We start from the raw sequence: 50,773 nt of genomic DNA, 5'->3' as shown, positions 1-50,773 counted from the left end.
GCCTATCGGCAGGTAGGGCTCGATCAACTTCCACTGCTCATCGGTCAGTTGCCTGCGCGTCACGATCGTCTTCCTACTGGATTCGCCCTCAAGACGGATCCGAATCAGCAAGATTGATCACGACATCACACAAGCCCTAGGGGCGGAGACCAACGCCGACCGGGACGTCGACCACGGCGGGGTGGGAGGGTGGCCCGTGGCGCCGTGCCGCGCCGCCCGTACGGCGCCGCCCGCGCCACGCCCCTCGGTTCCGGGTGACCTGTGACGGGTCGCAGTTCATGGTTCGAAGGTCTTCGTTGTCGGTTCTCAGTACGTCTTGAGGTCGATGGCGTTGGCCGCCTGCTGGATGGGCTCCAGGACAGGGCCGCTGATTGTGATCTCCGGCCACATTCCCCTGGACGCCCCAGGCCGGTTCGCCAGGGCCGCCGGGGACGTGACCGCTCAGCTCCGCCAGGTCTTCCGGAACATCGCCACCGCCCTCAACGCCACCCGGGCGACTGGCGGCACGTCATCAAGCAGACCGTCTACCTGGCGTTTTGATCTTGAGGGTTGTTGGTCGAACAGGATTCTCCACGGGGTGACTTCGGCGGATGCCGCGCATGAGAACAGGTCCTCTTGGCAGCTCGAAGGGCGTTTACGCCAACCAGCTGTCCAGGAGGCCCCGTTAGAGGGTCATGCCGACCGAGGCGATCGCTGCCGGGACGGCCGCGGGCAGCCGGCCCGGCAGGCGGTGTCCCCAAGGGCGGACCAGCGCGAGGGAGAGCACCGCGCTGAGCACCGCCGCGCCGCCCCTCACCCAGTAGCCGATGGCGGGTTCGCGCGTGCAGTGCGGGACGCCCGCGAAGTCGCCGGGGAACGCGGCGCCGATCCCGGCGCCCCACCGGAAGTGCGGCGCCGCGTACCCCAGGACTGCGACTGCGGCCACGTATCCGGGCCCAGCGGCCGAGCTGCCCTGCCGTGCGCCGGGCCGCCGCCACCGAGGCCGAGGCCCCGAGGCAGCAGGCCCTCGCCGTAGCCCCTGTACGGAGCCGGCCTGCCCCCGCGAGCTCCCCGTCTGCCTCGCGCACCACCTATCCGTGCAGCTCAGGTCCTCTCGGCTCTCCCGCATCACTCCGAGGCACACCTGCCATGGTCACTCGGCGGGTCGTCGTCCCAGACGTTGTGGCGTCACCCCGATGACAAGGCGGATCACCTCGCGGCGGCAAGCCCCCACCGACCGCTGCTCCGTCCTCGCCCAGCCGAGCACCAAAGGGTGACAACCGCCGACCGCCGCCACGGCGACCGGCGCGTACCCGACCTCGGAGGCGGGCCAGACACCCAGCGGCAGGCCCAGCAGCGACGGTACGCCGGACATGATTCCCATCAGGGCCAGCCCCTCGCCGCGCCGCTCGGCGGGAATGAGGGAGGCCGTCAGGGCGCCGCCCGCCACGACCGTGAGCGCGAACCCGAGCCCGCGCAGGAAGCACACCGCCAGGACCCAGGCGGCGGGGCGCGCGGCGAGCCAGGCGGTCACCGTGTCCGCGGTGCGGTCGGGCAGGAGATCGACGGGCCGTCGCGTTTCGACGCCGGTGAGGACGGTGCCGTAGGTGCCTCCCTTGCGGAACGCGAACGTGTCAATCCCCAGTACCGTGACCTGCCCGGTCGGCGTTACGGGTCATGGCGCATGTGTAGAAGTGGCCGTCATGGACTTTCCGCCAGAGCCAGTTGGCGACGGATGTCGAGCAGGTGATGGCGCAGCTCGTGCAGGGTGTGCACGGCGAGCCAGCTCAGGGAGCGTTCCGCACGTTCGGGGTAGGTGTATACCAGTGTGCGCTCCCAGTCGGAGGGGGACAGCAGGTCGAGAGCATCGGTGAACAGGAGTGTCGCGTCCTGGAGTTGGCGCGCGACATCGGCGGGCTTCTGCTGGGCGTATCCGTCGTGCTCGACCCGTTCGTCGCGCCCCATGGACTCGGCAACCGGCGTATCACGCCGTCGTGCGGCCAGCATCCGCTCCCGCTGGACGAGCAGCACATCGCGCATGTGACAGGCGTACTCGAGAGGTGACCACACCTGCGGCACAGAGCGCTGCCGCAGCACCGAGGGTTCGGCGCACAGCAGGTCCGCGTATTCGCGCGCGTGGCCCTTGGCGAGCACCGAGACCCTGGGAGCCAGGGCGAGGTCGTACTCGAAACCGCATTCCGCACAAGCCGTCATGCATTCACGTTAACAACCGTCCGTGCGAGCAAGGCCTCTCTGCGTCCGGACCCGGCTTGAGTTCCGCAACCGACCGAGCAGGGGCGGGGAACTTTCAACTGGCGCACCGAGGCGTGGACGAGGCACATCTCGGTGACATTCGCGGCCGGCGATCCGTCCGTCATCGCGCCCTTCTTGTCCAGGCCAGCGCACACCCCACGCGTGAAGGGGGCGCACTTGCGGTGGGCACCGCCGGCGAGCAATGGCCCTGGGGAACGGGCCCGCCGTGCCGGTTCTTCGGAGGCCCGGGAGTCGGGGGGACGGCTCCCGGGCCGAAGGGTGTCGCCGGCCGCTGGGGGAGCGGTGTGTATGCCGGTGCGACGTCTGGTGGAACGATTCACCGGCCCGTACGTCACGGTCCGTCGGCGCCGACTGCTGGCCACTCCCCGCATGGCCGGGACATGGTGGACGTGGACATGGGCGCGGCTGGAGAGGCGGGCGGCACGGCGAGGAGCAGGAGAAGCGTTGGGTGGCGCAGGGATACCACGAGCCGCACGCGTCTCCGGCGCGCCCGAGGCATATGGCCGGTGGGAGAGGCGACCCGTCCGTGCTGCCGCGTCCATGGTGGGAGCCGCTATTCATGCGGGGCTTGATCACCGACTTCAAGCGCGTTGCGCTGGCTGCTGCCCTGTCCCTGGCCGCTCTCATCCCGGATGTGACCCTGCCCATGCCGCGGAAGTCCGTCTCCTGGACCGAATCGCCGCCCTGCCGGTCGCGGAGGAGATCCGTGCTGGCCAAGACCGTGGCCGCCTGTGCCACGGACCGGGGACCGCCTAGCCTGAAGTCATGCGGCTGCTGCTCACCTCCGATACGCACCTGCCCACCCGCGCGAAGCGGCTTCCGGACGAGCTCGTGCGACATATGGAACGCGCCGACCTGGTGATCCACGCCGGGGACTGGATCGACGAGGACGCCTACCGGCTCGTGGAAGCGCACGCGCCCGCCCTCCTCGGCGTGCGGGGCAACAACGACAGCCCCTGGTTGTGCGAGCTGCTGCCCGAGGTGGCCCGCGTTGAGCTGGAAGGCGTACGCGTGGGCGTCGTGCACGAGACCGGACCGGCCCACGGTCGTGAACGCCGCTGCGAGCTGCGCTTCCCCGACCTGGACGTACTCGTCTTCGGCCACAGCCACATCCCCTGGGACAGCACCGCGCCCGGCGGCCTGCGGCTGTTGAACCCCGGCTCGCCGACCGACCGGCGAAGGCAGCCGTTCTGCACGTTCATGACGGCCCTCGCGACCGACGGCCGCCTGGACGACGTCCGGATCCACCGCATTCCGCGTCCGGACCGGCAGGAGCGAGCCGCAGGGGAATGCCTCCGTCGGTGAACTGACTGCTCCTTCCAGCGGGCGGACCAGGGGAAGATGCCTGCGACGAGGAGGCCGGCCCAAGACGCGGCCACCTGTCCGGCACGGCGAAGCCGCGCCCCCCCAACGTTTGCGGGAGACGCGGCTTCGGCGGTTGCGGTGCGGGGGCGTCAGTTGACGTTGACAGCCTTCCAGGCTGCCGCCACCTGCTGGTACTCCGTACCGGACGTGCCGTACAGGTCGGCCGTCGCCTGGAGGGTCGCGGTGCGAGCGCCCGCGTAGTCGGTGGTCGAGGTCATGTAGGTGGAGAGCGCCTTGTACCAGATCTTGTATGCCTTGACCCGCCCGATGCCCGTGATGGTGGAGCCGTCGTAGGTCGGGGAGTTGTAGGACACGCCGTTGATCGTCTTCGCGCCGCTGCCCTCGGACAGCAGGTAGAAGAAGTGGTTCGCGACGCCCGAGGAGTTGTGGACATCGAGCCGGCCCACGGTCTTCGACCAGTAGTCGGCGGAGGCTCCGTCCTTGCTCGGCTTGTCCATGTAGCGCAGCGGGGTGCCGTTGCCGCGGATGTCGATCTTCTCGCCGATGAGGTAGTCGCCGGTGTCGGTGGAGTTGTTCGCGAAGAACTCCACCGAGGTGCCGAAGATGTCGCTGGTGGCCTCGTTGAGGCCGCCGGACTCGCGGCTGTAGTTCAGCTTGGCGGTGGCGGCGGTCAGGCCGTGGCTCATCTCGTGGCCGGCGACGTCCAGCGAGGTCAGCGGCTTGAGGTTGTTGGCGCCGTCGCCGTAGGTCATGCAGAAGCAGCTGTCGGACCAGAAGGCGTTGACGTAAGCGTTGCCGTAGTGCACCCGGGAGTACGCGGCCTTGCCGTCGCCGGCGATGCCGTTGCGGCCGAGCTCGGCCTGGTAGAAGTCCCAGGTCACGGCGGCGCCGTAGTGGGCGTCGACGGCGGCGGTCTGCCGGTTCGACGGCGACCCGTCGCCCCACTTGTCGTCGGCGTCGGTGAAGAGGCCGCCGGTGCCGTTGGTGCCGCCGTTCAGGTCGTAGGTCTTGTGGCTGCCGCGGCCCGTGTCGGTCAGGCTGTACGTCGACCCGCTCAGGGCGGTACCGAGCGTAACGGTGCCGGAGTACTCACTGGTGCCGGTGCCGGTGTCGATGGCCTCGTACGAGTACAGCTCGGCGCCGGTGGCGGCGTCGGTGATGACGTGCCGCTCGCTGGGGGTGCCGTCGTGCTGGGTGCCGGTGATGACGGCCTCGTAGGCGAAGACCGGCGTGCCGGTCGCGGCCCAGACCACCTGGCGGGCGCCGGCGGGCGCCGCCTTCAGGGAGCGGGCGGAGGCCGGGGCTATGCGGGCCTCCGTGCCCTTGGTGGTCTTGCGGCTGCCGTCCTTCTTCTGGTGGACGACCAGGTCGCCGCCGAGAACCGGCAGGCCCTGGTAGGTGCGCTCGTAGCGCGTGTGGACCGTCCCGTCCGCGTCCTTGATCACGTCGCGGGCGACGAGGCGCTCCTCGCCGCCGAGGCCGATGGCGCGTGCGGTACCGGTCGCTTCGGTCTGCGCGGCGGCGATCGCCTGGGCGCGCGCGGCGGTCGACAGCTGGACGGCGGTGGCTCCGTCCTCGCGCTCGGCCGCCGCGTTGGCGGAACCGCTCTGGACGGCCAGCGCGACCATCGCCGCGGACGCGACGAGTGCGGCGGTGCGCAGCACGCGGGTCCGGCTGCGGGAGGTGGGGGATGAGGACATGTGGTGGGTCACTCGCTCTCCTTCGATGCCGTGGGGGCGGGAGCGAGATTGCCAGGAAGGAGAGGGTGATTGACAGGTATGCAACAAGAATTTGACCATCTGTTGTCCGGAGAGAGGACTTCAATGTCCGCTCAACGGTCAAAAACAGGCCATTCCGCTTCAGGGCTGGGGCAGTTGGGCTACGGGCCGCCGACGGCCGCAGACGACACCGAAGCCTCCGAGTCACCGGACGGGGACCAAGCGCCGCGCATCATCCGGGCCTTGAACGCGGCGCGCACCGCCTCCGCTGCGCGCCCTTGCCGTTCATGGCCCCGCCGGTCGTGGGATGGCGTCGAGAACGTCGCGGCTGCTCCTCCCCGAGGGGAACATCGCTGTTCGGCCAAGTGCCGGGCCGCGTCGGGGCGCAGACCACCGTGCCGCACTGTCGTCGGGCACGCATTTGCTCGGCCGGGCACGCCGACGGCCCGAGCTCCGGGCGGAGCTCAGGCCGTCGGGTGCGCGCGGGGGCCATGTGCGGGGCCGCGCCGGATGAGCCGGCGGAGCCCGCGTGCCGGACCCTCCGGCTGTGCGGGACCGGCAGGGGTGGCGGTGTGGGTTCCGCCGGGGCCGTCGCCGGCGCTGGGGAGATCGGCGCGAAGGCGGCGGCGGTCTCGGCAACGAACGCTCGCGCCGCGCCCGCGGCCGCCGACTCTGTTGCTGCTGCGGCGCCGGGACGACGAAGCCTCCTGTACCCGACGGGGTTGCCCAGGCGTCAGATCATGAGCAGGAGCCGCGTGTGCGGTACGAGCTTCCGGTTCACGCTGGTGCTCTGCACGAAGATCGTGAAGTCGTCATTGTGGTCCGGCTTGACGCGGGCTTCCGTGTTCGGCAGGCCGAGCAGGGTTCGGGCCTCCGGCCCCGTGTACACCCGGTCGGTCTTCTTCTCCAGCACCGCAATCTGCTTTTGCGCCTGGACCTTCTCCGGCTTACTCAGCTGATAAAACGCACAACCGGTACGGTAAGTGTGTCCGCATTCGACGACCCAGTCCCGGATCGCCGCATCGCGAGCCACCGGAATCAGCTGGTAATCCGACGGATTCACCGGGGTGAGACCAGCTGCCTTGATGGTGTCCTTGTTGACCGCTTCCGCACCCGTGGAGAATACCGCCCGCGATCCCCGGATGCCCTGGGCGCGGCCGGCCATGAAGTTCTCGGTGGCCTGCCGGATGACCTGCCCGGCTTCCTCCAGACCCTGTGTGCTCGTGGCGTCCCAGACGGCGATGTTGTCCTTGGGGAAACCGCACTGCATGGCCTCGCGCTTGCCCATCTGGTCCGGCACGAGGACGGCCAGCGTCCAGTTGTCCTGTTGCGTCTCGATCATCTTGGCCACGGCCTGCACCAGTTCACGCGGATCCCTGGAAGGGGCATCCGGGCAGCGATGACTTGCGTTCTCCTGCCCGTCGGTCAGTACGAACGTCAGGAAGCTGTGGTCGCCGTACAGCTGAGCGGTCTGCGCCAGCTCCCCCTGCGACTTCAGCGTGGCTGCCAGCAGAGCCGTCATTCCACCGGCCCGGTACAGCTGCTTCAGGGACGGCATCCGCAGCACGTCCTTGTCGTAGATGGCGCACTCCACCTTGTCTGCGAAGACGTACACGGTGACGCGGGTTTCCTGGTCCAGTTCCTGCGATCGGCGGGCCAGATATGCAATCTGCTGGTCGGCGACTTCGACGACCTTGCGGCTCAGGTGCGACATGGACGAACTGGCATCCAATACAAGAGCAACGTGATTGATGTAGTTCTGGTTTCCGGTCATGACCGCTCCCCCTCTTTCCGACTTGATGCTCTTACCTTCTCACCCACCACTGACAATCGATCTTGGCTCCCGGACTGGATGACGAGCCCACTCCACCAGGCGCGCGGCCGAACCGCCGCGCGAGGCCGCGACGCCCCACGGGAAGGCGGTGGACGCCTTCCCGCTGCCCTCGGCCGCCGGTTTGTGACTGGCCCGGTAAGGGCTGCGCCACGAGTGACACCGGTCACGTTGAGTGACGCTGGGGACATGACCTCGGGCGCTTCGGGCAAGCGCGCCCCATTGAGCCATACCGCGGGTCCGCCGCGGTACGGGAACCGGAGGTACAGCGCGTCGTGTCGGAGCAGCAGAGCATTCACACAGCCGGAAGGTGGCGGTCCGCCGCTACCGGGGCCACCAGGGAGATCCTGGACCCGGCCGACGGCACCGTGCTCGCGGTGGTCGCGGAGGGTAGCGCCGCCGATGCGGACGCGGCGGTGGGCGCAGCCCGTGCCGCCTTCGACGGCGGGGAGTGGCCGCAGACCCCGGTGGCCGAGCGCGCCGCCCTGCTGCGCCGTACGGCCGTCCTGCTCCAGCGCGACCGCGAGCGGATCGCCCTCCTGGAGAGCCTGGACGCGGGCAAGACCCTGGAAGAGGGCCGGGTCGACGTGGACTGCGTCATCGACGCCTTCCGCTACTACGCCGACGTCGTCAGCACCGAGAGCGGCGGCCGGGTCGTCGACGCGGGTTCCCCCGACATCCACAGCGTGGTCGTCCACGAGCCGGTCGGGGTCTGCGCCCTGATCACCCCGTGGAACTATCCGCTGCTCCAGGCGAGCTGGAAGGTCGCCCCGGCGCTGGCCGCGGGCAACACCTTCGTGATCAAGCCGAGTGAGATCACCCCGCTGTCCACGATCGTCCTCGTAGAGCTGCTGGCGGAGGCCGGGCTGCCGTCCGGCGTCGCCAATCTGGTGACGGGCGCAGGCGACCCCGTCGGCGCCCGCCTCGCCGCCCACCCCGACGTGGACCTCGTCTCCTTCACCGGCGGCCTGGCCAGCGGAACGAAGGTGGCGCACGCGGCCGCCGACACGGTCAAGAAGGTGGCCCTCGAACTCGGCGGCAAGAACCCCAACGTCGTCTTTGCCGACGCCTGCGCCACCGCGGCGGGCTTCGACACCGCCGTCGACCAGGCTCTCAACGCGGCCTTCATGCACAGCGGCCAAGTCTGCTCGGCCGGCTCCCGGCTGATCATCGAGGAGTCGGTGCGCGCCCGGTTCGTCACCGAGCTCGCCCGCCGCGCCGAGCGGATCCGCCTCGGCCGCGGCACCGACCCAGGCGTCGAGTGCGGCCCGATGGTCTCCGCGGCCCAGCGCGAGCGCACCGAGTCGTACGTCGCCTCCGCTCTCTCCGAGGGCGCCGTACTGCGCGCGGGCGGCGAACGCCCCGAGGGCCCCGGCTTCTTCTACCAGCCGACCGTCCTCGACCGCTGCGACCGCCGGATGCGCGTCGTCCGGGAGGAGGTCTTCGGTCCGGTCCTGACCGTCGAGACGTTCCGTACCGAGGACGAGGCCGTGGCGCTCGCCAACGACACCGAGTACGGGCTCGCCGGCGCCGTGTGGACGGCCGACCAGGGCCGCGCCCGCCGGGTGGCCGGCCGGCTGCGCCACGGCACGGTCTGGATCAACGACTTCCACACCTACCTGCCGCAGGCGGAGTGGGGCGGTTTCGGGAAGTCCGGTGTCGGGCGCGAGCTCGGGCCGTCCGGTCTCGCCGAGTACCGCGAGGCCAAGCACGTCTACCAGAACCTGGCTCCGCGCCCCGTGCGCTGGTTCGCGGGCTGAAAGGAAACATCGTCATGACGACGGACACGCACCGCGGCACACGCGCCACCGAAGAGTCCGCACCGGAATACGACTACGTCATCGTGGGCGGCGGCACCGCCGGATCGGTGATCGCCTCCCGGCTGACCGAGGACCCCGAGGTCACGGTCGCCGTCATCGAGGGCGGCCCGAGCGATGTCGACCGGCCCGACGTGCTGACCCTGCGGCGCTGGATGGGCCTGCTCGGCGGCGAGCTCGACTACGACTACCCCACCACCGAGCAGCCGCGCGGCAACTCGCACATCCGGCACAGCCGCGCCCGCGTCCTGGGCGGCTGCTCCTCGCACAACACGCTCATCGCCTTCAAGCCGCTGCCCTCAGACTGGGACGAGTGGGAGGCCGCGGGCGCCGAGGGCTGGCACGCCGCCGCCATGGACCCGTACTTCGACAAGCTGCTGAACAACATCGTCCCCGTCGGCGAGGCCGACCGGAACGCCATCGCCCGTGACTTCGTGGACGCGGCCGGGCAGGCGCTGGACGTGCCCACCGTCGAGGGCTTCAACCGGAAGCCGTTCCACGAGGGCGCCGGCTTCTTCGACCTCGCCTACCACCCGGAGACCAACAAGCGCTCCTCCGCCTCGGTGGCGTACCTCCACCCGGTCATGGACGAACGGCCGAACCTCAGCCTGCTGCTGGAGACCTGGGCGTACCGCCTGGAGCTGGAGGGCACGCGGGCGCGCGGGCTGCGCGTAACGGCCAAGGACGGCACCCGGTCGCTGATCCGCGCCCGTCGCGAGGTGATCGTGTGCGCGGGGGCAGTCGACACCCCGCGTCTGCTGCTGCACTCCGGCATAGGCCCGCGCGCGGATCTGGAAGCCCTCGGCATACCTCCGGTCCACGACCTGCCGGGCGTCGGCGAGAACCTCCTCGACCACCCCGAGTCGGTGATCGTGTGGGAGACCGACGGCCCCATCCCGGAGAACTCCGCGATGGACAGCGACGCCGGGCTGTTCGTCCGCCGCGACCCCGATTCCCAGGGGCCGGACCTGATGTTCCACTTCTACCAGGTCCCCTTCACCGACAACCCGGAGCGCATCGGCTACGAACGCCCGGCGCACGGAGTGTCGTTGACCCCGAACATCCCCAAGCCCCGCAGCCGGGGCCGGTTGTACCTCACCAGTGCGGACCCCGAGGTGAAGCCCGCCCTCGACTTCCGGTACTTCACGGACGAGGAGGACTACGACGCCCGCACGCTGGTCGACGGCATCCGGATCGCCCGCGAGATCGCCGCGACGCAGCCGCTGGCCGGCTGGCTCAAGCGCGAGGTGTGTCCCGGCCCGGCCGTCACGGGTGACGAGGAACTCAGCGCGTACGCCCGGTCCGTCGCCCACACCGTCTACCACCCGGCGGGCACCTGCCGGATGGGCGCCGCCGACGACAGCGGGGCCGTGGTCGGACCGGACCTGAAGGTCCGGGGCCTGGAGGGGATCCGGATCGCGGACGCGTCGGTCTTCCCCACGATGCCCGCGGTCAATCCGATGATCGGAGTGCTCATGGTCGGCGAGAAAGCCGCCGAGCTGCTGGGAGGCGCTGCCCGATGAACGAGAACGAGAACGTGAACACGAGCGCGAGTACGAGCGCGAGTACGAGTACGAGTACGAGTACGAGCGCGAGTACGGTCGACAGGGCAGCCGCCGGCCGGGAACCCGACACCCGGCCCCCGGTCTTCTCGGTGAACGGCCTGTGGAAGGTCTTCGGCCCGCGCGCCGCCGCCGCCAAGGTGCCCGGCTCCGCGCACGCCGGGCTGTCCGCCGCCGAGCTGCGCGAGCGCACCGGCTGCACCGCCGCCGTCCGCGACGTCAGCTTCGACGTCCGCAAGGGCGAGGTCTTCGTGGTGATGGGCCTGTCCGGCTCCGGCAAGTCCACCCTCGTACGCTGCCTGACCCGGCTGATCGAGCCCACCGCGGGCTCACTCGCCATCGACAGCGAGGACGTCCTGGCCATGGACCAGGGCCGGCTGCGGGAACTGCGGCGCCACCGTGCCGCCATGGTCTTCCAGCACTTCGGCCTGCTGCCGCACCGCACCGTCCTGGACAACGTCGCCTACGGCCTGGAGATCCAGGGCATGGGCCGCGCCGAACGGCGAGCCAAGGCCACCGAGATGATCGCCAAGGTCGGCCTCGACGGTCTGGAGGAGCGCCGCCCCGGCGAGCTGTCGGGCGGTCAGCAGCAGCGCGTCGGCCTCGCCCGCGCCCTCGCCGCCGACCCCGAGGTTCTGCTGTTCGACGAACCGTTCAGCGCCCTCGACCCGCTGATCCGCCGGGAGATGCAGGAGGAGGTGGCCCGCCTGCACCACGAGGAGGGCCGCACCATGGTCTTCATCACGCACGACCTGGCCGAGGCCCTGCGCCTCGGCGACCGGATCGCCCTCATGCGCGACGGCCGGATCGTGCAGCTCGGCACTCCCGAGGAGATCGTCGGCTCCCCGGCCGACGAGTACGTACGGGACTTCGTGCGTGACGTACCGCGCGAACAGGTCCTCACCGTACGCAGCGCCATGCGCCCCGCGTCGGCCGCGGAAGCCGAGCAGGGGCCGGCCCTCGCCCCCGCCACCACCGTCGTCGAGGCCATCGAGGCGGTCGCCCGCAGCGGCGGCCCCGCCCGGGTCGTCGACCAGGGGCGCTGCCTGGGCGTGGTCGACGACGCGGCGCTGCTCGCCGTCGTCGCCGGGATACCCGCCCCCACGGCCGGGGAGGTGGCCGCATGAGCACCCGAACCGGCCGCCCGGCCGCCGGCCCCCGGCGGTGGTCGCGATGACCTCCACCGCCGCACCCGTACGTGAGCCCGCGCGGCCCGAATCCGGCCGGCAGCCGCGCCGCCCCGCCGGCGCCTCCAGCGCCGGGCCGCAGGAGCGCCCCCGCAGAGCCCTGTTCCCCCATCGCGCCGGCCGCCGGGCGCTGCCCCTCGCCGTCGCCGCGGTCGTGCTCGGCACGCTCGGCTTCCTCTTCCCCGGCGCGGGCAGCTGGCCCGGCGCCCTGGCCGTGGACCTGTCGGACCCGCTCGGCCGGGCCGGCGACTGGGTCGTCGACCACCGCGACAGCCACCCCCTCTTCCTGTACTTCTTCGGGCACGTCAGCAACGCCGTCGTGGTGTCGGTGCGCGCCGTGTACGTGCTCCTCCTCGCCGCCGGCTGGACCGGGGTCACCGCCCTGGCCGGGCTCGTCGCCTGGCGGCTCGCCGGTGTCCGGCTCGCGCTGACCTCGATGGCCGCCTTCGCCGTCTGCGGGCTGCTCGGCATGTGGGTGCCGACCATGCAGACCCTCGCCCTGATGGCCGTCGCCGTCGCCGCCTCCGTCGTCGTCGGCGGGCTGCTCGGCCTCGCCGCCGGGCTGTCGCCGCGGACCGAGCGCGCGCTGCGCCCCGTACTGGACACGATGCAGGTCCTGCCCGCCTTCGCGTACCTGCTGCCGATGGTGCTGGTCTTCGGGATCGGCGTGCCCGCCGCCGTCCTCGCCACGGTGGTCTACGCCGCCCCGCCCATGGCCCGTCTGACCGCGCTGGGCCTGCGCGAGGCCGACGCGGGGGTGCTGGAAGCCGCTGCCTCGCTCGGCGCCACCGGGCGCCAGCGGCTGCTGACCGCACGGCTCCCGCTGGCCCGCCGGCAGGTCCTGCTGGGCGTCAACCAGGCCATCATGATGGGCCTCTCCATGGCCGTCATCGCCTCCGTGATCGGCGCGGGCGGCCTCGGCGACCGCGTCTACCAGGCGCTGGCCTCCGTCGACGTCGGCGCGGCGCTCGCCGCCGGAATCCCGATCGTGCTGCTCGCCGTCGTCCTCGACCGGACAGCGGACGCCGCGGGCAGCCGGCTGGGGGCCACCCCGCCCCCCATGGCCGAACAGCACTTCCTGCGCAGCGTGTTCGCGGGCTGGTACGGGCGCCTGCTCTGCCTCCTCGCGGCCGTCGCCGTGGCGGTCGCCGGCCGGATGGCAGGCACCTCCCAGTGGCCCGGATCCTGGACGGTATCCCTCGCGGACCCCGTCAACCGGGCCGTCGACTGGATGACCGACCACCTCTACTCCGGCGTCCCCTTCATCGGCGGCACAGCCGACTGGGCCGCCCGTTTCACCGGCTGGGTCCTGGACCCGATGCGCACGGGCCTCCAGGCGGCGCCCTGGTGGCTCCTCCTGCTGCTGGTCGGCGCCATCGGCGTGCTGGTCGGCACCTGGCGCACCGCCCTGACCGCCGTGCTCGCCCTGGCCGCGATCGGCGTCCTCGGTGTGTGGGAGCCCGCTCTGGACACGCTCTCGCAGGTGCTCGCCGCCGTCGCCGTGACCCTCGTGCTCGGCTTCGCGATCTCCGTCGGCGCCGCCCGCAGCACCCGCGCCGAGCGGTTGCTGCGCCCGGTGCTCGACATCTGCCAGACGATGCCGCAGTTCGTCTACCTCATCCCGGTCGTCGCCCTGTTCGGCGTCGGCCGCGCCCCGGCGGCGGCCGCTGCCGTCGTCTACGCGCTGCCCGCCGTCGTACGGATCACCACACAGGGGCTGCGCGAGGTGAACCCGGCCGCGCTGGAGTCCGCCCGCTCGCTCGGCGCGACCGGGGCCCAGCAGCTGCGCCAGGTCCAACTGCCGCTCGCACGGCCCGCCTTGCTGCTGGCCGTCAACCAGGCCGTGGTCCTGGTCCTCGCCGTCGTCATCATCGGCGGCCTGGTCGGCGGAGGCGCCCTCGGCTACGACGTGGTCCTCGGCCTCGCCCAGGGCGACCTGGCCACCGGCCTCGTGGCCGGCACCGCGATCGTCTGCCTCGGCCTGCTGCTCGACCGCATCACCCAGCCCGCGAAGGAGGCCTGAGATGCCGATGGAACCGATGAAGCGCACAGGGCCCGCGAGAGCGGTGCGCCGCGCCGTCGTCACCGGGTTCGCCGTGGCGACCGCCCTGGCCGTCGTCACCGGCTGCGGAGCCGCCGACATGACCCGCCAGGCCTCCCCGTACGCGGCGGCCCAGGGCGCCCAGACCGTCACGCTCTCCGTGCAGTCGTGGGTCGGCGCGCAGGCCAACACCGCCGTCGCGGGCTACCTGCTCGAACACGAACTCGGCTACCGGGTGGACACCGTCCAGGTCGACGAGGTGCCGGCGTGGGACGCGCTCAGCCAGGGCCGGGTCGACGCGATCCTGGAGGACTGGGGCCACCCGGAGCAGCAGAAGCGCTACGTGGAGGACAAGAAGACCATCGTCAACGGCGGCGAGCTGGGGGTGACCGGCCACATCGGCTGGTTCGTACCGACCTACTTCGCCGAGGCGCATCCGGACGTCACCGACTGGAAGAACCTCGGCAAGTACACCGACCAGCTGCGGACGGCCGAGAGCCGCGGCAGGGGCCAGCTGCTGGACGGCTCCCCGTCGTACGTCACGAACGACAAGGCGCTCGTGAAGAATCTCGGTCTGGACCTCGAAGTGGTCTTCGCCGGCTCGGAGGCCGCGCAGATCACCCAGATCAAGCAGTTCGCCAAGGAGAAGAAGCCCTTCCTGACGTACTGGTACAAGCCCCAGTGGCTCTTCGAGCGGGTTCCGATGACCGAGGTGAAGCTGCCCGAGTACACCGAGGGCTGCGACGCGGACACCGAGAAGGTGGCCTGTGCCTACCCGCACACCCCGCTCCAGAAGTACCTCAACGCGCGCTTCGCCGACGGGGGAGGGAAGGCGGCGGCGTTCCTGAAGAGGTTCCGCTGGAACGCCGAGGAGCAGAACGAGGTCGCCCTGATGATCGCCGAGGAGAAGCTGTCACCGCAGCAGGCGGCGAAGAAGTGGGTCGAGCGGAACGAGGACGTGTGGCGCCCCTGGGTGCGCTGACGCGCCTCGGCCGCCGCCCGGCCACCGGCTGAAGCGGCGGGTCATGTAGAGGATCCCGTCCGGGGAGGGCGGGAGGTTGCAGCCGCGCGGTGCTTGGCGATGTGCGCCCGGTCCCGCTCGGACGGGTGGCTGGTGGCGGGTGGGTGCCATTCGGCGAGGAGGATCGTGGCGTCGTCGGTGAGGCGGCCGTCGTGGTGGTCGAGGATGGTGCGGACCAAGCGGCGCAGGGCCTCGGGAGCGGCGTCCCCCGCGGCGGTGGCGCGGACGATGGTGTCGACGAGGCGGTCCTCGCCGAACAGCTCACCGCCGGCGGAGCGGGCCTCGGTGACGCCGTCGGTGTGGAGGAGAATGCGGTCGCCGGGCTCCAGCTGGGCATGGTGCATCACGCTGGGTGTCCGCGTGCCGTGGGGATTGAGGCCGAGGGGAAGCTGTGCGGAGCGCTGCAGCGACTCGGGGACCACGTGCTGGTGCCGGATGAGCAGGGGTGACGGGTGACCGCAGTTGACCCAGGTCAGAGTGCCGGTCCTGAGGTCGAGGTCGGCGAAGACGGCGGTGAGCAGCCGGTCGGGAAGCCATCGGTTGAGGGCCCCGTCGACGGCTTCGGTGATGTCGGCGAGGCTGCCGCCGGACCGGCGGGTGGAGCGGCAGCCGGCCAGGGCCACGGCCGCACACAGCCCGGAGGCGAGGTCGTGGCCCATCGCGTCGATCACCGACAGGTGCAGGGTGGTGGCGGTCACCGTGTGGTCGAAGGCGTCCCCGCCGATCTCGTAGGCCGGTTCGAGAACGGCACTGGAGGTGACGCAGTGGCTGCCGATCGTGCGCGGCGGCATGAACGCCCACGCGAGCTCGGCCTGCAGGGCCATCGGCCGGGTGCGCACGCTGCGGAGCGCGGTGTCGCTGGTGTCGATCTTCGAGAAGACGAACTGGCCGATGAGTGAGGCCAGGGTCTTGCACTGCTCGAGGGCGGCGGCATCCAGTGCGGGAGCCGTGAGGCGCAGGACGCCCATCCGTTCGATGCCGTCGACCAGGGGCAGCCAGATCACGAGGTCGCCCGAGGACGCCAGGCGCAGGGACTCGGTGCGGTAGGCCCAGCCGGCGAGCGTCCCGTCCATCGCGAGGGCCGGCCTGTCGTCCATGGCCTCTTGCAGGGGAGATGCTCCGTCGGGCAGGGGCGGGGGCAGGGGCATGAGGCGGGTCTGCTGGATGTCGGCCAGGTAGATCACCGCTTCGAGCAGGCCCATGGAGCGCGCGGCTGCGGTGACCAGGGCGGGAAGGTCGTCCAGACCGCACCGGTGCGCGTCGGACAGCAGCCCGGCCAGCAGGCGGCCGAAATCCGCATCGTCCATATGTCCATCCCTCGCCGCCCGCACGGACCAGCACTCTTCTGATGGCCAGACGCGGCCGTACCGCCATTCTTGTGGCGAATTGCAGCCACCGCCTCTGGTGGGCTCCGGCCGAGGGGACAGAGGCGCCCGACTGCCGCCGCCGGCTCGCGGTGGGTACCGTACGCCGCCGCAGTGACATTCAGCGGGGGAGGCCTCTTGGCGGTGCCGCCGACGGCCCTGCCGCGGTGTGCTGGGCCGGTTCCTTCGCCGGCCGCGGTTCGGGTCAGCCGCCGACGTGGATGCCGGGGCGGCGATCGGGGTCGGGTTCGTGTTTGCGGATGATCTCTCGGGTGACCGGGGCGGTGTCACCACGGCCGAGCAGGAAGTAGCGGAACATGTGCAGCAGCGGGCTGCCCTCGGCCCAGGCGAAGTAGCAGTGGGGCTGGATGCCCGTGGCGTCGCGCAGGGCCAGCAGGATGGCCGCGATGGCGTTGGGAGCGGCGGGAGCTTCCGCGCGCAGGATCCGGTAGCCGTCGACGGCCACTCCGCGGATGGTGAGGGTGTCGCTGAAGTCGGAGGGGTCGACGACGTCGATCTCGAGGAACAGTACGTCGGCCGGGCCGGGCACCGGATTGGTGCCGCGCTGCTCGTATTCCTTGGCGGAGTATTCGGCGCTGTCACCGGCTTGCCGCCGGTTGGCGATGATGTTGATGGCGTTGTCGTGGGCCAGGGTGTCGTGGATGAACCGGCGGGCGTCGGCATCGAAGACGATGCGGTCGGCGCGCAGTTCGGTGGTGCGCGAGACGCGCGAGACCAGCGAGACGACGATGATGCCGAGGATGAACAGGCCGGAGATGGCGATGCCGTCGGGCTTGTCGATGATGTTGGCGAGCAGGGCGTAGAACAGGATCGCGGTGAGCACCGCGAAACCGACGGCGGTGGCGCGTCGGCGGTGGCGCGCGACGGAGACGGTGACGGCGAACGCGCCGGAGACCATCATGGCCAGGATGCCCGTGGCGTAGGCGCCGGCCTGCTTGTCGACGTCCGCGTCGAAGGCGATGGTGATGATGACGCACAAAGCGGTGTAGACGATCACGACGGGGCGCACTGCCCGTCCCCATTCGGGGGCCATGCCGTAGCCGGGAAGATACCGGGGCACGATGTTGACCAGCCCCGCCATGGCCGATGCTCCCGCGAACCAGAGGATCAGGATGGTGCTGATGTCGTAGACGGTGCCGAACGCCTCCCCGACGTGCTCGTGGGCCAGCCAGGCCAGGGCTCGGCCGTTGGCCGCGCCGCCGGGCTCGAACTGCTCGTGGGGGATGAGGAGGGTGGTCACGACACTTGCGGCCAGCAGGTAGACGCTCATGATGAGGGCGGCGGTGGTCAGCAGCCTGCGGGTGTTGCGGATCCGCGAGCGCAGCCGCTGCTCGTCATCGGCGCCGTCGGCGGCCACGAGCGGCATCATGCTCACGCCTGTCTCGAATCCCGACAGGCCCAGGACGAGCAGCGGGAACGCCAGCAGTGCCGGCCCGGCCAGGCCGCCCCAGCCGCCTCCCCCTTCGAACAGGGCGTCCGTCCAGGCCGAGAACGCACTCGGGGAGCTGAGTACCTCGGCTACACCGACGGCGATGACGACCGCGTTCAGCGCCAGGAAGACGGCCACGAGCGGGATGGCCACCTTCACCGCTTCGCTGAAGCCGAGCAGGAACACTCCGCCGAGCACCAGCAGCAGGGCGACCGTCAGGGCGACCTCGTGGCCGTGCAGGGCCTGTGGGAAGAACGGGTTCTCCACCACGTGCACGGAGGCGTCCGCGGTGGACAGGGTGATGGTGATGATCCAGGAAGTGGCGACGAAACCCAGCAGGACCAGGACGAACAGCTTGCCCCGCCAAAACGGCAGCAGGTCCTCCAGCATCGCGACCGACCCGGCGCCGTGCGGGCTCTCCTTGGCCACGCGCCGGTACATGGGCAGCATGCCGAACAGGGTCAACGCCACGATCAACAGCGTGGCCAACGGCGAGACCGCCCCGGCCGACAGTGCGGCGATGGCCGGGACGTAGGCCAGGCTGGAGAAGTAGTCCACGCCGGTCAGGCACATCACCTTCCACCATGCGTGGGGCTCGGCGTGCCCCTCACCGGCCGCCGGCCCGACCGGCTGCACCTGATGGCGCAGCATCCACCGCGCCAGGCCACCAGTCGGCTGGGTGCGCAGAGCGGGACTGTCCACCACCTCCGGTACGACCGGTCCGTTCACATCGTCCTTCATATCCCCCATCACTTTCACTCACGGTCCGGGCACGGCAACGCCATACGCATCCACGACGGGGCGCGATCATCGAGTATGTAACTTCCCGCAGGCGCTACCTACCTCCCCCCCGGGAAACACCGCGCCGCGAGTCACCGTCTGGACCCTGCAAACGGCGGCGTCCCGGCGCACTCCCTTCCCTTTGTGTTCCTAGTATCACTAGGTTATACCTAGGACTCCTAGGAAAGCCTGGGGTGAAGGGGAGACTGCATGGCGCGGGCGGGTTTGACGCCGGAGCGGGTGACGATCGCGGGTGCCGAGCTGGCGGATGAGGTCGGGCTCGAGCAGGTGACCATGTCGCAGGTGGCGAGGCGGCTCGGCGTGAAGGACGCGAGTCTCTACACGCATGTGCGGGGTCTGGAGGATCTGCGCGGACGGATCGCGCTGCTGGCGGCGGACGAGAAGACCATCCGCATCGCGGAGGCGACCGCCGGACGGGCGGGCAAGGACGCGCTGGTCGCGTTCGCCAACGCCTGGCGGGAGTACGCCCACCGGCATCCGGGCCGCTACACGGCGACGCAGACCCCGATCCGGATCGACCCTGAACTGGCCGCACGAGCGCCCGGACCACGCCGCGCGGTCGAGCTGACCTACGGCATGCTGCGCGGCTACGGACTGGCCGAGCCCGACTTGACCGATGCGGTCCGGTTGCTGCGCAGCACGTTCCACGGGTTCGTCGCCTTGGAGGCCGCGGGAGGGTTCGCGCACGAGCGTTCGCCGCAGCAGTCCTGGGTCCGCGCCCTCGACGCCTTGCACACCCTGCTGGAGCACTGGCCTCCGACCCGAGAAGGAGAATCCGCATGACCGGCCCGACCACCGGAAGCCTGCGCGTCAACGGCGCGACCCTCCACTACGAAGTACGCGGCCACGGCCCGCTCCTGCTGCTGATCCCCGGAGGGACGGGCGGCGCGGCCTCCTTCGACGGCATCGCCGATGATCTGGCCGCCGAGTACACCGTCGCGACCTACGACCCGCGCGGCATGTCCCGAAGCACACTGGACGACCCCGAGGCCGAGCAGCGCGTAGCCGAGCACGCCGACGACGCGCTGCGGATACTGGACCTGCTGTCGCCCGATGAGCCCGCCCGGGTGTTCGCCACCAGCTCCGGCGCGATCGCCGCCGTACACCTGCTCACCACCCGTTCCGAACGCGTCGAACGCCTCGTGGCGCACGAACCGCCGCTCGTGGAGGTCCTGCCGGACGCCTCCGAACACCGTGCGCTCCTCGCATGCGTACAGGAGACGTTCCGCACCCAGGGGCTCATGCCGGCGATGGCCGTGTTCGCCACCGGCCTGAAGAAAGACGGCGAAACCGAAGACGGCGACACCACCGAGCCGAAGGCCGAGCTCACGCTTCCACCGCAGGCAGCGGCACGGGCGGAGCAGACGATGGCCAACCTGCCGTACTTCCTCGGGCGCATCGTGCCCCGCTTCATGGCCTACACCCCGGACATCCACCGACTGGAGGCACTGTCGGACCGGCTCGTGCTCGCCGGCGGCCACGACTCACGCGGCGAACTGCCCTACCGTCCAGCCGCCTTTCTGGCCGAGCGTCTCGGCATGGAACTCCTGCACTTCCCCGGCGGGCACACCGGCTTGACCACGCACCCCGACCAGTTCGGCGAACTCGTTCGGAAGGCGTTCCGCGCCGAGTGACTCGGCGGCATCCATCGCGGCCTGTGACCGCGCGTGGCGACTTTTTGCACGCGCTCGTCGAGGGCCTGGAGCAGGTAGAGGAAGTCCTCGGACTCCGAAAGAACCGCCCGCCACCGGCCCGACTGAGCGAGCGCGCCCACCAACAGGTGAGCTCGCTCTCGCCCACTCCCCAACCCTCGGGGTCGGTTCGGGAGTTCCAGCCAGTCGCACTGGATCCCCTCGCCGGGCGTGTGCACCATCACCGCGACGTTCCGCCGGTTGAGGCGTGGCAGGGTTCGCAGTGCGGGCGGTCTCAGACGGCCGAGGCGGGGAAGCGGTCCCAGACGCGGTGGGCGCCCAGCAGCCCGGTGAGCTGCTCCAGAGCGCCCGGCCCGTCGTCCGCAACGACGGTGCCTGCCTCGCCGGCGCGGATGCCAGCCGCTTCGAAAAGGCGCTCCGCGCCGTTCCAGCCGCCGACGGCCTTGCCGTGCCGGTAGGCCTCGGCGAGCAGCGCCACAGCCCGTGGGTCTCCGGCGGCGCGCCTCGGGTCACCTGCCTTCGCGTCGCGGGCACCGTACGCGTCGGCGCCCGCTTCGGGCACACCCGCGAACAACAGGGCGTCGAACTCGACCGAACGCGCGACGGCGAAAGTGCGTTGCACGGTCACCGGTCCACCCTTGTCGCCAAGCGTCCCGCCTGCGGGGGCGATCACGAGCGGCACCATGCCCGCCTCCAGGACGGCCTCGCGAACCTCGCGCACGCCGGCCAGGTCGGCGGCCGCGTCGGCGACGATGCCGATGGTTCGTCCATCCGCCGGCCAGGTGCGGCCGACCTGGGACAGGGCCGGGCTGGGGCGGACGTCCGCGAGCGGCTCCGTGGCTGCCGGTACGGACAGTCCCAGCCCGGCGGCGACCTGGGCGCACAGTTCCCCGTCGATGTTGGCCAGCGTCTTCAGCACCCGCTCCTTGACGGCCTGCTCGTAGCACTTGGAGAGCTCGAAAGTGTAGGCGGCGATGATGTGCTCGCGTTCCACGTCGCTCATGCTCAGCCAGAACAGCCGCGGCTGGGAGAAGTGGTCGCCGAAGGAGGCGGGCGCCGTGCGGCCCTTCTGGGCTGCCGGGACTTCGACGGGTACCTCGATGAAGGCACCGGTGTCGGCGCCGGCGAAGAAGGGGCAGCCTCCGTCGAGGCTGTTGGGGTGGTAGGGCGCCGCCCCGCGGTGCACGGCCGTCTGGTGCATGCCGTCGCGCAGCATGTCGTTGACGGGCGCATGGGTGCGGTTGATGGGCAGTTGTGGGAAGTTGGGGCCGCCGAGCCGGGTGATCTGGGTGTCCAGGTAGGAGAACAGGCGCCCGGCCAGCAGAGGGTCGTCGGTGACGTCGATACCCGGCACGAGATGGCCGACGTGGAAGGCGACCTGCTCTGTCTCGGCGAAGTAGTTGGAAGGGTTGGCGTTCAGGGTGAGGAGCCCGACCGGCTGGACCGGCGCCATCTCTTCCGGCACGATCTTCGTGGGATCGAGAAGGTCGATGCCCTCGAAGGTCTGGTCCGGGAGGTCGGGGAAGGTTTGGATTCCGAGTTCCCACTGCGGGAACGCGCCGGACTCGATGGCGTCGGCCAGATCGCGGCGGTGGAAGTCGGGGTCGACACCTCCGAGGATCTGCGCCTCCTCCCACATCAGGGAGTGCACGCCCAGCTTGGGCTTCCAGTGGAACTTCACCAGCGTCGTGGCGCCTTCGGCGTTGACGAGGCGGAAGGTGTGGACGCCGAAGCCCTCCATCATCCGGTAGGAGCGGGGGATGCCGCGGTCGGACATGTTCCACAGCGTGTGGTGGGTGGCCTCGGTGTGCAGGGACACGAAGTCCCAGAAGGTGTCGTGCGCGCTCTGGGCCTGAGGGATTTCCCGGTCCGGATGCGGCTTGCCGGCGTGGATGATGTCGGGGAACTTGATGGCGTCCTGGATGAAGAACACCGGGATGTTGTTCCCGACCAGGTCGAAGACGCCTTCCTCGGTGTAGAACTTGGTGGCGAAGCCGCGGGTGTCGCGCACGGTGTCGGCGGATCCTCGGGAGCCCAGCACGGTGGAGAAGCGCACGAACACCGGCGTCTCGGCGTCCTTGGTCAAGAAGGCGGCTTTCGTGACCCCTTCCGCCGTACCGTACGCCTGGAACACGCCGTGCGCGGCGGCGCCGCGGGCGTGGACCACGCGCTCGGGGATCCGCTCGTGGTCGAAGTGCATGATCTTCTCGCGCAGGTGGTGGTCCTGCAGCAGCACGGGCCCGCGCGGGCCCGCCTTGAGCGAGTGGTCCGTGTCGTGGAGCCGGGTGCCCTGCGCGGTCGTCAGGTAGGCGCCGCTCTGAGCCATGCGGGCCTGGTCGGCTCCGGTGGGCTGGCCGGTCGGGCTGACCGTCTCGGGGCCCCGCTGGTCCGCCTTGGGCGGCAGCGGCTCGACAGGCTGAACCGGCTCGGTGAGCTGCGGGGACACGGGGGCGGGCTTGCCCGGAATCCCTTCCTCAGGGCCCTGCGGACCTGGCGTAGCGCCGTGCATGACATCGGTGACCTTGTCGGTTACTGCCTTCAACGGGTTCTTCTCGGGCATCACATCTCCAAAAAGTAGGAGCCGGGCTGTACACGTTTGACCCGAGGTGTGGCTTCTCAAACTACGGCTGGTCGTGTGTCCTACCCGGTGCGGCCCGTACCTCGCGGGCCTACGGCAACCAGGCGTGCATGGCAGCGCGCGCCGGCCGCCCTTGACCGCGACGAGGGGCGTGAAAATCGGGCACAGGTCCACAGCGCCCGCGGTTGTCCAGCACTGACGCAGGTGCCCACGCGGGCCGGACCGACACGTCCCCCTGGTCGCGTGGGCGCGATGTCGCCCGCCTACGGCACCTTCCGCCTGCGCGTTTCCCGAGCACCTCACCGCGTCGGGCCCCACTGCCCGTGGACGAGACCGCCCAGCTGCGCACGGCACGCCGTGCCCGGCACGCCGTACCCGCGGCCCTGACTCCTGCACTGGAACCTGTTCAGGGAGTGACCAGGATCTTGCCGCGCGCCCCGCCCCGGTGGAGTTCCTCGGCGGCTTCCGCGGCTCCCTCGAGTGAGCAGGTGCGCTGGACGGCCGGAATGAGGGTGCCGTCCTCCACATGCTGTTTGAGGACGTCGAGGTCGGCCTTGCGCTCGACGGCGACGAACCCCTTGAGGGTGTGGCGTACGAAGGGACTGAGCAGCACGGCCCGCAGGACCCGGTCGATGCCGCCGAGCCAGCGGCCGCCGCCCTCGCCGCCCACGATGACGAGCGTTCCGCGCGGGGTCAGGGCGCGCCTGAGGTGGGTCAGGGTGCGACCGCCCGCGGTGTCGAGGACGAGGTCGTAGTGGCGGGTGCCGTCGGCGAATTCCTCGCGGGTGTAGTCGATGGTCTCGTCCGCGCCGAGCGAGCGCACGAGCTCCGTCTTCCCGGTGCTGCACACCCCGGTGACGTGCGCACCGTACGCCTTGGCCAGTTGCACCGCGAAGGTGCCGACCCCGCCGGCGGCGCCGATGACCAGGACCCGCTGCCCGGACCGTACGCGGCCCGCGTCGCGGAGCGCCTGGAGCGCGGTGAGCCCAGAGGTGGGGAGCGCGGCCGCCTGCTCCAAGGGGAGGCCGGCGGGCTTGTGGGCGAGCTTGTCCTGCCGGGCGCTCGTGTACTCGGCGAAGGAGCCCTCGCAGATGCCGAACACCTCGTCGCCGACCCGGAAGGCGGTCACGCCCTCGCCGACTGCCTCGACCCGCCCGGCGACCTCCCGGCCGCGTACGCGGACCTTGGGCGCGCGCACCCCGTATCCCATGAGCCTCAGCAGGTAGGGCCGGCCGCTCATCAGGTGCCAGACCCCGGCGTCGACCGCGGCGGCCCGGACGGCTATGAGTACCTCGCCCTTGCCCGGCTTCGGCGCACTGATGTTCCTCAGCTGCAGTACACAGTACATCAGAGGAGCCGTACGTGTTCTGCACGATCGCCTTCACGGCGCCGTCCCTTCCTCGTCCGCGTACTGAAAGACCTGTTCGAGCGGCACCGCGAAGGCGCGGGCGATCCTGAACGCCGTCTCGAGCGAGGGCGAGTAGCGGCCCTTCTCGATGGCGATGACGGTCTGCCGGGTCACCCCGATGCGCTCCGCCAGATCTGCCTGCGTCATCTCCGCGTGCTCGAAGCGCAGGGTCCTGATCCGGTTCGTGATGCCGGTCGGCCTCACCACGTCTGGAACCCCCAGCGGTAGGCGGCGAGCTTCACGACGGAGCCGAGCACCGCCGAGAGGACGAAGCCCAGGTAGATCGCGTTGGAGATCCAGAAGCGGTCCGCCGAGGCCATCGAAAGGATCAGCGCGGTCACGGCGCCGATCACGAGGAAGGACTGCCCGGCATACTCCCCGAGGCGGCCGATCTCCTTGTCCCGCTGGTCCTTGACGTCGGCCTCGCCGGGCGAGGCGATCGCCATCGAGATGTGGAGGAGGATCGAGGCCGCGATGGAGCCCCCGACCGTCCAGAGCAGGGGGGCGACGTACGGCACCTCCGTAAGGGGCAGGCCCTCGTCGGCCCGGCCCAGAACGAGGGCCAGGTAGACCGCGTACGAGGCGACGGCGACCACCCCCATGATCCACACGCGCTTTTCCTCGAAGGCCACGTCTCCCCTCTCTCCCATGCCGATGTAAAACAACTTTGACATGGAGAATGTAAAAGCATCCATACTCGATGTCAAGGATTCTAGACATTGGCCCCGTCGGTGCGCGGCCCCGCCGACACCTCGCCCCGACCCGGCTTGCTGGACTCATGTGAGGTCGGCGGTTAATGCACGCGCACGCAGCGACCCTCCACGGCTGTCCCCCTCGCCACAGAGCGCAGCCTGCGCAGAAGCCGGCCGACCACGAAGACGCAGGCGGTTCCGCAGACGAGCAACAACAAGCCGGCGAGTATCTCTGTCGGTGGAGTGGGGGGTGTCGAATTCGGCCAGCAGGTCGGCCCTGCTGCGGCCTATGGCCGCGGCGAGCGAAGCGGTAACCGGTGAACGCCGCTTCCACAACGTGGCCACACCGCGCGGCAGGTAGCGGAGCGTGGGCTGCCACCCGGGGGCGGAGATCGAGAAGACTCGCCTGCGTCCAGCCGGTGATCGCATCCCTTCGGGGATGTCGAGCGCAAGCTGCCTCCGCCGCTGGTGTCCACACCTCCCGCCGCGCTGCCTCCGTCGGCCTGGAACACGTGTCGGCATGAACCAGCACCGCAGAAGCGCTGGCTACCGCGACCGGGCCGGGACCACACGGCCCGGCCCGCTGACCAGCCTGCGCTGCGTCCTAGCTCTTGCCGCGCTTTGCAGGCGGGTCCTGAGGATCCACGCCCGTGACCGCAGAGGCGTCCCTGGTACCGCTGGGGCGCCGGGAGCGGCCCTTGGGGCCGAGGTCGTGCATGCCCTCGGACGAGCCCTGCTTGGCAAGATCCTCACCGCTGCGGCTGGTGCTCTCGCCGGTGTCGGCGCCAGTGCCCTTGGCCTCCTCCTTGGAGACGGTCCTGCCGGGCCCGGGTGCCGGGGCGTACTTGTCAGGGTGGAAGGAGCGGTGCGCGCTCGGGTTGTCCTGCGTATGCGTGCTGTCGACGTCCGGTGACCAACCGTGTTGCTCGGTGCCCGGATGCCTGCTCGGTCCCTCACCGTGCGAGGGCTGGGATTGTTTCGGTTTCCTGGACATGGCCTGTCCTTCGTTCGGTATTCCCCGAGCACTTACATGCTGCCCGCCCTGGACGCTGCCACTCGGCCGAGAAGGTATCGGGAAAGCCGGCGGCCAATCCCGCCCGAGGGGCCCTTGACGGGAGGCGTTCGGGGACATGATGGACCGGGTGGCAGCCGGGTCCGGAGTCGAACCCCGGCGCAGGGCAGCAGCCCGGTTGGTGCTCGGCCTATTGCCAGAGGGAAGGCGGCCCACAGCCGTCTGCCGGCCGACGCGGCACTCGCTCACGGTCATCACGTCCGAGCCCAACGTCAACGACGTCCCAAGCCGACCGTCACCCGTTTCCGTACTCCTCCACCAGGTCGGCGATCAGCGCGGTCAGGGCCGCGGCCCGGTGCCGGTCCTCGCGCTGGTTGCGCAGGCTGCGGTCGAGTGCCCGGGGCAGCAGTGTTCTGGCGGCCGGGTATCACGGCAGCGGCGGTCGGTCGCTGCGGTCATGCCTACCGGCTGGTCCGGCTCGGCTATTGCGACCACGGCAACTGTGTGTCCTCCTGCTCGTCAGATGAGCACGGCCCATCACGCTGCCCGCTTTTCCGGGCGCTCGATCGATATCTGCCTCGATACGGCGAACTGGAGTGGCCGCGTGCACCGTTCGGTCGTCGTCTCGTCGGCGGCCCGGGGGCCGCTGTGTGGGCAGTGACCGCCGGGGGCTTGACCGGCCTGGCCCCCGCGGGCAGGCGGGGATGGCCGGGGTGCCGTGCGACGAGACGATCGATCGGTTGTCGGCCGGGCGGCCCGCGGGCGGCATCGGGGAGGGATGCCGCCTGCGGCCACCAGCCGCGATGGACGTCGTCTGCGGGGACGTACCACCGTCATCCACGCGTGTGTCCCCGATCGCCGCTGCCAAACAACCGCCGCGACTCAGTCCGGCCCGACTCCGCACCCGTACTCCCTTGTTCGGGCCCAGGAGTAGGGCGCCGCGTGCTGCGTGGGGCGGCGGCACGCGGCAGTCTTGCAGTCGCTGATCGCGTTGGTGCAGGCGGCCCTGCTCACCGACGCGCACGCGGCCGGGGCCGCCACGACGGCGCGGGCCGCCTGCGGGCGGTCGGGCGGACGGGGCTGCTGGGCGCGGACGCGGCCCACCAGGTCGCGGAGCACCCGGCGGCCGTCGACCCAGGACACTCGTGGGCCGGCGTCACGTTCGCGGACAGCCCTCCCGTTTCGCGTGATCGGGGAGGACGCCCCCGGCTCCACCCTTCCGCCCGTCCGCCCAGCTCAGTCCGTACGGGGAGCTGTTGGCGATGCGGGTGACGACCGGCCGGGTGCGCGGGCGCGCAGACGGTTCGAGACCAGGACGAGTTCCTCCGGTACGACATTCCTTCCCAGCACGAACCGGCCGAGTAGGCCCTGCGGCCCGGTGACGACCACGACGTGCCCCTCCATGGTCAGGCGCAGTTCCCCCCACGGATGGCTCCACTGCGGCATGTAGCCGAATTCCCACAGTTGGAGCCGGCGGGTGGTCGTCGTCAGGGAGTAGGACGTGTAGTCGTTCTCCTTGAAGGGCGGTGGCGCCGGAGCGCCTTCGGGGATCAACTTCACCTGGTACTGACTCAGTTCCGTCTCGCCCGCATCGAGCGTGTCCCTGCGGACCTCGGCCTTGACGCCGTCCCGGTACGCGGTCACCGCCCCGCCAAAGGCGCCCAAGAGGCCCAGGGCGAGGCAGATCGTCAGGTTGAGCCACCCGGGCCAGTGCTCCGTACCCTCAATGGCGATCGGGACGACGCACGCCGCGCCGGCGATCCCGCCCCAGACCGCGCCGCGCCGCACACGTCTACGGCGTGCCAAGTCCGCCTCGCCCGCCGCTGCCCCCTCGACCGTCCCGTCCATGTACTCCCCCAACCCCTCATGGCACAGCAGCCACAGCTCGTCAAAACCCTACGCCACCAAGGTGGTTCAAAGCCCTTGCCTGCCGTGAACGCAGTACGCCGGCGGGTGGGAAATGCCAGAAGTACCGCCCGCCCCCATGGGGATGACGGCCCCCCTTTCAAGCAAGAGTTGTGGACAGGGTTCGGTTCGCGGCTGTCCGTTGTCCGGCTGGACGTACCGCCGGGGCTAGAAGGGTTCGGCAGCCTGGAGGAGCCGCTGGGGGAGGTACGGGGATTCGACCCGGATGCTCCAGCCGCGGCGGCGGGCGTGGCAGGCCAGGGCGAGGACGTTGAGGTTGATCGTGGCGTCGGGGTCGTCGGCTCGGTCGGCGACCTGGTAGTGGTCGCGGTGGGCTTCGAGGGCGTCGGCCAGCGCCAGGTTGAAGCTTTCCTCGTCGCCCTCCACGAGCTGCGACAGCAGGACGGCCGGCGGCGGGAAGAAGCCCCAGTCCTTGGCCTTCTCCACCTCCCGCAGCGCCCGCTCCGCCGCCTGCTCGGGGTCCACGCCCCTCAGGTAGGCATGGAGGGCCTCCCGGTACGCGGTGAAGGCCGAGCCGTCCTTGGCGGCAAACGCGGGGCCGGTGAGGACCAGGGGGGCGAGGTCCTCGCGTACGCCCGTGATCAGGGCGAAGGCGGTGGCGTGCTCCCAGGCGGCGGGGCCCGCCTCCTCGTCCCGTTCGGCCGGGTAGCGGAGGGTCTGGCCGTCGATGGTCACCTCGGCCTCGGTGCCCGGCTTGGCGAGGGCGATACGGAACAGGGCCGCCCCCATCTGGGAAGCCAGCCGCAGGTTCGTGAGCTGGGCGTCCGTCACGTCGTCGGAGTTCCCGGCCCGCCACTTGAAGAGGAGCTCCTGGTAGCGCATGGCGCTCCCGAGCCGCCATACGGCGAGGGGCTTTCCGTCCTCCGGGGTGAAGGCCTCGCGGGTGTACTGGTCGAACTGCGCCTCGGTCTCCTCGTGCACGGTGCGTTCGTAAACCGGCCGCTCGACCACCAGCGGTCCGGCGGCCAGCGCGGTGAGGGCGTCCGGGCGCCGGTCGCGGCCGAAGCCCGCGACCCTCGGGCCGCGGGTCTCGAAGCCGGTGACCAGGGCGTGCGGAAGGTAGTCGGTGTGCAGGGCCGGCATCCAGCCCACGGTCCGGTACGCGAGCGCGGCCAAGCCGAGCGGCAGGAGCGGGAGGAGACTGCTCGGGGAGGCGCTGGGGCCGTACAGGGTGGTGTGCGGGAGCAGGAGGGCGGTCAGGCCCGCGTCGAAGGCCTCCCGGTCCTCGGCGGCCAGGGCACGCAGGGTCTTCAGCGCGACGCTGTCCGGCCGGTCGAGGAGGCTTTCGCCGGTCTCCTCCGCCCGGCTGCCGATGCGGGCCAGTGCGGCGTCGATGGCGACGAGCTTCGCCTGCGCGCTCGGCGGGTAGTCATCGTCGTCGTTTCCGGTGTCGCCCATGACCTGGGCCATGAAGCCGGTGGCGAGCTCGCCGGCCGGGGTTCCCTGTGCCTTCTCGGCGAACTTCTGACGGGCGAAGTGGAAGGCCTCGCCGCGCCACGTGGCCTTGTCCGAGAGGATCGCGAGACAGAACGCGTCGATCCATTCGCCAGGTGTGACGCTCTCCTCGGCGTCGTCTTCGTCGCTACGGGGGTCGTAGCCCATGCCGAAGTTCACGTAGTCGAGGGTGATGTGGAAGTCGCAGTGCGGGAAGTACGCCGCGAACGCGACGGCGCCGGCCGCGGCCTCGGTGGCGTCCTTGAGGGCGGCCTTGGCCTCCGGGGTGTCGAGGTCGGGCGTCTCGACGGAGAGGGCGCCCAGGTAGTCGAGGAACTCGTCCGCGATCGCCTGCCACTCGTACGTGGCCATCCGGCCGCCCCTCGACATGGACCGGACCTGTCCCCCGATCCGGTTCGCGAAGTCCTCGCGCGCCGCCGAAAGAACTGCCTGGCCTACCTGGTGACGCTCTATCCGCACTGCACTGCTCCTTGATGCCGGTTCGTGCGGACAGCCTAGGCGCGGCGTCTGACAGGGCGTGCGGACGGGCGCGGCTGCCAAACGGCCGGTGTGCCCAAGGACCTCGACCGGTGAACGTGCAGCACCGCGCGTCCGTCAGTCGCCGAGTGGGCAGCCGGCCAGCAGGGTCGCCGGGTCGGCCGCGGGGTCCTTGGGGACGGTGTGGCCGAGCGGCGGCCGCACACCGCGGCCGATCCAGTCCTCCAGCGCGGTGAAGGCGGCGCGGTGGCAGGGCGTGAGGGGGCGCAGCCGGTCGGGGAAGGCGTCGACGAGCGAGTCCACATGGGTGCCGCCTTCGATGCGGTAGTAGCGCAGCAGTGCGCCGCGTCCGGCGCGGCGGACCATCTCGGCGTAGACGTCGGAGTCCTGGGAGATGGGGAGCAGGACGTCGAGGGTGCCGTGCAGGGTGATCAGCGGTTTGTCGATGCGGCCGGTGAGCGCGATCTTCGCGACGGCCTGGCGGACGTCCGCGGGGCGGGCGGCGTAGGCGTAGTCGGCGTCGCAGGCGGGGGTGCCGGAAACGCAGAACGGGGTGCCGGCCTCGGCCGGTCCGTCGTACTCCGGATCGAGTTCCTCGCGGTAGATCCGCTGGGTGAGGTCCCAGTAGTAGCGGTGGTGGTACGGCCAGAGGAACTCGGAGCCGGCCGGGAATCCGGCGGCGAGCAGCGCGCTGTGCGCCTGGTCGGCCTGGGGGCCGCCGGCCGCGTAGGCGGGGTAGGCGGCCAGGGCCGGGGGCAGGAAGGTGAGGAGGTTCGGGCCGTCGGCCCGCCACAGCGTGCCCTCCCAGTCGACTCCGCCGTCGTACAGCTCCGGGTGGTTCTCCAGCTGCCAGCGCACCAGGTAGCCGCCGTTGGACATGCCGGTGGCCAGGGTGCGGGCCGGGGGCCGCTGGTAGCGCTGTGCGACGACCGCGCGGGCGGCCCGGGTGAGCTGGGTGACGCGGGTGTTCCACTCGGCGATGGCGTCGCCGGGCGCCTGCCCGTCCCGGTGGAAGGCAACGCCGGTGTTGCCCTTGTCGGTGGCGGCGAAGGCGTAGCCGCGGGAGAGGACCCAGTCGCCGATGGCGCGGTCGTTGGCGTACTGCTCGCGCACGCCCGGCGAGCCGGCGACGACGAGTCCGCCGTTCCAGTGGTCCGGCAGCCGGATGACGAACTGGGCGTCGTGGTTCCAGCCGTGGTTGGTGTTGGTGGCGGAGGTGTCGGGGAAGTAGCCGTCGATCTGGATGCCGGGCACGCCGGTGGGGACGGCCAGGTCCTTGGGCGTGAGGCCGGCCCAGTCGGCCGGGTCGGTGTGCCCGGAGGCCGCCGTCCCAGCGGTGGTCAACTCGTTCAGACAATCGGTCTTTTGGCGCTCCGTCCCCGGTACCCGGAGGTGCGTCTGGCGCGCACAGTGGGCGCTGGTCTCGGACGCGGGACGGGCGCCGGCCGGGGATACGGTCATCGCGATCAAGGCCGCGGCCAAGGCGGCTGTGGCGGCGAGCCGGGCCGGAGGTGAGGTGGAGCGGATGGCCAGTGCCATTGGGAGCCTCCATGGCTGGAAGGTGACTGGCCGGAGGCTATGCGGCACACGGGGCGCCGTGACACGGCTGCGCCCGCCATGTTCGCCACCGTCCGGGTGGGGGCGGTCACCATGGCGGGCGTGCCCGGCGGGCGTACGGGCGAGGGGGGCGTGCCGCAGTCCGGCCCGCCCCGGCACTCGGGGTTCAGCGCTCAGGAGCAGCCGGCGTCGGCGATGACGAAGTAGCCGGCGGGCGACTCCTTCACGGTGTGGGTGGTGAAGACGTTGTAGAGCCCCATGTTCTGGTTCGACCCCTTGGCGTACGCATAGCCCCCGCTGGTGGTGGCCCTTCCGGCCTGCACCTGCTGGTAGTTGTCGGCCGTCCAGCACGCCGCGGCGGCGCCTGTGGTGCTGACGGTGACAGCGCTGGAGCGTGCCCCCGGCACACCGGCAGCGTCACGGGCGGCGACGGTGTAGGTGTGGCTCGTCCCGGGGGCGAGGCCGGTGTCCGTGTACGGGGGCGCGGCCGGGGCGGCCACCTGGGTTCCGTCCCGGTACACCGCGTAGTCGGCGGCGCCCGCCACCGGGTTCCAGCTCAGGGTGACGCTGGTGTCCGCGGCACCGGTCGAGGAGAGGCCGGTCGGCGCCGGCAGGCTTCCCGGGCCGGGATGGGTGCCGGATCCGTCGAGGCCGAAGAACCGCGTGATCCAGTCACTGGAGCAGATCGAGGCGATGAAGTTGGCGGTACCGGTCCGGCCGCACTGCCCGGGCCCGGTGCCGGGGTCGACGGGGGTGCCGTGGCCGATGCCGGGAACGCGGTTGACCTCGACGGCCACCGTGCCGTCCGCGGCGAGGAACTCCTCGTGGCGGGTGGCGTTGGGGCCGATGGACGTCGTGCGGTCCGGCGTCTGGGTCAGTCCGAGCAGCGCGGTCCACTGGTCGCGCAGCTCGTCGGCGTTGCGCGGTACCACCTTCGTGTCCTGGTCTCCGTGCCAGACGGCCAGCCGCGGCCAGGGGCCGGTCCACGACGGGTACGCGTCACGGACCCGCTGCGCCCACACCGCCGGGCTCCGGTCCACGCCCGGGCTCATGCAGCTGAGCGCGGCGGTGTCCTTGGTGCAGTTGTAGGGCAGCCCGGCGACCACCGCCCCTGCCGCGAACACGTCCGGGTAGGCCGCGAGCACCACCGAGGTCATCGCGCCGCCGGCCGAAAGTCCGGTCGCGAAGGTGCGGGCGGGGTCGGTGCCGTAGGCGGAGACGGCGTGGGCGACCATCTGCCGGATCGAGGCCGCCTCGCCCTGGCCGCGCACATTGTCCGTCGCCTGGAACCAGTTGAAGCACTGGCTGATGTTGTTCCCGGACGTCGTCTCGGCGAACACCAGCAAGAAGCCGCGCCGGTCGGCGAGTTCGGGAAGGCCGGAGTTGTCCGCGTAGATCTGGGCGCTCTGGGTGCATCCGTGCAGCGCCACCACCACCGGCGGATTGGCCGGGAGTGTCACCGGCCGGTACACGTACATGTTCAGCTGTCCCGGGTTGGCACCGAAACTGGCGACCCGCTCCAGGGTGACGGCCGCATGAGCCGGGGAAGCGGGCCCGGCCACGGCGCCACCGACGGCCAGGGCCGCCACGGCGAACAGCCGGGCGAGGACTGCCCGCAGGCGTGGGCGCCGGGCCCGGCGGCCGCTGCTCGGCGAAGCCGGGTCCCCGGCGGAGGGTGAGGGTGAAGGTGATCTGCTGATCGACGGCATGCCGGCTCCCTGCGGTGACGGACACGAGCCGCCGAGCCGCTCTCCCGGAGCGGCTCGGCGTGCCGTCACCCTAGACACGCGCCCCGTGGGGGCGGCATGGCGAGGAACGCCATATTCCAGCCACGCCCTGGCGTATGGAAGAAGGTTGTGATGGGCGCCGGCAACCGCTAAGGAACAGCCGCCGAGTGCAGGTGTGCCGGTATGCCCTCGGCTGCGGTCTGGCTGACCGTTCGTGTACGACGACTCGTGAACACGAACGGTTCGGAGGCTTGCGGCGGTGGGCTGCTCGTACACACCCAGCGGGGTACGCGTGCTGAGCGGGTGGCTCCCGGACGTCGCGTTCCGGGACCTCGAGAGCGTCCGGAACGAAGCCGTCATGGAACGCCTTGGGGCTGATGCCGGCCGCCATGTCGGCGGAGTGCGGACCCGGCCGGCGCCCGTGTTCCGATCGGAATCAGCCTCTCCCTACGGGTTCGCGGCACGGCGTTTGCCCGGCGGCCCGAGGTGTCCGTGCAGGCTGTCGCCGGGGGCGCCGCTTTGGGCGTGCGCCGACGGCGCACCGGGTTCGGCCATGCGTCCCCGCACGCCCCGGGCGGGGACGTTCCCTGGGGGGAAGGCCGGGGCACTCGTTTGGTGCTGGTTGATCAACTCCCGAGGAGAGACTGCCGAGATGACGAAGGTCCTGATCCTGCACAGCGCCAGGCTCGTGCGGGCTGCACTGGCCGCCCTGCTGTCGTCAGAGGAGAGTTTCGAGGTCACATCCGCAGGCTGGCCGACCGCGGCCCGCCGAGCAGAGTGCTTACGGCCGGACGTCACCGTGGTGGACCTGGACTGTCCCGGGGCCTCGGCGGCCCTCTCGGACGGTGGCCGGGCCGCCCGTGCCGTCCTCGACCCCGCCACCCGGCTGCTGGTGCTCGCCGCGTCCGGTACGCCCGGGACGGTGCGCCGCGCCTTCCAGACGCACGCCCTCGGGTTCGTCGACAAGGACGGCTCGCCCGGACGTCTCATCCACGCGGTCCGCAAGGTCGCGGCGGGGGAGCGCTTCATCGACGCCTCACTGGCGTCGGCCTTCCTCCAGTCCGAGCCGGTGCCGCTGAGCCCGCGCGAGCTGAGCGTGCTGGCCCGGACCGCCGAGGGCGACTCGGTGGCGGAGATAGCCCGGGCCCTGCACCTGGCCAGCGGAACCGTCCGGAACTACATGGCCGCCGTCACCCGCAAGACCGGCGCCCGTAACCGGATCGACGCGATCCGGATATCTCGGCGGGCGGGCTGGGTCTGAGCCGTCCGGCTGCCCGCGTTCAGCCCTCGGCGTGCCACCTTCCCACGAGGTCCCGGTACAGCGGCGACCTGGCCGGGAGTTCCGCGGGGGTGCCGCACACGGCGTGGGTGCCGTCGAGGACGAGGACCCGGTCGGCCCTGGCAGCGGAGGACATCCGGTGCGCGACCACCACCAGGGTGCCGGGACGGGCGGCCAGTGCGCGTTCGGCGCGCTCCTCGGCCCGGGCGTCGAGATGGCAGGTCGCCTCGTCCAGCAGGAGCAGCGGCGCGGGCGACAGGTAGGCGGCCGTCAGGGCGAGTTGCTGCCGTTCGCCCTGGGAGAGCCGTCCGGGGTCGACCGGGCCGTCCAGCCCGCCCAGCCGCTCCACGAGCGGTGCGGTGCCCAGCGCGGCCAGGGCGTGCGCGATGCGGGGGCCCGGGACCGGGTCGGGGCTCAGGTGGACCAGGTTGTCCCGGACCGTACCGGTGAAGACGTACGCCTCCTGGGGCAACAGGGTCCGGCGCGGGTCGGGGCCTGCCTCCGGCGCTTGCCGGGCGGGGGCACCGGCCAGCAGTACCGAGCCGCCGTCCGGCGGGAGCAGTCCCGCGAGCAGGGCGGTGAGCGTCGACTTGCCGATCCCGCTCGGCCCCACCACCGCGAGGTGTTCGCCCGGACGGACCACGAGGTCGAGGCCGTCGAGCACGGGCCGGGCCCCGGGCCCGTACGCGAAGCGCAGCCCGCGCACCTCGACCGCCGCCCCGCCGTGGGGCGACGGAGCGCCCGCCGCGGCCCGAGGGAACGGCACCCCGGCCCGGGCGGAGACTGCGGCCGCCGGGGCGGGGGCCGCGCGCAGGCCGGGGGCGGCCCGCAGGCCGGCGGCGTCCGGCGCGCCGGTCTTCGGGACCGGCGCGCAGAACCGGTCCAGGACCACCAGCAGCCGGGTGCCCGCCGAGCCCACCGCCGTCATCAGGGAGTCGAGCGCGGGCAGCAGGGACTGGACGAGGTACGTCAGCGCCCCGGCGAGCGCCCCCGTACTGACCCCGTGCGCCAGCAGCCACGGCGTACCCGCCAGGAGGGCCACCACCGGTAGCCGGCCCGCCGCCCCCAGTGCCAGCGTGCGCCAGGCCGTCCAGCGGGCCAGCCGTCCGGTCAGCCGCTCCTGCGCGGCGACGAGCACCTCGATCCTGCCCCCGGCCGCCTCGGCACCCCCGCAGGCCACGACGTCGCGCAGCCCCGCGGCGAGCTCACCGGTGCGCGCGGCCAGCGCCTCGTCGGTGTCGAGGGCGGCGCGCTGGAGCCGCGCCATCGGGTGCAGCGTGCCCGCGAAGCAGGCCGCCCCGAGCAGCAGGGGGGGCAGCACGAACAGCACCAGCGCCGGCGAGAGCACGGCCAGGCCGGCCAGCGCGCCCACGGCGGTGAAGGCGAACGATCGTGCGGTCAGGACGAGTCCGGCGAAGGAGTCGCGGGCCATCTCGGTCTGCTGGGTGAGCCGCGAGACCGCGCCGGACCCGCCTGCCCGCGCCGGGTCGGCCACCGCCCGTTCCAGCGCCTGGCCCACCGCCCGCCGGACCAGGCCGTCGCGCAACGGCTCCACCAGCCCGGCCAGCCCGGCGAAGACCCCGCGCAGGGCGAGCGCTCCGACGAGCGCGCCCGCGCCGGCCACACCGAGCCAGCCGAGGCCGGCGGCGGTGTGGCCGGCGAGGAAGCCGTCGTCGAGGGCGCGGGCGACCGCGTACCCGCCGAGGAAGGTGTGCGCGGACTCCAGCAGGGACCACAGGGCGAGCCGGCCCAGGGCCGGGAGGTGCCCGCGCAGGAAGCGGCGGCCCTCGGCCCCGACCCGGCGCCAGGTTCCGGTCTCGCTCACCGTACGGCCTCCCGCCCGGCGGCGCCCGGGGCCGGTCCGGCGCCCGGGGCCGGTCCGGCGTCCGGCTGCGGCCCGGCGTCCGACACCCGCCCGGCGTCCAGTGCCCGTCCGGCGTCCGACACCCGTCCGGCGTCCGACACCCGCCCGGCGTCCGGCTCCGGTCCGGGATCCGATGCCTCCTCGGCCGCGAACACCGCCCGATACGCGGGGTCGGCCCACAGCTCGGCGTGCGTGCCCGTGGCCCGGACCCGGCCCGAATCCAGCCAGACGACGAGGTCGGCGCGAGCGGCGGCGGACACCCGGTGCGCCACCACGAGGCGGGTGCCCGGGCGGACCTGCCATGCGAGCGCCCGCTCCACCTCGGCCGCCGTGACGGTGTCGAGCCCGGAGGTGGCGTCGTCCAGCACCAGCAGCCGTCCGGCCCGGTAGAACGCCCTGGCCAGACCGAGGCGTTGGCGTTCGCCTCCGGACATGGGGGTGCGCGCGACCGCCGTCTCGTACCCGTCGGGAAGGCGCCGTACGAACGGGTCGGCCGCGGCCTGCCGGGCCGCCTCGCGCACGGCCGCGGGACCGGGCCGCGAGTCCGGCCCGAAGGCGATGGCCTGCTCGATGGTCTCACCGAACAGTGCGGGACGGCCGAAGGCGTATCCGACCTCGCGGCGCAGCGCCCCCTGCGAGAGTTCCTCCAGGGGTACTCCGTCCAGCAGCACCCGGCCGCCGTCGCAAGGGGTGAGCCGCCCGGCGGCCGCGGCGAGCAGCGACTTCCCGGAACCGGAGCGGCCCACGACGGCGGCGGTGGACCCGCCCGGCACGCGGAGGTCGACGTCGTGCAGTACGACGGTCCCGTCGCGCACCAGCCGGACCCCCCGCAGCTCCAGCACGCCCGGCCCGCCCGGCGGCAGTCCGGCTGCTCCTTGCGTCAGTTCGGGCAGGCCGAAGAGGGCCGCCGTGCGCCGGGCGGCGGCCCGGCCGCGCACGATCGCGGCCAGCCGGCCGGTCACCGCGCCGATCCCGGCGGCGAGGCCGGCGTAGCGCAGGACGGCGAGCAGGCCGCCGACGCTCAGTGCCCCGGCCGCCAGCCGGAGACCGCCCACCCCGACGACGGCGTACAGGAGCAGCGGGACGAGCGCTGCCGTACGGGCCATGGTGGCCCCGTAGATCTGCCACATCTGCCGTCCTTCCCGGCCCAGTTCGGCCAGGGGGGCGAGGATCCGCCGCCGTTCGCGGTCGGCGGTGCCGGCGGCGGCGATCGTCCGGGCGCCCGACAGGGCCTCGACCAGACGGCCGGCCAGGGACAGCTGCACCTGCTGATAGCGGCTGACCGTGGCTCCGGAGTCGCGGGCGAACACCCGTAGCAGCACGGCCAGCAGCGGTAGCCCGGCGAGGAACGCCAGCGCGGTCCATACGTCGATCACGAACAGGGCGACCAGCCCGCCCAGCGGTGGCAGCACGGTCGCGGCGCCGGTCGCGACGGCCGCCGGTACCGTCCCGGCCTCGGTGGCGTGCGCGGTCAGCCGGGCGGAGACCTCGCCCGGGGCGTGGCGGGCCGCGTGGTGCGGGGCGGTGCGCAGGAGCCGCACCAGCCCGCGGCGGCGCAGCCAGGCGGTGGAGCGCGCGTCGATGGCGCCCGTGAGCCGTACGGTCGCGGCGTCGAGGAACACCTCCGCGGTGATCAGCAGCGCGCACCACAGGGTCCAGCGGCCGCCGACAGGGTCACCGCGCAGCAGGAGGTCGAGGGTGTGGCCGAGGACGGCCGGCTCGGCGAGGGCCGCGCCGACGGCGGCCAGCGAGCAGCCGGCGGCGGCCGCGGTACGGCCGGAGCTGTGCCGGGCGGCATCCAGGAGCGCCCGGTCGGCTGCGGCGGCGGCCGACGCCTCGTCGGCGGGTGCGGGCGGTGTCATGGGCGGGGGGCTCCCGGGGTGTGGTGCGGGCCCGGGCGGATGACCGCCCGGGCCCGGAGAGACCTGATCAGTTACAGGTCGTGACGCTCAGGCTGCTGTCGCCGCAGAGGAGCAGGCTGGCGCGGCTTCCGCCGCCCGTGAGCTCTCCGGCCTCGGTGACCTCGGCCTTGGGGGTTTCCATCGACTGCAGATCGAGAAGCGTCATGTCAGATTCCTCTTTCTCATTGGGTGTTTCGATGGGTCACGGCGCCCGGTACGGGTGCCGGCTCTGGGGCCGCCGCGGTGAGCCGCGGCGGCGGAAGGAACGGCAGGTGCGCGCGCCCGCCGGGCGCGGCGCTGCCGAGGGCGAGGAGCGCGCCGGCCGTGCCCGTGGACAGGTCCATGGACAGGCGCATCAGCTGCTCACCCGGGAAGGCGAGATGGCCCCTGTAGTCGATCGCGTGGCGGGCCAGCGCCTCGGTCTGGCGGGCGACGTCCGCGGCGCGGGTGCCGGGCCGGTCCGCGGCGTCCGGGGGTGTGGTGGTCCGTGCCAGGTGCAGGACCATGCCGGCAGCTCCGCGGAACAGGCCCGGCTGGGCGTAGAAGGTCGCCTGGGCCGCGCGTACGATCGCGGTTCTGGCCTCCTCGAACCGCTCGTCGGCGGCGTGCTCCAGCCAGTCGTCCAGCACCATGCCGATGCCGACGCTTCCCGCGCCGAGGTAGGGCATCGTGCGCCACCCCTCGTCCACCTGGAGGGTGCCGGACGCGCCGGTCACGCACCGGTCCAGGTCGCGGTGCAGGTCCGTCGCGGCCTGCGCCAGCAGCGCCCGGTCGCCGGTGCGTTCGTACAGGCGCAGGCACAGCAGGGCGGGTCCGCTGCGGCCGTGCAGCAGCCCGGCCCGCTTGGGTGCGGGCGGCTTGCCGGCCGCGAGTTCGGCGCACCGCAGGGCCGCCGCGTGCAGCCGTCCGTCGCCGGTGGACGTGCCCAGGGAGTCCAGCGCCAGCCCGATCCCGGCCAGGCCGCCGTGCAGGTCGGCTCCCGCCGACTGCCACGGCTGGTCCAGCAGCCGGTCGGCGAGGGCCAGCGCACGGTCGCGGTACCCGAGGCGTTCCAAGGTCCAGGCGAGCCCGGCCAGGCCGTCGTAGAAGCCGAGCGGGGTGCCGGACGCGAGGTCGCCGGCCCGGGCGAGCAGCCACTCCTCGGCTTCCGGCCACGGGGGCTCTCCGGTCTCGGAGAGCGCGTACAGCACGCCGGCCGCGCCGGCGGCGAAGGTGGTTCCGCCGCCCGCGGTGGTGAACTGCGTGATGTCACCGGGGAAGAGCCGGTCCGTGCGGCCGAAGGTGGCGCTGGCGCGCAGGGCCGCGGTCATGGAGGCCCGGGCGGCCGGCCAGTCGCCGGGTTCCACCGGCAGGTAGGGCCGTGCCGGGGCCGGCGTCCGCCGCGGCCCGGAGATCTGGTCCCCTGGCCCGGCGACGATCTCCGCGACCGCCTCGTCAAGGAACGCGCGGGGGACGGGGAACTGCGCGACGGCGATGTCGGCGAGGTGTGCGGCCTTCGCCCGGTCCAGGGCGAGCAGGCTCGTCAGCGGCAGGAACAGCGCGAGCCGCAGGCAGGCCAGCGCGTAGCGGTCCACGGCGAAGCCACGCCGGTCGGACGGGGCCACGAACATCGGGTTGGCGACCGTCTGCCGCAGGCCCTCGTCCACGTGTGCGGCGGCCTCGAAGTCGAGCAGCGCCACGGAGGGCTCGCCCGTTTCCGGGTCTTCGTCGACCATGATGTTGAACAGGTGCAGGTCGTTGAAGACGATGCCGCGGGCGTGTACGGCCTCGACGGCGTCCGTCACCCGCCGGTGGACCTTCATCGCCCACGCGGTGTATGCGACGAGCTCCGCGGGATCGGGGTCGGCCTCGATCAGCGGGTGGCGCCGGGCGAAGAAGCTGTTGAGGGGGCGGCCGCGCAGGTACTCCAGGACCAGGAAGTGGTGGTCCCCGACGGTGAAGGTGCCGTGCACGGACGGTACGCAGTCCAGGTCGGCCAGCGCGTCGAGGGCTCTGCGTTCCCGCTGCAGCCGGGTCACCGCGTCCGCCCCGTCGGAGGCCAGCCCTGCGAAGGGCCGCGCCTCCTTGAGCACCACCGGCTCACCGGTGCGGGTGTCGCGTCCGGCGTACACGCCGCCGCCGTTGGAGAAGTGCAGGGCCCGCTCCACCGTGCACGGCATCCCGTCGAGGGTGAGTGCGGCACGCCGTTCCAGATGGGGGCGGAGGAAGTCCGGCAGGGCCAGCCAGGCGGGCGGCCGGAAGACCGGCGCGCGTATGTCCGGCACCAGGGTGCCGTCGGGTGCTTCCAGGGCGGGGACCAGATCGCCGTGCTCGTCGTAGCAGTGCCGCAGGGTGAAGCTGCCGTACCGCAGGTGGACCGGGCCGTCGTTCCAGCGGAGGTCGCTGAGGATGGAGGGGCCGGGCTCGCCTTCCAGCAGCCGGTCCAGGTCGTCGGCGACGCGTCGGCACTGCTCTTCGTCAGCGGGGTAGACGGTGATGAACTTCCCGCTGGCCGCCCGGTCGGCGTACTTCGCGTTCCGCAGGTGCAGCAGGTAGCGGCCGGGCACGAACTTGAAGGCGATCCGCCGCTCGGTGCAGTAGGCGTGGACCCGGTCGAGCACGGACTCGGCGTTGTCCAGGCGGGCCGAGACGTGGATCTTCCAGCCCTGGGAGGGGAGTTCGGCGTCCAGGGGGCGCAGTGCGAGCCAGTCCCCGCTGCGGTGTGACTGCCAGCCCCCGGGCACGGGGGCGAGGGCTGCCCGGTAGCTCTCCTCGGTCCGCCGGTACGGCGCCTCGTAGAACCAGCGGTCCGCGTCGCAGAATGCGGCGTACCCCTTGTTCACTTCTGCTCCCTCGGTCGGTGACAGGAACGACGGTGTCACGCGGGGCGTGCGCCGCGACAGTCACGCCTGTCACCAGTGAGGTGTGCAGAACGCACGAGTCACATGCGCGACGCGTAGCCGTCACCGCGGGGGCGCACCGAGGCCGTCGCCACCGCGAAGCGACTGGCAGGAGCAGGATCAACTGACCCCACACCGCCGTCAGTACCGGTCCCTGATCCCTCCGCGGGCGCGTTCGGGGAGCGGCGCGCTGACGGACGTTCCTGAGGGTTCAGCGCGCCGCTGGTCGCTGCCCTCCGCGGGCCGGCCGACTGCGCGGAGCCTGGACGGAGCCGAGCCGGTGTCCCGCACGGTCTGCGGCTTCTCCGAGATCGAGCGCGAGCGACACAGGGCGCCCCGTCTCCACCCCGGAGCCGCCGAAGCCTCACCGCTCGGGCTCCGCGCCGCTGCCTTGTGCCGGTAGCGCTGCCGGGGCCCTGTCCCCTGGCTTTCCCCCCGCAGCAGCGTATCCAGCCCGTTCGGAACGATCACGGGTTCGCGTCCCCTGCCGTCCTGCGCTTTTGCGCTGATCCGGCCGTGCGGTGGTGATCCGCCAGGAGAACGGGTTCACTTCTAGTGCAGATTCACTACTCTTGGCTGGTGCCCATTACCCAGGCTGGGGGCTGCCGCATGAGAGAAGACGCAACGTGACCGGCCCGTCGTTCCAGGTCAGCACCGCTCTCGACGCCGACGTGGCCGGTCTCCGGCTCGTCGGCGAGCTGGACCTGGACGGTACCGCGCAGTTGCGTGCCGCCGTCGCCCACTGCTTTGCGTGGCGGCCCCGCTGTGTCGTGCTCGACCTGTGGGGCCTGCGCTTCTGCGACTGCGCTGGGCTCAACGTGCTGCTGGAGGCCAAAACCGCAGCGGATAGGATCGGCACCGAGGTGCGCGTGGAGGGCGCCTGCGCGCAGGTTGCCCGACTGTTCGCCCTCACAAGCGTCGACGAGTTGTTCTCCGACGCCGTGCCGCGTCTACCACCGAGGACCGTCTGATGCCTTCGACACCGCAGACCACACCGGATGCCGTGCCGCGCACCGCTGATGGGCGCATCACGATCCTGCTCGTCGAGGATCACGACATGGTGGCCGAGGCGATCCGGCTCGCCCTGGACCGCACCGACGACCTGGAGGTGGTCGGCCGCAGCCTGTCCTTGAAGGACGCGCTGGCCGACGCCGCCCGGCTGCGCCCCGCCGTGGTGGTGCTGGACCGGCGACTGCCCGACGGTGACGGCATCGCCGCCATCACCACGCTCAAGGCCGCCGCCCCCGGCACCCGGGTACTGGTGCTGACCGGCGAGGGGACACCGGCGGTGGCCGCCCACGTCGCCGAGGCCGGTGGCTCGGGACTCATCCTCAAGGTCGGCAACCTGAGTGAACTCCAGGACGGCGTACGCCTGGTGGCAGCGGGGGAAGTGGCCTTCAGCAAGGGGCTGCTCAGCGGAGCGCTGGACCGGCTGACCGGCCGAACCGCCGGCTTGGGCACCACCCTCACCCCGCGCGAGCGCGAGACCCTCGGCCTGCTCGGCGACGGCCTGGGCACCGCCGAGATCAGTCAGCGGCTCGGCGTCGCCCGCAACACCGCCAGGAACCACGTCCAGCGGGTCCTGGAGAAGCTCGACGCCCGCTCCCAACTGGAGGCGGTCGCCGTGGCCCGCCGTGAGGGCCTTCTCCGGTGACCGGGAACAGCCCCGCCGAACAAGGCAGCGTCCTCGCTCCGACCGAGACGGCGTTCACCCTGCTGGTCACGAGCGTCCTCGACTACGGCATCTTCATGCTCGACCCCGAAGGCCGCGTGTCCAGCTGGAACGCCGGCGCCGAGCGGATCAAGGGCTATCGTGCCGCAGACATCATCGGCAAACACTTCTCGGTCTTCTACCCGCCCGAGGACATCGCTGCCCGCAAACCCCACCGCGAGCTTGAAGAGGCCATCGTCGACGGCCGGCTGGAGGACGAGGGCTGGCGCATCCGCAAGGACGGCTCCCGCTTCTGGGCCAACGTGGTGATCACCCCCCTCTTCGACGAGACCGGCGAACTGCGCGGCTTCGGCAAGGTCACCCGGGACATGACCGAGCGCCGCGCCGCCGAGCAGGCGCTCACCGAACGCCGCCGCCTGTTCGCCCACCTGGTGCAGGCACAGGAGCTGGAACGCCGCCGCATCGCCTGGGATGTGCACGACGATTCCATCCAGGCCATGGTCGCCGTCGGCATGCGGCTACAGCTCCTCGCCGAACGGGCCGACGAGCCCTACGCGCGTGAACTCCTCCAGCTCGACGCGTCGGTGCGCGAGGCGGTGGGTCGCCTGCGTAACCTCACCTTCCGTCTCCAGCCGCCCGGCATCGACCGGCACGGCTTGGTCGAGTCGCTGTCCCAGCACCTCAACGACGTGGTGGTCGGGAGCTGGGGTCTTGAGTCGTCCCTGGAACACAACCTGGTGAAGGAACCGGCCCCCGAGACCGCGGTCACCATCTTCCGCATCGTGCAGGAGGCGCTGCTGAATGTGCGCAAGCACGCCCGAGCGCGCACCGTGCGGGTCAGCGTCAACACCGATAACCGGGGCCTGCTGGTCCGAGTGGCCGACGACGGCAGCGGACACCCGGCGGTCGGCCGCAAGTTGCACGAGCACTTCGGGCTGATGGAGATGCGGGAGCGGGCCGAGACCGCCGGCGGCTGGTGGACACTTCGCAGCGAGCCCGGGACCGGCACCACCGTGGAGTTCTGGGTGCCCGACCTGCCGACCGGGGTGCTGGATGAACCGCTGCCCGGTGCACCCGTCAGGAGCTTCGACTCCCGGACTGCCCCCCAGGGGCCGTCGTGACCCCGCCCGCCACGCCCAGGGGCCACCTGCGGGTGCTGGTCTGCGACGACAACACCATGCTGCGCGCGGCGCCGGCGGAGGTCGTCGGGGCCCAGCCCGACCTCACCCTGGTCGGCAGCGCGGCTGACGCCGACGAGGCGATCCGACTCGCCACCGCCCAACAGCCGCACGTCGTGGTGCTCGACGTGCGCTTCCCCGGCGGCGGCGGTCCGTACACCGCCCAGCAGATCATCCGCGCCGTCCCCGGCGTCCGCATCCTGGCGTTCTCCGCCTACGGTGACCAAGGCCCGTGCACCGAGATGGCCGCGGTCGGCGTCGCGGGACACCTCGTCAAGGGCGTCACCAACCCCCGGCTGCCGGCCGAGATCCGGGCCCTGGGAGCCGAAGCCCTCACGGCCACGCGCTTCACCGCCGAAGGAGGAGCCGGCGCATAACAGCTGAGGTCCTGATCGTCCACGACAAGGATGTTGATCACAGGAAGTCCCCTGGCCTTCGGCCTTCGTTTGCGGTCGTTGCGCGTGCTGCGTCTGTGGCCCTGCGGTCCTGACCGTCACCGCTGGGCCGCCGCGAGCGGCAGTGCCAGACGCACCTCGAACCCGCCCCCCGGCCGCGCACCCCCGCTCAGTACACAGTTCCAGCCCCGGGCCCAGCGGCCGCACCACACCCTCCGTACGCATCCGCACCCCGACGCCCGCCGACCCCACCCGTTCGGCCAGTTCGGGGATGCGGTCGATGCCTCGCAGCGGCCGCAGCGGCGGCGCGGTGCTCTCACCCTCGGGGCCGACCCGCAACACGCCGAGCAGCCGGCGCAGTTCCTCCAAGGCGTCTCGGCCCGCGTCCACCACCACGTCCAAGGCGTTCTGTGCGGTGGGCGGATCGGAGGAGGCTGCAGGCCGCTCGCGGCAAGGCGCCCGGCGGGGCAGCGCTCCCCGAGGACAGGCGCGCAGGGCCCCTCCCTCGCAGCGACGCGCCTGGTGCGGGCGCTCCGCCGGCGCGGCCCCGAACACGCTGCCCGGGCTCCGCATGAACGGCGGCCACGGCCTGAGCGGGCCGGCTGATGATTCACCCGGAAGGGGTGGTGTGGTCCGAGCGAGAGTGGGCACACGTGCGTCCAGCACCCGCCGGCAGGTGCCCGTCCTTGTGGAGGCCTTCTGTGACGTCCCGCATGACCGCTGCGATCAGCGCACGCCTCGCCACCGCCGACGGCGTGCCGCTGCTAGTGCACCTTTCCTACACCGTGACGGACCCGGTCGCCGTGCGGGCGGCGATTCTTCACGCCGGTACGCCGCTGGCGTGTTGGCACTTCGAGCGGCAGATGCTGGCCGACGGACTTCACCGGCCGGTGGGCGAGGGGGACGTGAGATTCCGGCCCGTGGGCGGCGCGGCCAGGCGAGCGCTCCGCATCGAGCTGCGCGGAGCAGTCCCGGACGGCCAGGGCCGGGCGGTGCTCCTCGCAGATGCCGACGGTGTGGCCGCTTTCTTGTGCCAGACGTACGCAATGGTCCCGGCCGATGCCGAGAGCGCACACCTCGATGAGCATCTGGACGAGCTGCTCAGCCGGTGACACGGCCCAGGCCGCGGCCGAACAGCTTCACCTCCGCCGAGACCACGCTCGGCCCCGGCGACACCCTCCCGGCGACACCCTCCTCCTCTACACCGACGGCCTCACCGAAGCCCGTATCGGTACACAGCGCGAGCTCTACCGGGAAGACGCCCTGCGCGCCTTCGCCGCCGGCCTGCTGTTTGAACGCGTGTTGTGTCGTCGGGCGGTTCCATGGGCGGATGAACGATTCCCTGCCGGCAACGCACCACGGGAGCAGACGGCGAGAGGTGATGCGGTTCAGACCGCCGGTCAGGCGCCTTCGTCGAGGACGGTGCGGATCAGTGTCCGCTGGGCGTCGGAGAGGCAAGGGTCCTCAAGGTCGAGTACCTCGTCGTCGACGGTGATCCGGTAGTGGTAGCCGTCGGCCACGGGGGTGACGGCCCGTCGCGCGAGTTCCTCCAGCTCCGCCGCGTCCGCGCGGCCCGAGGTGTCGAGTGCGCGGAGCTTCTCGAAGCCGGCAAACCCTCCGGAGCGGGTGACCGTGATCAGCATGGGTGTTCCTCCCGGTTCGTGGTGGGTAGCACGGTCTGCACAGAGCAGCCACTGCCCCGGGTGCCCCGAACACCGGCCTGCTATCACGGAACAGGGTCCCGGCGGTACGAACGTCCGGAAGGCGCCGCTGGGTGGCTGACCTGTCGTCGGGAGGCCCGATAGGCGTCGCCTCCCAGCGGCATCTCGTTTACGGCGGCATCGGCCGCTGAGAGCCGGCGAAATCCCGGGCCGTCGTGGGGGCCGGCGCACCGTGGTGGGGGCCGGCACGCCACCACCGTCTCACCGCCCCCAGGGCCGGCCCTGCGTTCCGGTGGTGCTCCGCGCGGGCTTGTGGTGGCCGGCCGGCGCGCGGATAGTGGAGGCGTTCGGGGTCTTCGACGTGCGAGCGGCGCGACGCCTCAGATGAACCTCTCGATCGGGGGCCGTGGATGAAGCGCGTCGGATGCCTGATGACCTCGCTGGCCCTGGGCGCCGGGCTGGCGATGGCCGGGGCGAGCCCTGCGGCCGCGGACCCGTACGACTGCCGTACGTGGTACAAGTCCCGTACCACCGCGGCCGGTACGTGCACGAACGGCACCGGCGAGTTCCGCGTGTACACCAGGTGCGACAGGCCCCTGGCCCGGGACTACACCGTCTACGACCCCACGTGGCGCCGGGTCGGTACCACCAGCACCGCCATCTGCCACAGCGGTGGAACACCGTACGGCGCGGGTATCCAAGTGCATTGATGCCTGGTCTTGGTGTTCACTGCGGCGGCTGCACCGTCGTTGGCCCGGCCGCCGGTTCGCCGGGTGCGTCGAGGCGCCGGCCCGCGGCCTCCGCCGTGATCCGCGCTGCGAGCCCGTCCAGCAAGATCTCCAGCGCCGCGAGGAACACGGTCGTCCCGTCCAGCCGGGCCATGTAGGCCACACTGCGTGCGATGGCCGGGAAGGCGGCCGGGTCGGCCGCAGGGTACTCGCGGGTCCAGGCCTGCTCGTCGCCCGTCCGGGCGGCGCCGTCCAGCGTCTCGAACGCCGCGTCCATGCCGGCCCAGGCCAAGGAGAAGTCTCCGTAGACCCGGTGCAGGACGGCAGCCAGTGCGGGGGAGCATCCGGCTCGGCCGAAGGCCGCCAGGATGTGCTCCACGATCCGCATCTCGCCAGGGCGCCGGGTCGTGCGGTAGGTGGCCAGAACCGCCGCGCCGGGATGGCGAAGGGCGATCTCCCGCGTGCGCAGCGCAAGGTCGCGCAGCGTGTCGCGCCAGCTCTCCGACGGTTGGAACCCCGTCAGGGTCTCCTCGAAGAGGCGGTCGGCCAGGGCCAGGTGGAGTTCGTCCTTGTCCCTGACGTAGCGGTACAGGGCGGAGGGGTCGACCCCCAGCCGGGCAGCGAGCCGCCGCACGCTGAGCCCTGCCGCGCCTTCGTCGTCGGTCAGCGCGAGCGCGGCGTCCACGATGATCCGCAGGTCCAGCTCCACCTTGGGGGGACGGCCCCTGCCTCGTGCTGCCATGAGGCGATCAGACCAGGCCGGACAGCGCTTCCGCAAGCCCTGTCGCCCGGCGGGAAATCTTTTACCCACACCGTTGACAAAATAGTACGGCGAGCGGTTGTCTGCGGGGCACCCAGAACCGAGGAGTGCTGCTCATGGACCAGGGAAGACCTGCCACCGGCGAGGCGCCCGTCGCCGCGTTCCGCAAGACCCTCAGCACCCGGCACGGCGTGGTCATCGCGCTGGCCAACATCAGCCCCACCGTGAGCGTCGGCATCGGCCTCGCCTTCCTCGCCGCACTCGCCGGCACCGCGATGCCCGCCGCCTTCCTGCTCGCGGCCCTGCCGATCCTGGCCGTTTCCGGGGGCTACGCCCGGCTCGCCGCCCGCGACCCCAACTGCGGCACGGCGTACGTCTGGGTGCGCCGAGCGCTCGGTCCCTGGACCGGCTATCTCACGGGGTGGACATCGGTCGCCACCAACATCCTGTTCCTGTCGTACGCGGGCCAGCTCACCGGGCAGTTCACCCTCGGCCTGCTCGCCGAGGCCGGCGTCAGGGCCGTCTCCCCGGACGACTCCCTCGCGGTCACCGTCACCGGTGTGGTGTGGAGCGGCCTGATCGTGCTGAGCGCGCTGCGGGGGGTGAAAGGCGCCACCGTCGTTCAGAGCCTGCTGCTCGGCATCTCCGCGCTCGTGGTCACCGCCATCGTGATCACCGCCTTCGCCCGGGGCGACGCGGCCCCCGTCTCCGCCTCGTGGTTCTCGCCGTTCGCCTTCCCCGACACTCTCACGCTGCTCGGAGCGACCGTGATGGCGGCGTACATGTTCTGGGGTTGGGAGAGCGCCTTCTCCGTGGTCGAGGAGTCGACCTCGGTCCGCTCCTCGGGCCGCGCCGGAATCATCGCGATCCTGGTCACCACCGGGTTCTTCCTCTTCTCGGCCACCGGCTTCCTGCACGCGCTGAAGCCCGAGCAGCTCGCGGACCCGTTGTCCGGTGTCACCGAACTGGCCCGCACCTTCTACGGGACCACCGGCGCGGCCGCCGCCCTCGCCGCGATGCTCTTCGCCACCGTGGCCTGCATGCAGTCGAGCGTCATCGCCGGGGCCCGTCTCACGCTCGCCATGGGCCGCGACGGTGTCCTGGGCACGAGCTGGACCAGGCTGCACCCCGCATGGGGCACGCCGGTCACCTCCACCGTGCGGATCGCGGCCCTCGCCATCGGAGTAACGCTCGCGGGGCTCGCCGTCGGCTCGCTGTCCGAAGTGGTCGTCGCCGTGGTCAACTCGGTCGGCATCCTGGTCTCGCTGATGTACGGGGTCGGCGGCATAGCCTGCGTCGTCACCTTCCGCCACGAACTGCGCGGCCGGATCCGAGACGCGCTCGTCGTGGGCCTGCTGTCGCTGCTCGGCGGCGTGGCCCTGCTGCTGCTCGGCGCTCTGGCGGCCTATCAGCAGTGGACCTCGGTGGACCACTTGGCCTTCGACGCCGAGAACGGGCGCTTCCTCACCGTACTGCCCCTCACCGTCATCGCCCTGGGCGTTCCCGCCGCCGTGTGGACCCGCTACCGGCGCAGGGCCGCCTACTTCACGCAGCCGCCGGCTCCCCTCGCGCCCGCGCCGGCACCGGTTGCCGCCGGGGGCTGACCACCGCGCCCCGGGGGCGGACGCGGCTACGTCCGCCCCCACCTGACCTCACCCCTCTCGCTCACCGCGCCGCCCTCTTCCCAGCTGTGACCAGCCCCTCCTCACCGACCCGTCACCCACCGGAGCCCGCACATGCGCCACGCAGACCTCGTCCTCCTCAACGGCACCGTCTGGACCGCCTCCCCGGTACGCCACCGGATCTCGGCGCTGGCCGTCACCGGCGGGCGGATCACCGCCCTCGGCACTGACCGGGAGATCCGCGAGCTCATCGGTCCGCGGACCGAGGTGACCGACCTCGGCGGCCGGTTCGTGCAGCCCGGGTTCACCGACGCCCACGTACATCCGGTGATCGCCGGGATCGGAATGCTCGGCTGCGATCTGAGCCCGGGCCGCAGCGCCCGGGAGTACCGTGACACGATTGCCGCCCACGCCGCCGCCCATCCCGAGGCGCCCTGGATCCAGGGCAGCGGTTGGTCCTTCGACGCCTTCCCCGGCGGCCTGCCGCACCGCGACCAGCTCGACGACATCCTTCCCGACCGGCCCGCCTACTTCCCGGTCCGCGACGGACATTCGGCGTGGGTCAACTCGCGCGCCCTCGCCCTGGCCGGGCTCGACCGGCGCACCCCCGACCCCGCGGACGGCCGCATCGAACGCGACGCCGCGGGCGAACCCACCGGCGTACTGCACGAGGGCGCCATGGCGCTGGTCGGGACGCTCGCCCCCGCTCCCTCGGCGGCCGAGGCCCGCGCCGGGCTCCTCGCCGCCCAGGAACTGCTGCACTCGCTCGGGATCACGGGCTGGCAGGACGCGCTCGTCGGCGCGTACGCGGGCTTCCCCGACCCCCTCGACACCTACCTCGCCTGCGACGCCGACGGCTCACTGACCGCCCGCGTACGCGGAGCGCTCTGGTGGGAACGGGACCAGGACCTCGGCCAGCTCGACTCACTGCTCGCCCGACGCGAGAAGGCCGCCCAAGGCCGGCGCTTCACTGCCGGCAGCGTCAAGATCATGCAGGACGGCGTGGTGGAGAACTTCTCCGCCGCCATGCTCGAGCCCTACCTGGATTCCTGCGGCTGTCCGGGCGACAACGCCGGGATCTCCATGGTCGACCCGGCCTTGCTCCGCGACGCCGTGATCGCCCTCGACGGGCACGGCTTCCAGATCCACTTCCACGCCCTCGGCGACCGGGCGGTCCGCGAGGCGCTGAACTCGCTCGAGGCGGCCGTGGCCGTGCACGGCCACACCGGCCTGCGTCACCACCTGGCCCATCTCCAGGTGGTGCACCCCGACGACATCCCGCGTTTCCGCACACTGCGCGCCGCCGCGAACATGCAGCCGCTGTGGGCCGCGCACGAACCCGCCATGGACGAGCTGACGTTGCCCTTCCTCGGCGAAGAACGCGGGCGGCGCCAATATCCGTTCGGCGCCCTGCACGCGGCTGGTGCGGTGCTCGCGGCGGGCAGCGACTGGTTCGTCTCGAGTCCGGACCCTTGGCACGGCATCCACGTCGCCGTCAACCGCCAGGTGTGGGCCGAGGAACTGGGCGAACCGGATCTGCGCCCCCCCTTCCTGCCCGAGCAGCGGCTCGCCCTCACCGACGCCCTCGCCGCGTACACGGCCGGCTCGGCGTGGGTCAACCACCAGGACGAGGCCGGTGTGATCGCCGTCGGTCATCTCGCCGACCTCGCGGTCCTGGACCGTGACCCCTTCGCCGCGGCCGCTGCCGAACTGCACTCCATCCGCACCCTGGAGACGTACGTAGGCGGTGTACGGGTCTACAGCGCGGGCTAGGGCGACGTCCCTCCGTGCACTGCGGCCGGTCCGACGAGCACCCAGCGGACGCGCCCCCGACGGCCCCCGTGTTCGCCCTTACGTCGGCCCGGTGGGGGCCGAGCGATAAGGGGGTGGTCGGGCGACCTCTGGCCTGCTGGGCATCATCGCCCCACGCCTGCGACTGCGAGATCCGTCGGCTCTTGCTAGTAGGGCTTTGTTAGCTA

General features: G+C 71.8%; 40 protein-coding genes and 2 pseudogenes. 18 read left to right on the top strand and 24 right to left on the bottom strand.

Annotated features, from left to right (window positions below; all coding sequences use genetic code 11):
- Positions 1-664: 664 nt before the first annotated feature.
- From J7E94_RS28645 to J7E94_RS28630, 4 genes and pseudogenes are all read right to left on the bottom strand, one after another.
- Positions 665-925 (bottom strand): hypothetical protein, encoded by a 261-nt coding sequence (locus tag J7E94_RS28645; protein WP_215019701.1) that lies wholly within the window; start codon positions 923-925, stop codon positions 665-667.
- 207 nt (positions 926-1,132) lie between these two features.
- Entirely contained in the window at positions 1,133-1,513 is a 381-nt protein-coding gene (locus J7E94_RS35030; protein WP_251057360.1) for a hypothetical protein, read from the bottom strand.
- 30 nt (positions 1,514-1,543) lie between these two features.
- Positions 1,544-1,618 (bottom strand): annotated as a pseudogene (locus J7E94_RS36085) (hypothetical protein); the annotation flags it as partial.
- A gap of 62 nt (positions 1,619-1,680) precedes the next feature.
- Positions 1,681-2,193, bottom strand: coding sequence for a DinB family protein (locus tag J7E94_RS28630; protein ID WP_215019700.1), 513 nt, complete (start codon positions 2,191-2,193; stop codon positions 1,681-1,683).
- Between the two features lie 825 nt (positions 2,194-3,018).
- On the opposite strand from J7E94_RS28630, the gene J7E94_RS28625 reads away from it, so the two are divergent.
- Entirely contained in the window at positions 3,019-3,558 is a 540-nt protein-coding gene (locus J7E94_RS28625) for a metallophosphoesterase (RefSeq protein WP_215019699.1), read from the top strand.
- A 149-nt stretch (positions 3,559-3,707) separates the two neighbouring features.
- On the opposite strand, the gene J7E94_RS28620 is transcribed toward J7E94_RS28625, so the two are convergent.
- Positions 3,708-5,279 (bottom strand): M4 family metallopeptidase, encoded by a 1,572-nt coding sequence (locus J7E94_RS28620; protein WP_215019705.1) that lies wholly within the window; start codon positions 5,277-5,279, stop codon positions 3,708-3,710.
- Between the two features lie 751 nt (positions 5,280-6,030).
- The gene (locus J7E94_RS28615; RefSeq protein WP_215019698.1) at positions 6,031-7,071 is read right to left on the bottom strand and encodes a vWA domain-containing protein; all 1,041 of its coding nucleotides are present in this window, start codon (positions 7,069-7,071) and stop codon (positions 6,031-6,033) included.
- Positions 7,072-7,403: 332 nt separating this feature from the next.
- Between J7E94_RS28615 and J7E94_RS28610 the strand changes: the two genes are divergently transcribed.
- From J7E94_RS28610 to J7E94_RS28590, 5 genes are all read left to right on the top strand, one after another.
- The gene (locus J7E94_RS28610; protein ID WP_215019697.1) at positions 7,404-8,888 is read left to right on the top strand and encodes an aldehyde dehydrogenase family protein; all 1,485 of its coding nucleotides are present in this window, start codon (positions 7,404-7,406) and stop codon (positions 8,886-8,888) included.
- A 14-nt stretch (positions 8,889-8,902) separates the two neighbouring features.
- Positions 8,903-10,468, top strand: a complete 1,566-nt coding sequence (locus J7E94_RS28605; protein WP_215019696.1) for a GMC family oxidoreductase — start codon at positions 8,903-8,905, stop codon at positions 10,466-10,468.
- Positions 10,465-11,634: a glycine betaine/L-proline ABC transporter ATP-binding protein gene (locus J7E94_RS28600; RefSeq protein WP_215019695.1), complete on the top strand. Its 1,170-nt coding sequence runs from the start codon at positions 10,465-10,467 to the stop codon at positions 11,632-11,634. The genes J7E94_RS28605 and J7E94_RS28600 overlap by 4 nt, the downstream gene beginning before the upstream one ends.
- 46 nt (positions 11,635-11,680) lie before the next feature.
- On the top strand, positions 11,681-13,717 hold the full coding sequence (locus J7E94_RS28595; RefSeq protein ID WP_215019694.1) for an ABC transporter permease subunit: 2,037 nt from the start codon (positions 11,681-11,683) through the stop codon (positions 13,715-13,717).
- 118 nt (positions 13,718-13,835) lie between these two features.
- Positions 13,836-14,717 carry an ABC transporter substrate-binding protein gene (locus J7E94_RS28590; protein WP_251057366.1) on the top strand — a complete coding sequence of 294 codons (882 nt, stop codon included), beginning with the start codon at positions 13,836-13,838 and terminating at the stop codon, positions 14,715-14,717.
- Between the two features lie 41 nt (positions 14,718-14,758).
- Here the strand turns inward: J7E94_RS28590 and J7E94_RS28585 are convergent, their stop codons facing one another.
- Positions 14,759-16,063 carry a PP2C family protein-serine/threonine phosphatase gene (locus J7E94_RS28585; protein ID WP_215019693.1) on the bottom strand — a complete coding sequence of 435 codons (1,305 nt, stop codon included), beginning with the start codon at positions 16,061-16,063 and terminating at the stop codon, positions 14,759-14,761.
- 262 nt (positions 16,064-16,325) lie between these two features.
- Positions 16,326-18,311 carry an amino acid transporter gene (locus tag J7E94_RS28580; protein ID WP_215019692.1) on the bottom strand — a complete coding sequence of 662 codons (1,986 nt, stop codon included), beginning with the start codon at positions 18,309-18,311 and terminating at the stop codon, positions 16,326-16,328.
- A 249-nt stretch (positions 18,312-18,560) separates the two neighbouring features.
- On the opposite strand from J7E94_RS28580, the gene J7E94_RS28575 reads away from it, so the two are divergent.
- Entirely contained in the window at positions 18,561-19,154 is a 594-nt protein-coding gene (locus J7E94_RS28575) for a TetR/AcrR family transcriptional regulator (RefSeq protein ID WP_215019691.1), read from the top strand.
- On the top strand, positions 19,151-20,005 hold the full coding sequence (locus J7E94_RS28570) for an alpha/beta fold hydrolase (protein ID WP_215019690.1): 855 nt from the start codon (positions 19,151-19,153) through the stop codon (positions 20,003-20,005). The genes J7E94_RS28575 and J7E94_RS28570 overlap by 4 nt, the downstream gene beginning before the upstream one ends.
- A 292-nt stretch (positions 20,006-20,297) precedes the next feature.
- On the opposite strand, the gene J7E94_RS28565 is transcribed toward J7E94_RS28570, so the two are convergent.
- The 10 genes from J7E94_RS28565 to J7E94_RS28520 all read right to left on the bottom strand — a co-directional run bounded on the left by J7E94_RS28565 (position 20,298) and on the right by J7E94_RS28520 (position 32,837).
- Positions 20,298-22,583 carry a catalase gene (locus J7E94_RS28565; protein ID WP_215019689.1) on the bottom strand — a complete coding sequence of 762 codons (2,286 nt, stop codon included), beginning with the start codon at positions 22,581-22,583 and terminating at the stop codon, positions 20,298-20,300.
- A 424-nt stretch (positions 22,584-23,007) separates the two neighbouring features.
- Positions 23,008-23,949: an NAD(P)-dependent alcohol dehydrogenase gene (locus J7E94_RS28560; RefSeq protein WP_251057359.1), complete on the bottom strand. Its 942-nt coding sequence runs from the start codon at positions 23,947-23,949 to the stop codon at positions 23,008-23,010.
- 33 nt (positions 23,950-23,982) lie between these two features.
- Positions 23,983-24,216, bottom strand: coding sequence for a helix-turn-helix transcriptional regulator (locus tag J7E94_RS28555; RefSeq protein WP_215019688.1), 234 nt, complete (start codon positions 24,214-24,216; stop codon positions 23,983-23,985).
- Positions 24,210-24,683: a hypothetical protein gene (locus J7E94_RS28550; RefSeq protein WP_251057358.1), complete on the bottom strand. Its 474-nt coding sequence runs from the start codon at positions 24,681-24,683 to the stop codon at positions 24,210-24,212. The genes J7E94_RS28555 and J7E94_RS28550 overlap by 7 nt, the downstream gene beginning before the upstream one ends.
- A 622-nt stretch (positions 24,684-25,305) precedes the next feature.
- On the bottom strand, positions 25,306-25,695 hold the full coding sequence (locus tag J7E94_RS28545) for a hypothetical protein (protein WP_215019687.1): 390 nt from the start codon (positions 25,693-25,695) through the stop codon (positions 25,306-25,308).
- 900 nt (positions 25,696-26,595) lie between these two features.
- Entirely contained in the window at positions 26,596-26,856 is a 261-nt protein-coding gene (locus tag J7E94_RS28540; protein ID WP_215019686.1) for a hypothetical protein, read from the bottom strand.
- Between the two features lie 93 nt (positions 26,857-26,949).
- On the bottom strand, positions 26,950-27,561 hold the full coding sequence (locus J7E94_RS28535) for a hypothetical protein (protein WP_215019685.1): 612 nt from the start codon (positions 27,559-27,561) through the stop codon (positions 26,950-26,952).
- A gap of 225 nt (positions 27,562-27,786) precedes the next feature.
- Positions 27,787-29,445, bottom strand: coding sequence for an immunity 49 family protein (locus J7E94_RS28530; RefSeq protein ID WP_251057357.1), 1,659 nt, complete (start codon positions 29,443-29,445; stop codon positions 27,787-27,789).
- A 243-nt stretch (positions 29,446-29,688) separates the two neighbouring features.
- On the bottom strand, positions 29,689-31,110 hold the full coding sequence (locus tag J7E94_RS28525; RefSeq protein ID WP_215019684.1) for a 3-hydroxybutyrate oligomer hydrolase family protein: 1,422 nt from the start codon (positions 31,108-31,110) through the stop codon (positions 29,689-29,691).
- A 191-nt stretch (positions 31,111-31,301) separates the two neighbouring features.
- A complete protein-coding gene (locus J7E94_RS28520; RefSeq protein ID WP_215019683.1) occupies positions 31,302-32,837 on the bottom strand; it encodes a PHB depolymerase family esterase in 1,536 nt (511 codons plus the stop codon).
- A gap of 670 nt (positions 32,838-33,507) precedes the next feature.
- On the opposite strand from J7E94_RS28520, the gene J7E94_RS28515 reads away from it, so the two are divergent.
- On the top strand, positions 33,508-34,116 hold the full coding sequence (locus J7E94_RS28515) for a response regulator transcription factor (RefSeq protein ID WP_215019682.1): 609 nt from the start codon (positions 33,508-33,510) through the stop codon (positions 34,114-34,116).
- A 19-nt stretch (positions 34,117-34,135) separates the two neighbouring features.
- Here the strand turns inward: J7E94_RS28515 and J7E94_RS28510 are convergent, their stop codons facing one another.
- The 4 genes from J7E94_RS28510 to lanKC form a co-directional block, all read right to left on the bottom strand.
- Positions 34,136-35,959: an ABC transporter ATP-binding protein gene (locus J7E94_RS28510; protein ID WP_215019706.1), complete on the bottom strand. Its 1,824-nt coding sequence runs from the start codon at positions 35,957-35,959 to the stop codon at positions 34,136-34,138.
- On the bottom strand, positions 35,956-37,860 hold the full coding sequence (locus J7E94_RS28505; protein WP_215019681.1) for an ABC transporter ATP-binding protein: 1,905 nt from the start codon (positions 37,858-37,860) through the stop codon (positions 35,956-35,958). Before J7E94_RS28505 ends, J7E94_RS28510 begins: the two co-directional genes overlap by 4 nt.
- A gap of 67 nt (positions 37,861-37,927) precedes the next feature.
- Complete coding sequence (locus tag J7E94_RS28500; RefSeq protein ID WP_215019680.1) at positions 37,928-38,065, bottom strand: SapB/AmfS family lanthipeptide; 138 nt, start codon at positions 38,063-38,065, stop codon at positions 37,928-37,930.
- Between the two features lie 16 nt (positions 38,066-38,081).
- Complete coding sequence (lanKC, locus tag J7E94_RS28495; RefSeq protein ID WP_215019679.1) at positions 38,082-40,721, bottom strand: class III lanthionine synthetase LanKC; 2,640 nt, start codon at positions 40,719-40,721, stop codon at positions 38,082-38,084.
- 683 nt (positions 40,722-41,404) lie between these two features.
- Between lanKC and J7E94_RS35515 the strand changes: the two genes are divergently transcribed.
- The 6 genes and pseudogenes from J7E94_RS35515 to J7E94_RS28465 all read left to right on the top strand — a co-directional run.
- Positions 41,405-41,749, top strand: a complete 345-nt coding sequence (locus J7E94_RS35515) for an STAS domain-containing protein (RefSeq protein ID WP_215019678.1) — start codon at positions 41,405-41,407, stop codon at positions 41,747-41,749.
- Positions 41,749-42,432, top strand: coding sequence for a response regulator transcription factor (locus J7E94_RS28485; protein WP_215019677.1), 684 nt, complete (start codon positions 41,749-41,751; stop codon positions 42,430-42,432). Before J7E94_RS35515 ends, J7E94_RS28485 begins: the two co-directional genes overlap by 1 nt.
- Complete coding sequence (locus J7E94_RS28480) at positions 42,429-43,571, top strand: PAS domain-containing sensor histidine kinase (protein WP_215019676.1); 1,143 nt, start codon at positions 42,429-42,431, stop codon at positions 43,569-43,571. Before J7E94_RS28485 ends, J7E94_RS28480 begins: the two co-directional genes overlap by 4 nt.
- Entirely contained in the window at positions 43,568-44,005 is a 438-nt protein-coding gene (locus J7E94_RS28475) for a response regulator transcription factor (protein WP_215019675.1), read from the top strand. The genes J7E94_RS28480 and J7E94_RS28475 overlap by 4 nt, the downstream gene beginning before the upstream one ends.
- 731 nt (positions 44,006-44,736) lie before the next feature.
- Positions 44,737-45,135 carry an SsgA family sporulation/cell division regulator gene (locus J7E94_RS28470; protein ID WP_215019674.1) on the top strand — a complete coding sequence of 133 codons (399 nt, stop codon included), beginning with the start codon at positions 44,737-44,739 and terminating at the stop codon, positions 45,133-45,135.
- A gap of 67 nt (positions 45,136-45,202) precedes the next feature.
- Positions 45,203-45,304, top strand: a pseudogene (locus J7E94_RS28465) (SpoIIE family protein phosphatase); the annotation flags it as partial.
- Between the two features lie 119 nt (positions 45,305-45,423).
- Here J7E94_RS28465 and J7E94_RS28460 read toward each other — a convergent pair.
- On the bottom strand, positions 45,424-45,666 hold the full coding sequence (locus J7E94_RS28460) for a protealysin inhibitor emfourin (protein ID WP_215019673.1): 243 nt from the start codon (positions 45,664-45,666) through the stop codon (positions 45,424-45,426).
- A 428-nt stretch (positions 45,667-46,094) separates the two neighbouring features.
- Between J7E94_RS28460 and J7E94_RS28455 the strand changes: the two genes are divergently transcribed.
- On the top strand, positions 46,095-46,394 hold the full coding sequence (locus J7E94_RS28455) for a hypothetical protein (RefSeq protein WP_215019672.1): 300 nt from the start codon (positions 46,095-46,097) through the stop codon (positions 46,392-46,394).
- 16 nt (positions 46,395-46,410) lie between these two features.
- Here the strand turns inward: J7E94_RS28455 and J7E94_RS28450 are convergent, their stop codons facing one another.
- Entirely contained in the window at positions 46,411-47,154 is a 744-nt protein-coding gene (locus tag J7E94_RS28450; RefSeq protein ID WP_215019671.1) for a TetR/AcrR family transcriptional regulator C-terminal domain-containing protein, read from the bottom strand.
- A gap of 134 nt (positions 47,155-47,288) precedes the next feature.
- Here J7E94_RS28450 and J7E94_RS28445 point away from each other — a divergent pair, with 134 nt between their 5' ends.
- The gene (locus tag J7E94_RS28445) at positions 47,289-48,776 is read left to right on the top strand and encodes an APC family permease (RefSeq protein WP_215019670.1); all 1,488 of its coding nucleotides are present in this window, start codon (positions 47,289-47,291) and stop codon (positions 48,774-48,776) included.
- A 132-nt stretch (positions 48,777-48,908) separates the two neighbouring features.
- Positions 48,909-50,567: an amidohydrolase gene (locus J7E94_RS28440; RefSeq protein ID WP_215019669.1), complete on the top strand. Its 1,659-nt coding sequence runs from the start codon at positions 48,909-48,911 to the stop codon at positions 50,565-50,567.
- Positions 50,568-50,773 lie beyond the last annotated feature (206 nt).

This window comes from Streptomyces sp. ISL-94 (assembly GCF_018614075.1).
In the GTDB taxonomy this organism is placed as follows: Bacteria; Actinomycetota; Actinomycetes; order Streptomycetales; family Streptomycetaceae; genus Streptomyces.
This window is presented reverse-complemented; position numbering and strand designations above follow the sequence as displayed.

Bases quoted from the DNA above. Each gene is read 5' to 3' on its own strand.
- J7E94_RS28630 (WP_215019700.1), bottom strand. From the start codon at position 2,193: ATGACGGCTTGTGCGGAATGCGGTTTCGAGTACGACCTCGCCCTGGCT.
- J7E94_RS28625 (WP_215019699.1), top strand. From the start codon at position 3,019: ATGCGGCTGCTGCTCACCTCCGATACGCACCTGCCCACCCGCGCGAAG.
- J7E94_RS28620 (WP_215019705.1), bottom strand. From the start codon at position 5,279: ATGTCCTCATCCCCCACCTCCCGCAGCCGGACCCGCGTGCTGCGCACC.
- J7E94_RS28615 (WP_215019698.1), bottom strand. From the start codon at position 7,071: ATGACCGGAAACCAGAACTACATCAATCACGTTGCTCTTGTATTGGAT.
- J7E94_RS28605 (WP_215019696.1), top strand. From the start codon at position 8,903: ATGACGACGGACACGCACCGCGGCACACGCGCCACCGAAGAGTCCGCA.
- J7E94_RS28600 (WP_215019695.1), top strand. From the start codon at position 10,465: ATGAACGAGAACGAGAACGTGAACACGAGCGCGAGTACGAGCGCGAGT.
- J7E94_RS28595 (WP_215019694.1), top strand. From the start codon at position 11,681: ATGACCTCCACCGCCGCACCCGTACGTGAGCCCGCGCGGCCCGAATCC.
- J7E94_RS28590 (WP_251057366.1), top strand. From the start codon at position 13,836: ATGACCCGCCAGGCCTCCCCGTACGCGGCGGCCCAGGGCGCCCAGACC.
- J7E94_RS28585 (WP_215019693.1), bottom strand. From the start codon at position 16,063: ATGGACGATGCGGATTTCGGCCGCCTGCTGGCCGGGCTGCTGTCCGAC.
- J7E94_RS28580 (WP_215019692.1), bottom strand. From the start codon at position 18,311: ATGAAGGACGATGTGAACGGACCGGTCGTACCGGAGGTGGTGGACAGT.
- J7E94_RS28575 (WP_215019691.1), top strand. From the start codon at position 18,561: ATGGCGCGGGCGGGTTTGACGCCGGAGCGGGTGACGATCGCGGGTGCC.
- J7E94_RS28570 (WP_215019690.1), top strand. From the start codon at position 19,151: ATGACCGGCCCGACCACCGGAAGCCTGCGCGTCAACGGCGCGACCCTC.
- J7E94_RS28565 (WP_215019689.1), bottom strand. From the start codon at position 22,583: ATGCCCGAGAAGAACCCGTTGAAGGCAGTAACCGACAAGGTCACCGAT.
- J7E94_RS28560 (WP_251057359.1), bottom strand. From the start codon at position 23,949: ATGTACTGTGTACTGCAGCTGAGGAACATCAGTGCGCCGAAGCCGGGC.
- J7E94_RS28550 (WP_251057358.1), bottom strand. From the start codon at position 24,683: ATGTCAAAGTTGTTTTACATCGGCATGGGAGAGAGGGGAGACGTGGCC.
- J7E94_RS28545 (WP_215019687.1), bottom strand. From the start codon at position 25,695: ATGTCCAGGAAACCGAAACAATCCCAGCCCTCGCACGGTGAGGGACCG.
- J7E94_RS28535 (WP_215019685.1), bottom strand. From the start codon at position 27,561: ATGGACGGGACGGTCGAGGGGGCAGCGGCGGGCGAGGCGGACTTGGCA.
- J7E94_RS28530 (WP_251057357.1), bottom strand. From the start codon at position 29,445: ATGGCCACGTACGAGTGGCAGGCGATCGCGGACGAGTTCCTCGACTAC.
- J7E94_RS28525 (WP_215019684.1), bottom strand. From the start codon at position 31,110: ATGGCACTGGCCATCCGCTCCACCTCACCTCCGGCCCGGCTCGCCGCC.
- J7E94_RS28520 (WP_215019683.1), bottom strand. From the start codon at position 32,837: ATGCCGTCGATCAGCAGATCACCTTCACCCTCACCCTCCGCCGGGGAC.
- J7E94_RS28515 (WP_215019682.1), top strand. From the start codon at position 33,508: ATGACGAAGGTCCTGATCCTGCACAGCGCCAGGCTCGTGCGGGCTGCA.
- J7E94_RS28505 (WP_215019681.1), bottom strand. From the start codon at position 37,860: ATGACACCGCCCGCACCCGCCGACGAGGCGTCGGCCGCCGCCGCAGCC.
- J7E94_RS28500 (WP_215019680.1), bottom strand. From the start codon at position 38,065: ATGACGCTTCTCGATCTGCAGTCGATGGAAACCCCCAAGGCCGAGGTC.
- J7E94_RS28485 (WP_215019677.1), top strand. From the start codon at position 41,749: ATGCCTTCGACACCGCAGACCACACCGGATGCCGTGCCGCGCACCGCT.
- J7E94_RS28470 (WP_215019674.1), top strand. From the start codon at position 44,737: ATGACCGCTGCGATCAGCGCACGCCTCGCCACCGCCGACGGCGTGCCG.
- J7E94_RS28460 (WP_215019673.1), bottom strand. From the start codon at position 45,666: ATGCTGATCACGGTCACCCGCTCCGGAGGGTTTGCCGGCTTCGAGAAG.
- J7E94_RS28455 (WP_215019672.1), top strand. From the start codon at position 46,095: ATGAAGCGCGTCGGATGCCTGATGACCTCGCTGGCCCTGGGCGCCGGG.
- J7E94_RS28450 (WP_215019671.1), bottom strand. From the start codon at position 47,154: ATGGCAGCACGAGGCAGGGGCCGTCCCCCCAAGGTGGAGCTGGACCTG.
- J7E94_RS28445 (WP_215019670.1), top strand. From the start codon at position 47,289: ATGGACCAGGGAAGACCTGCCACCGGCGAGGCGCCCGTCGCCGCGTTC.
- J7E94_RS28440 (WP_215019669.1), top strand. From the start codon at position 48,909: ATGCGCCACGCAGACCTCGTCCTCCTCAACGGCACCGTCTGGACCGCC.